The organism is Gelria sp. Kuro-4 (assembly GCF_019668485.1).
Lineage (GTDB): Bacteria > Bacillota > DTU030 > DUMP01 > DUMP01 > DUMP01.
This window is the reverse complement of record NZ_AP024619.1, coordinates 1637480-1695150: the sequence shown is the minus strand read 5'-3', so window position 1 is coordinate 1695150 and position 57671 is coordinate 1637480. Positions and strand designations below refer to the sequence as shown.

At 54.2% G+C, this 57671-nt stretch carries 47 protein-coding genes and 3 pseudogenes (1 of these 50 cut by a window edge); 4 read left to right on the top strand and 46 right to left on the bottom strand.

Features of this window, described 5'->3' with window-relative positions; translation table 11 throughout:
• On the bottom strand, nt 1-472 hold the 5' portion of the coding sequence (locus tag K5554_RS08465; RefSeq protein WP_221038076.1) for a Ku protein. It extends 350 nt beyond the left edge of the window; 472 of the gene's 822 nt are visible here — the first part of the coding sequence; the start codon lies at nt 470-472; the stop codon falls past the left edge of the window.
• Between the two features lie 185 nt (nt 473-657).
• Between K5554_RS08465 and K5554_RS08460 the strand changes: the two genes are divergently transcribed.
• Complete coding sequence (locus K5554_RS08460) at nt 658-2187, top strand: YifB family Mg chelatase-like AAA ATPase (protein ID WP_221038075.1); 1530 nt, start codon at nt 658-660, stop codon at nt 2185-2187.
• Nucleotides 2188-2384: 197 nt separating this feature from the next.
• Here K5554_RS08460 and K5554_RS08455 read toward each other — a convergent pair whose 3' ends face one another.
• The 25 genes and pseudogenes from K5554_RS08455 to K5554_RS08335 form a co-directional block, all read right to left on the bottom strand.
• Nucleotides 2385-3593 carry an IS110 family transposase gene (locus tag K5554_RS08455; RefSeq protein ID WP_255565581.1) on the bottom strand — a complete coding sequence of 403 codons (1209 nt, stop codon included), beginning with the start codon at nt 3591-3593 and terminating at the stop codon, nt 2385-2387.
• Nucleotides 3594-3903: 310 nt separating this feature from the next.
• Nucleotides 3904-5160 (bottom strand): group II intron reverse transcriptase/maturase, encoded by a 1257-nt coding sequence (gene ltrA / locus K5554_RS08450; protein ID WP_255565332.1) that lies wholly within the window; start codon nt 5158-5160, stop codon nt 3904-3906.
• Between the two features lie 864 nt (nt 5161-6024).
• Nucleotides 6025-6462 carry a DUF488 family protein gene (locus K5554_RS08445; RefSeq protein ID WP_221038072.1) on the bottom strand — a complete coding sequence of 146 codons (438 nt, stop codon included), beginning with the start codon at nt 6460-6462 and terminating at the stop codon, nt 6025-6027.
• Nucleotides 6463-7691: 1229 nt separating this feature from the next.
• A complete protein-coding gene (gene folD, locus K5554_RS08440) occupies nt 7692-8543 on the bottom strand; it encodes a bifunctional methylenetetrahydrofolate dehydrogenase/methenyltetrahydrofolate cyclohydrolase FolD (RefSeq protein WP_221038071.1) in 852 nt (283 codons plus the stop codon).
• A 36-nt stretch (nt 8544-8579) separates the two neighbouring features.
• Entirely contained in the window at nt 8580-10247 is a 1668-nt protein-coding gene (locus tag K5554_RS08435) for a formate--tetrahydrofolate ligase (RefSeq protein WP_221038070.1), read from the bottom strand.
• A 146-nt stretch (nt 10248-10393) separates the two neighbouring features.
• Complete coding sequence (locus tag K5554_RS08430; RefSeq protein WP_221038069.1) at nt 10394-11167, bottom strand: RraA family protein; 774 nt, start codon at nt 11165-11167, stop codon at nt 10394-10396.
• 40 nt (nt 11168-11207) lie between these two features.
• Nucleotides 11208-12281 (bottom strand): Ldh family oxidoreductase, encoded by a 1074-nt coding sequence (locus tag K5554_RS08425; protein ID WP_221038068.1) that lies wholly within the window; start codon nt 12279-12281, stop codon nt 11208-11210.
• A 13-nt stretch (nt 12282-12294) separates the two neighbouring features.
• Nucleotides 12295-13149 carry a 3-methyl-2-oxobutanoate hydroxymethyltransferase gene (gene panB, locus K5554_RS08420; RefSeq protein WP_221038067.1) on the bottom strand — a complete coding sequence of 285 codons (855 nt, stop codon included), beginning with the start codon at nt 13147-13149 and terminating at the stop codon, nt 12295-12297.
• 112 nt (nt 13150-13261) lie between these two features.
• Entirely contained in the window at nt 13262-14749 is a 1488-nt protein-coding gene (locus K5554_RS08415; RefSeq protein WP_221038066.1) for a tripartite tricarboxylate transporter permease, read from the bottom strand.
• Between the two features lie 10 nt (nt 14750-14759).
• Nucleotides 14760-15197 (bottom strand): tripartite tricarboxylate transporter TctB family protein, encoded by a 438-nt coding sequence (locus K5554_RS08410; protein WP_221038065.1) that lies wholly within the window; start codon nt 15195-15197, stop codon nt 14760-14762.
• Between the two features lie 68 nt (nt 15198-15265).
• Nucleotides 15266-16264 carry a tripartite tricarboxylate transporter substrate binding protein gene (locus K5554_RS08405; RefSeq protein ID WP_221038064.1) on the bottom strand — a complete coding sequence of 333 codons (999 nt, stop codon included), beginning with the start codon at nt 16262-16264 and terminating at the stop codon, nt 15266-15268.
• Between the two features lie 36 nt (nt 16265-16300).
• The gene (locus tag K5554_RS08400) at nt 16301-16996 is read right to left on the bottom strand and encodes a GntR family transcriptional regulator (RefSeq protein ID WP_221038063.1); all 696 of its coding nucleotides are present in this window, start codon (nt 16994-16996) and stop codon (nt 16301-16303) included.
• Nucleotides 16997-17292: 296 nt separating this feature from the next.
• Nucleotides 17293-18093 (bottom strand): transposase, encoded by an 801-nt coding sequence (locus K5554_RS08395; RefSeq protein WP_221038062.1) that lies wholly within the window; start codon nt 18091-18093, stop codon nt 17293-17295.
• A 560-nt stretch (nt 18094-18653) separates the two neighbouring features.
• Entirely contained in the window at nt 18654-19502 is an 849-nt protein-coding gene (locus K5554_RS08390; protein ID WP_221038061.1) for a class II fructose-bisphosphate aldolase, read from the bottom strand.
• Nucleotides 19503-19547: 45 nt separating this feature from the next.
• The gene (locus K5554_RS08385; protein ID WP_221038060.1) at nt 19548-21038 is read right to left on the bottom strand and encodes an FGGY-family carbohydrate kinase; all 1491 of its coding nucleotides are present in this window, start codon (nt 21036-21038) and stop codon (nt 19548-19550) included.
• Between the two features lie 6 nt (nt 21039-21044).
• Nucleotides 21045-21809 carry an SDR family NAD(P)-dependent oxidoreductase gene (locus tag K5554_RS08380; RefSeq protein ID WP_221038059.1) on the bottom strand — a complete coding sequence of 255 codons (765 nt, stop codon included), beginning with the start codon at nt 21807-21809 and terminating at the stop codon, nt 21045-21047.
• 29 nt (nt 21810-21838) lie between these two features.
• The gene (locus K5554_RS08375; protein WP_221038058.1) at nt 21839-22882 is read right to left on the bottom strand and encodes a zinc-dependent dehydrogenase; all 1044 of its coding nucleotides are present in this window, start codon (nt 22880-22882) and stop codon (nt 21839-21841) included.
• Between the two features lie 20 nt (nt 22883-22902).
• The gene (locus K5554_RS08370; RefSeq protein WP_221038057.1) at nt 22903-23814 is read right to left on the bottom strand and encodes a glycyl-radical enzyme activating protein; all 912 of its coding nucleotides are present in this window, start codon (nt 23812-23814) and stop codon (nt 22903-22905) included.
• A 61-nt stretch (nt 23815-23875) separates the two neighbouring features.
• Nucleotides 23876-26332 carry a glycyl radical protein gene (locus tag K5554_RS08365; protein WP_221038056.1) on the bottom strand — a complete coding sequence of 819 codons (2457 nt, stop codon included), beginning with the start codon at nt 26330-26332 and terminating at the stop codon, nt 23876-23878.
• Nucleotides 26333-26407: 75 nt separating this feature from the next.
• Nucleotides 26408-27697: a TRAP transporter large permease gene (locus K5554_RS08360; RefSeq protein ID WP_221038055.1), complete on the bottom strand. Its 1290-nt coding sequence runs from the start codon at nt 27695-27697 to the stop codon at nt 26408-26410.
• Between the two features lie 24 nt (nt 27698-27721).
• Nucleotides 27722-28189 (bottom strand): TRAP transporter small permease, encoded by a 468-nt coding sequence (locus K5554_RS08355; RefSeq protein ID WP_221038054.1) that lies wholly within the window; start codon nt 28187-28189, stop codon nt 27722-27724.
• Between the two features lie 100 nt (nt 28190-28289).
• On the bottom strand, nt 28290-29345 hold the full coding sequence (locus tag K5554_RS08350) for a TRAP transporter substrate-binding protein (protein WP_221038053.1): 1056 nt from the start codon (nt 29343-29345) through the stop codon (nt 28290-28292).
• Nucleotides 29346-29416: 71 nt separating this feature from the next.
• Nucleotides 29417-30850, bottom strand: coding sequence for an FAD-dependent oxidoreductase (locus tag K5554_RS08345; RefSeq protein WP_221038052.1), 1434 nt, complete (start codon nt 30848-30850; stop codon nt 29417-29419).
• Between the two features lie 38 nt (nt 30851-30888).
• The gene (locus K5554_RS08340) at nt 30889-31641 is read right to left on the bottom strand and encodes a GntR family transcriptional regulator (protein WP_221038051.1); all 753 of its coding nucleotides are present in this window, start codon (nt 31639-31641) and stop codon (nt 30889-30891) included.
• A gap of 554 nt (nt 31642-32195) precedes the next feature.
• A pseudogene (locus K5554_RS08335) lies at nt 32196-33548 on the bottom strand (IS1182 family transposase); the annotation flags it as partial.
• Between the two features lie 175 nt (nt 33549-33723).
• On the opposite strand from K5554_RS08335, the gene K5554_RS08330 reads away from it, so the two are divergent.
• Nucleotides 33724-34086 (top strand): hypothetical protein, encoded by a 363-nt coding sequence (locus K5554_RS08330; RefSeq protein WP_221038050.1) that lies wholly within the window; start codon nt 33724-33726, stop codon nt 34084-34086.
• Nucleotides 34087-34389: 303 nt separating this feature from the next.
• On the opposite strand, the gene K5554_RS08325 is transcribed toward K5554_RS08330, so the two are convergent.
• The 3 genes from K5554_RS08325 to K5554_RS08315 form a co-directional block, all read right to left on the bottom strand.
• Nucleotides 34390-35766 (bottom strand): ISNCY family transposase, encoded by a 1377-nt coding sequence (locus K5554_RS08325; RefSeq protein ID WP_221038049.1) that lies wholly within the window; start codon nt 35764-35766, stop codon nt 34390-34392.
• 264 nt (nt 35767-36030) lie between these two features.
• Nucleotides 36031-36234 (bottom strand): hypothetical protein, encoded by a 204-nt coding sequence (locus K5554_RS08320; RefSeq protein WP_221038048.1) that lies wholly within the window; start codon nt 36232-36234, stop codon nt 36031-36033.
• Nucleotides 36235-36651: 417 nt separating this feature from the next.
• Entirely contained in the window at nt 36652-37014 is a 363-nt protein-coding gene (locus K5554_RS08315) for a hypothetical protein (RefSeq protein WP_221038047.1), read from the bottom strand.
• A gap of 35 nt (nt 37015-37049) precedes the next feature.
• On the opposite strand from K5554_RS08315, the gene K5554_RS08310 reads away from it, so the two are divergent.
• Nucleotides 37050-37406 carry a transposase gene (locus K5554_RS08310; protein WP_221038046.1) on the top strand — a complete coding sequence of 119 codons (357 nt, stop codon included), beginning with the start codon at nt 37050-37052 and terminating at the stop codon, nt 37404-37406.
• Between the two features lie 195 nt (nt 37407-37601).
• Here K5554_RS08310 and K5554_RS08305 read toward each other — a convergent pair whose 3' ends face one another.
• Both K5554_RS08305 and K5554_RS14720 read right to left on the bottom strand, forming a co-directional pair.
• Nucleotides 37602-38876: a TRAP transporter large permease gene (locus tag K5554_RS08305; RefSeq protein ID WP_221038045.1), complete on the bottom strand. Its 1275-nt coding sequence runs from the start codon at nt 38874-38876 to the stop codon at nt 37602-37604.
• Nucleotides 38773-39441 (bottom strand): transposase, encoded by a 669-nt coding sequence (locus K5554_RS14720; protein WP_370636858.1) that lies wholly within the window; start codon nt 39439-39441, stop codon nt 38773-38775. The genes K5554_RS08305 and K5554_RS14720 overlap by 104 nt, the downstream gene beginning before the upstream one ends.
• Here K5554_RS14720 and K5554_RS14715 point away from each other — a divergent pair.
• Nucleotides 39369-39851, top strand: a complete 483-nt coding sequence (locus K5554_RS14715) for a transposase (protein ID WP_370636857.1) — start codon at nt 39369-39371, stop codon at nt 39849-39851. The two genes, K5554_RS14720 and K5554_RS14715, sit on opposite strands and share 73 nt — an antisense overlap.
• A gap of 207 nt (nt 39852-40058) precedes the next feature.
• Here K5554_RS14715 and K5554_RS08290 read toward each other — a convergent pair whose 3' ends face one another.
• The 15 genes and pseudogenes from K5554_RS08290 to K5554_RS08220 all read right to left on the bottom strand — a co-directional run bounded on the left by K5554_RS08290 (nt 40059) and on the right by K5554_RS08220 (nt 57578).
• On the bottom strand, nt 40059-40538 hold the full coding sequence (locus tag K5554_RS08290; protein ID WP_221038044.1) for a TRAP transporter small permease: 480 nt from the start codon (nt 40536-40538) through the stop codon (nt 40059-40061).
• Between the two features lie 91 nt (nt 40539-40629).
• On the bottom strand, nt 40630-41676 hold the full coding sequence (locus K5554_RS08285) for a TRAP transporter substrate-binding protein (RefSeq protein WP_221038043.1): 1047 nt from the start codon (nt 41674-41676) through the stop codon (nt 40630-40632).
• Between the two features lie 91 nt (nt 41677-41767).
• On the bottom strand, nt 41768-43030 hold the full coding sequence (locus tag K5554_RS08280; protein WP_221038042.1) for a lactate racemase domain-containing protein: 1263 nt from the start codon (nt 43028-43030) through the stop codon (nt 41768-41770).
• Nucleotides 43031-43054: 24 nt separating this feature from the next.
• Nucleotides 43055-44229: pseudogene (locus K5554_RS14710) on the bottom strand (dihydroxy-acid dehydratase).
• A 66-nt stretch (nt 44230-44295) separates the two neighbouring features.
• Nucleotides 44296-45846, bottom strand: a complete 1551-nt coding sequence (locus tag K5554_RS08270) for a response regulator (RefSeq protein WP_221038041.1) — start codon at nt 45844-45846, stop codon at nt 44296-44298.
• Between the two features lie 20 nt (nt 45847-45866).
• Entirely contained in the window at nt 45867-47465 is a 1599-nt protein-coding gene (locus K5554_RS08265) for a PocR ligand-binding domain-containing protein (RefSeq protein WP_221038040.1), read from the bottom strand.
• A gap of 168 nt (nt 47466-47633) precedes the next feature.
• Nucleotides 47634-48548: a ketopantoate reductase family protein gene (locus tag K5554_RS08260; protein ID WP_221038039.1), complete on the bottom strand. Its 915-nt coding sequence runs from the start codon at nt 48546-48548 to the stop codon at nt 47634-47636.
• A 23-nt stretch (nt 48549-48571) separates the two neighbouring features.
• Nucleotides 48572-49408, bottom strand: coding sequence for a 3-methyl-2-oxobutanoate hydroxymethyltransferase (gene panB / locus K5554_RS08255; protein WP_221038038.1), 837 nt, complete (start codon nt 49406-49408; stop codon nt 48572-48574).
• A gap of 54 nt (nt 49409-49462) precedes the next feature.
• Nucleotides 49463-50320, bottom strand: a complete 858-nt coding sequence (gene folD, locus K5554_RS08250) for a bifunctional methylenetetrahydrofolate dehydrogenase/methenyltetrahydrofolate cyclohydrolase FolD (protein ID WP_221038037.1) — start codon at nt 50318-50320, stop codon at nt 49463-49465.
• A gap of 36 nt (nt 50321-50356) precedes the next feature.
• A pseudogene (locus K5554_RS08245) lies at nt 50357-50446 on the bottom strand (formate--tetrahydrofolate ligase); the annotation flags it as partial.
• A 389-nt stretch (nt 50447-50835) separates the two neighbouring features.
• Nucleotides 50836-52026, bottom strand: coding sequence for a M20 family metallo-hydrolase (locus tag K5554_RS08240; RefSeq protein WP_221038035.1), 1191 nt, complete (start codon nt 52024-52026; stop codon nt 50836-50838).
• 32 nt (nt 52027-52058) lie between these two features.
• Nucleotides 52059-53519: a sodium:solute symporter gene (locus K5554_RS08235; RefSeq protein WP_221038034.1), complete on the bottom strand. Its 1461-nt coding sequence runs from the start codon at nt 53517-53519 to the stop codon at nt 52059-52061.
• Between the two features lie 156 nt (nt 53520-53675).
• Complete coding sequence (gene allB, locus K5554_RS08230; RefSeq protein ID WP_221038033.1) at nt 53676-55058, bottom strand: allantoinase AllB; 1383 nt, start codon at nt 55056-55058, stop codon at nt 53676-53678.
• Between the two features lie 94 nt (nt 55059-55152).
• A complete protein-coding gene (locus K5554_RS08225) occupies nt 55153-56796 on the bottom strand; it encodes an amidohydrolase family protein (RefSeq protein WP_221038032.1) in 1644 nt (547 codons plus the stop codon).
• 29 nt (nt 56797-56825) lie between these two features.
• Nucleotides 56826-57578, bottom strand: a complete 753-nt coding sequence (locus K5554_RS08220; RefSeq protein WP_221038031.1) for an IclR family transcriptional regulator — start codon at nt 57576-57578, stop codon at nt 56826-56828.
• Between the last annotated feature and the right edge of the window lie 93 nt (nt 57579-57671).

Sequence of the window (57671 nt, the reverse complement as noted above, 5' to 3'; positions counted from 1 at the left end):
GGGCGCCTTCCCGCACGCGGATGGCAGCCAGCGCTTCCTTGGAGCGCAGGGCCACCTTGGCTATGGCCACGCGCTTGGTTTCTTCCATGGCCTTCAGCAGCAGCTGGTAGGCCTTGGCCCCGCCTTCTGCCGGCTCCAGGTAGTAAGTGCGCTCAAAAAAGGCCGGGTCCACCTCTTCCAGCGCCACAAAATCGAGAATGTCGATGGTTTTGGTGGTGTGGAGCGGCAGCCGGCTGAAGTCCTCCTCGCTGAGGACCACAAAGCGGCCCTTTTCGTACTCGTAACCCCAGACGATCTCGTCGCTCGTCACCTCCCGCCGGCAGGTAGGGCAGCGCTTCTCATATTGGATGGGAGTCAGGCATTCCTTGTGCAGGTAGCGAAACTTGATGTCCTGCTTTTCTGTAGCGGTGTACAGGCGTACGGGAATGTTAACCAGGCCGAAGCTCACCGAGCCGCGCCAAATGGAGCGCATGGCTTTCCCTCCTCGCCCTTAGCATGGTTTGGCTGCAGTCCTTTCATACGATGCTCCTCTGGAAGATACGCTGTTTACCTCTCTCCTGCTAAGGAGCACCACGGAGGATGAAGAAAGGCAGGAGCCTGGTTGAGGCAGGAAAATTCTCCCCCCAGCGCGAATATTGGCGGCAAGGAGGGTTTCTATTGCTCGCGCAGGTGAACGCGGCCGCTTTACACGGCCTGCAAGGGATACCCATCGTGGTAGAGGTTGATGTCGGCAGCGGCCTTCCCCAGTTCGCCATCGTGGGCCTCCCGGACGCTGCGCTGCGCGAGGCGCGCGAACGGGTGCGCTCAGCCATAAAAAATGCCGGCTTTGCTTTCCCCGACGGGCGCATCACGGTGAATCTGGCGCCGGCCGACCTGCCGAAGGAAGGACCGGCGTTTGACCTGGCGCTGGCGGTAGGGCTGCTTGCGGCGGCAGGAACCGTGTCTTTAGGAGAGTGGGCGGGTGCGGTTTTTTTGGGTGAACTCTCACTGGATGGCTCGCTCCGGCCCATCGACGGCATTCTCCCGCTGCTTTCCTCACTTAAAGAAGAGGGCTTTCAGCGTTTTCTCATCCCGCGAGCCAACGCGGCCGAGGCCGCCTGGGTGGCCGGCACGGAGGCCTACCCCCTGGACTCCCTCGGCCAGGTGGTGGAACTTTTGCGCGGCGACCGCGAGGGGGTGCCGGCGCCCCCGGCGCGGTTTAACCCGGCTGCGGCCGCCGCCGGCGCCGACTTTGCCGAGGTGCGCGGTCAGGAGCATGCCAAGCGCGCCCTGGAGGTGGCGGCAGCCGGCGGGCACAACGTTTACCTGGTGGGTCCACCCGGCTCCGGCAAAACGATGCTGGCGCGCCGCCTGCCTGGAATCCTCCCGTCGCTCACCTTTGAAGAAGCCCTCGAACTCAGCCAGATTTACAGCGTGGCCGGCCTGCTCAGCGATACCAACTCGCTCATCACTCAGCGTCCCTTTCGCTCTCCCCACCATACGATCTCTACAGCCGGGCTCGTAGGCGGCGGGCACCTTCCGCGCCCCGGTGAGATCACCCTGGCCCACCTGGGCGTGCTCTTCCTCGACGAATTCCCCGAATTCTCTCGCTCCATCCTGGAGGCCCTGCGCCAGCCGCTCGAAGACGGCGTAGTCACCATCTCCCGCGCCCAGGCCAGCTACACCTACCCCGCCCGTCCCCTGCTTGTGGCGGCGAGCAATCCCTGCCCCTGCGGGTACTACGGCGACGTAACGCGCGCGTGCACCTGCACCCCGTATGCCATCCAGCGCTACCGGGCGCGCGTGTCAGGGCCGATTCTCGACCGGCTCGACCTTCACGTAGAGGTGCCACGGGTACCGTACGCCGACCTGGCAGAACCAAAGGCGCGCGCGGAACCTTCGGCCGCCGTCCGGGAGCGGGTGGAAGCCGCCCGCCAGGTGCAACGCGAGCGCTTTCACGGGACGCCCACCCGCACCAATGCGGAGATGACACCGGCGCAGCTCGCGCGTTTCTGCCGCCTGGATAAAGGCGGCCAGGACCTGCTCCGGAACGCTTATGCCGCGCTCGGGCTTTCAGCCCGCGCCCACAGCCGGATCCTCAAGGTCGCCCGCACCATTGCTGACCTGGCGGGCAGCGAACGCATCGCCGCGGAACACGTGGCGGAGGCCCTACAGTACCGCGCCCTGGACCGGGCGATTGAAGCTTAATGGTCGATCCAGTAACCGCATAACGAAATCTCGATTCGGCTTATTACCATCATCCCCGGGAAGACGGTGGAAAATGGACAAGCACTTCAGAGGAGTAAGCAGGGAGGAGTTACTCCAGGCTCACGAAAGATCTTGACATGCTGGAAAGATCGAGTAGACCCTCTATGTCAATAGGTGGTGGCGCAAAGTTGTTTATGCTAGGCTGCACGAGCTTGGTGGGCTGCCCTAGCGTTCAAGAACTCGGTCGGGTTGTACTGTTCATGCTTAAGCCACATGGCGTGGATAATTCGAACCCAGATATTTGACAAAGCACGGACAGCAACACTGTGACTCTTGCCTTCACGTCTTTTGCGCAGGTAGTAGTCTTTGGCCCACAACTCGGTACGTGTCGACTGCCAAGCGAAGCTGTGGAGAGCAGCGCGAAAAGGCTTCACACAGGCATAGCGTTTGTGGGCTCGGCTGTAGCGCCCACTCTGGAAGGGAACAGGAGAAGTCCCTGCAAGGGCAGCCACGCTCTCATATGAGGCGTAGCGGTTACGATCATCGCCCCATTCTGCCAAGAGTCTTGGCGCCAGGCGCTTCCCGGCCCCAGGAAGGCTCTGGAAGATCTCGTTGTCAGGATGAGCGGTAAAAACCTTGTCAATCGCCTTGTCGTATTCCCGAATAGCGTCAACAAGCGGGGCCAACTGGGCGACGATGGCTAGCATGAGCCTAGACTTAGCCCGCTTAGTCACCGGATCTGCATGAAGCTGGGGCTCATGGGCCTTAACGGCGATGTGCTGCGCGGTTTCATTGGGGCGTGGATGCCGGAACTTCTTCAGAAGGGCAGCGATCTCATCCGTGTGAGCCGCCCTAACTGCCTCCAGTGTAGGGTAGGCCTGCAAAAAAGCTAACGTAACCGGTTGCTGGAGCTTAGTGAAGAACTCTAGGGCTACTGGGTAATAGGCTTTTAGGCAGGCTGTTAGCTGATTAACCAAACGGGTTTGCTGTTGGATTAAGGCCATCTGATCCTGAGTCAAAACCTTGAGTTCTTGGATCATGGGGTTGTCCGGCTTAAGAAGTCGCAGCTCATCGAGTCCCTTCAGGCCATGCCGGGCGAGGATGGCAGCATCAATGGCATCTGTCTTAGCCCGAGATGGCTTGCGGTGCCGATCTACAGTCTTAGGGTTGACTGGATAGACTGGGAAGCCCGCTTCCAGCAAGGTAGTAACCAGAAGACCGTGACGGGTTTCAATGATACAGGCAACATCCTCTGGACGCCCGGTCAAACCCCTAAGCCGAATTATGAGTTCCTTGAGGCCGGCCAGAGAGTGCGTCACGCGAAAGCCGGCTTCTAGAGATCCCGTGGGACCCAAAATGACCACGTCGTGGTGGTCGTCGGCCCAATCGATGCCGGCGAAAAACACACCTATCAACCTCCCGCCTCTCTTTGGGCTTGGCTTCGGGGCACGGCATGGCCTAATACACCGGCGCTCACAGCGCGACCCTCTATAACCCGTGATACCCGAATAATGTTCCGGGGAAGGACGGTCTACTCGAAGCGGTCGAGCCGTCAAGGAGGGGTAGCCTTTCCCCGGAAAACCAAGTCTCAGTTAAAAGTTCTGCTATGCTTTCCGATACCCTGCTAGTTCTCCTAAGTTAGTTTAACGTATTAGGAGGGGGCGGCTAGCCCCCGTCCTCTCACACCACCGTACGTACCGTTCGGTATACGGCGGTTCACCAAGCTTGACGAATGCTTTGGTAACGTGCGGTTAAACTCATGAGGCCCTGGGCTTCCCAGTAGGCGATGCCCAGGGCCCTGTTCATTGGCCCATGGGCCATGCGCCAGGGTCCTTTGCGGGCATTGGCAAGCTGGTGGACAACCCGTTCTGGTAGACCCAGTGCGCGAAGTTCGCGGTAGCGCGTCCGAACCCGTCTCCACTGCTTCCAGAGGCACATGCGAAGGCGGCGTCTCAGCCACTCGTCGAGGCTCTGAAAGACGCTGGGAGTTTCAGCCAAGGCAAAGTATCCGAGCCATCCGCCCAGGTAGGCATTGATGCGCCGGATCCGGTCGGTCATGCTCACGGGTTTGCTGCGGGAGGTAAACTCCCGGATCTTGTTCTTGATCCGTTGGGTGGTCTGCGGAGCCAGGCGGATGAGGATTCTCTCCTTGCTCTTGTACATGCTGAATCCCAGGTACTTTAGCTTCCACGGCCGGTCCACGCTGCTCTTTTCTTCGTTGACCTTGAGTTTTAACCGTTTCTGCAGGAAGTTGCGGATACTCTGCATGACCCGCTCGGCCGCCCGCCGGCTTCGGACGTAGATGTTGCAGTCATCGGCATAGCGGACGAACTTGTGGCCCCGCTTCTCAAGCTCTTTGTCGAGGTCGTCGAGGTAGATGTTGGCCAGTAGCGGGCTTAAGGGACCTCCTTGAGGGGTGCCCTCTTCTGTCAGTACGACCACTCCGCCAAGCATGACCCCGGCCTGCAGGAAGCGGCGGATTAGCTTTAGGACCCTCTTGTCCTTCACCTTCCGGGCCACCCGGGCCATGAGGATGTCGTGGTTCACTCTGTCGAAGAATTTCTCGATGTCCATGTCCACGACCCAGTCGTATCCGGCTTCCACGTACCTGCGCGCCACCCTGACCGCATCGTGGGCTCGTCTGCCGGCTCTGAACCCGTAGCTCGCCTCGGAGAACGTTGGGTCGAAGATGGGCGTAAGTACTTGCAGAAGTGCCTGTTGGATCAGGCGGTCTAAAACGGTGGGAATCCCTAGAAGCCGCGTGCCTCCGCCTGGTTTCGGGATTTCGACTCGGCGGACCGGCTTCGGCTGGTAGGTCCCTTGGAGGAGCTGTTCTCGAACTTCGGGCCAGACTTCTCGCAGGAGGTCGCGTAGTTCATCTACTTGGACCCCGTCGATTCCGCCTGCTCCCTTGTTCTCCTCGACCTGCTTCAGTGCAGCCCGCATGTTCTCCCGGGCCACCACCTTCTCCATCAGGCCGTCACCTTGGTCCTCGCGAGGTGATCTTCCGCTTCGTGCCGACGAAAGGCTCCGCCCTTCTGCGGTCCCCCGCGTATTCACCGCTTCCTCCCGCAGACAGGCCCTGCCCCGGGTTTTCTGCTGTCCTTGCCTTCCGTGCGAACTCATCGGGTTCACCTCTGACTTGATGTTCGGGCCTTTCCTGGCCGGGTGTGCGCTGTTTAGGTTCGGCCTATCCGTTTGCTGCCTCTTTCGTCTGGCAGTGCCTCACTAGCCGGGCCGTGCATCGCTCCTCGTTCCAGGTACTATGCCCTCTGCTGACTCCTGCCGGTTCAACCGGGCCTCTCGACCCGGCTTGCCAGTACCCCTGGCGTACCGACAGCACCCACCTCCGGTGGGCCCCCGCCCCGGGTAAGGACGCTGTCTTTCCCTCCATCTACCCGCCCCATATACTCTTGGCAGCCTTCGAGAGCCGCGACTTCGCGTTGTCATGCACGCTCATCCGGCTGCCACTAGCCTCGCCTGGGGTTCGTGGTCCTCGGGCCGGAGGTTTGCCGCCGGCTTCCTTCAGATTCCACCTCGCGGCGGACACCCTTGCCTTAAGCTACGGCTACTGCTACCCTCGCCGTTCGGGACTTGCACCCTAGAGACAGCGCCCATGCCGGGCGCACATGAATTGACTGGCACCGTAGGGAAAACGGTGCCAGTCCTTTTTTAAAGCAAGTTGGGTAAACCCGCCGCAGCCTTGTGGGGCCGGGACTTCTCTCTCCGTCCGCGACGACTGTAGACGACGGGGTTGATGTTCTATTCCGGGAGAAGGAGCAAGAGGCCCACAACGCCTGCTACAAAGCCATTCTTGCAGATATGGTAGTTTCCTGTCTATAGGTGCACCACCTCCAATCCACCCCATTTTCCCTGTAAATACTCCATCACCAGCCGCCGGTGGCAGCGTTTCGCCGAACTCTCACTGCATAAGAGAACAGTCGGGACACTAAAAAGATCCCTGCTTATTCTTTCCTCGATTTTGCGCTCGGTCATGAGCGCGAAAAATTTCCGTTCGAAATCCTCCCACGTATATTGCTTTTTCCTGTAGGCATCGAACATCTCCGGAGTTGGGGCTAACAGAGGTTCGTGAATATACTCTGCTCCACAGAGTTGTTTAAGAAAGAACGCAAGATCATCACGTTTTGTAAATCCTGCCAATTGGGAGGTATTGTTAAGTCGTACATCTACAAGGCGCTTGATTCCAACGTCCTGAAGCTTCCGGAAAAACTCTTCTGCCGACTTTTGGGAAAAGCCCATTGTGTACACGCGCAACTCAATTACCTCCAAGCCTTTGAATAGTGATAATTCCTGTAACCTACGGAACCCAACCCGTTCCTCTGATCTTGACTGAGCCCCAGTTTCTGCCTGACAATCACCTCGGATGTGTAGACGATGATACCCTGCCCAACAGGGGCGCGCCCAGCGAGCAGCCGCCGGTCTTCCAAAAAACCCAGAACATGACTTAAGGTGCGCTTGGAATGGGATAGTACAAACCACACCGTTTCGGCTTTGCTCGTTGGTGCAGTAACTAGTTATGGCCTTCCTGTGACACGTTTTTGCGGCCCATGTCGAGATGACCCGGTAGTGGCCCTCCAGTCCAGATTGCGGCGGACTCGCCCGGCCCTGTGCAATCTGTTAGTACTAAGACTAATCACTGGCAGCGTAAGAACAACAACAGCAGAAGTTCTGTTTCTGATTCTTCCCTTCTCCTTCCCTGCTACCAGGATTCGCGAACCTTCCAGTATATCCTCCTTCCCAGATTATAAAACAGCCACCCCGTCACCTATGGACGGGGTAAGCACGCTTTACCAAGAGATTACGTTTATCGCCAAAGAAGCTTCGTCACTACGTTCAGGCCGTAGCCAGCCGAGACGCGATTCTTCGCGCCATCTTTTTGACGTTCAGGCAGATAAAAGTGAGAAAGACCTGGATAGCCACGTGGAAACGACCCCGAGGGCTGGTTCCCTTCCCTAAAGCCATAATAAAAGAGACAGTTCAGATCACCGCCACCGGGGGTGTGGAGACGTCGGCAACGCGAGGTGGAGCCGAAGCGTTGTCTAAGTACCTGTGGACCCATGGTGATAACCCGGCGGAGCTGTTATCCTCGCCGGCTCCTTAAGCACCGCTCCCTATCCATAGCCAGGGCAGCCCCTTTTCGCAGAGAAGGCATCCACTCTGCCTACAAAAAACGGGGCCACCCCCTAAGCGCAGCCTTAGCAGGGGTAGACCCCTTTTCCGTGATCAAAGTGGGTCTCTTTTGCGTTGTCACAAACAATATACAACGCAACTGTTCCTATCTTCGAAATCCTCGCCCCAAACCGCACAAGACCCTACCAACGTTCTCGCACAGGTAGGATATTGTCTTACCTACGGCCCATCCGTTCGCGGCATCGTATAAGGCTTCTTATACGTATTACTTCCTTGAGAGCCTTTTTCTCCAGAAGCCTCTTACTAAGGCTTTTGTCACTGTTACTGAAATCACTAATTATCTGTTCTATCGCTCACTCCTTTAAAGTTTCGCGCGCCGCTATCAGCGTGTTCTTAAGCAGCATGGCGATGGTCAGGGGGCCTACGCCGCCCGGAACGGGCGTAATGTAACGCGCCACCTCGCGCACCGCCTCGAAATCCACGTCGCCCACCAGCCCTTCCGGCAGCCGGTTGATGCCCACGTCCACCACCACCGCCCCGGGTTTTACCATGTCGCGGGTGATAAGGCGCGGCCTACCCACCGCCGCCACCAGGATATCGGCCGTGCGGGTGAAGGCGGCCAGGTCCCTGGTCTTGCTGTGGCAGACGGTGACGGTGGCATCCGCGGCCAGGAGAAGCTGCACCAGGGGTTTGCCCACGATGTTGCTCCGCCCCACCACCACGGCGTGCCGCCCCGCAACCGGGATGTTATAGGCTGCGAGCAGGTGCATAACCCCCTGGGGCGTGCAGGGTACAAAGGCCGGCAAACCCGCCGCCAGCCGGCCGGCGTTCACGGGGTGGAAGCCGTCCACGTCCTTGGCCGGGTCGATGGCCTGGATCACCCGGTTCGCGTCCAGTTGGCGCGGCAGGGGCAGCTGGACCAGGATCCCGTGCACGGCCGGGTCGGCGTTGAGGCGCCCGATGAGCTGCAGCAGGTGTTCCTCGCCGGTAGCCGCCGGCAACCGGTGGGGAAAGGAGGCAATGCCCACCGCCCGGCAGGCCTTCTCTTTGTTCCCTACGTACACCTGGGAGGCCGGGTCGTCCCCCACCAGGATCACCGCCAGGCCGGGGGTCAGGCCCCGGCCTTTCAGCTGTGTCACCTCTTCTTTGAGCGCAGCCTTAACCTGCGCCGCCACCTTCCTGCCGTCGAGAATCTCCGCCCTCATTTCCCGCCCTCCTGCCTTAAAGATCTCTTGGCCGGCCTAAAAGAGGCCGGTGATGCGCCCTGTGTCGTCTATGTCCATGTCGAGCGCCGCCGGGTGCTTAGGAAGACCGGGCATGGTCATGATCTGGCCCGTAACCGGGATGATAAACCCGGCGCCGGCGGAAAGACGCACCTCGCGCACGGTAAGGGGAAAGCCTTCCGGACGCCCTAGGAGGGCCGGGTCGTCCGAGAGGGAGTACTGGGTTTTCGCCATGCAGATGAGGAGGTTATCCAGGCCCTGGTCGTGGATGGCCTTGAGATCGCGCTCCGCCTCGGGGGTGTACTCCACCCGCGCGGCGCCGTAAACCTTCCGGGCGATGGCGGCGATCTTCGCCTTGGGCTCTTCCGTGGGGTCGTAGAGAAAGTGGAAGTCGGCCGGCCCTTCACAGGCGGTAAGAACCTTCTCGGCCAGTTCGATCCCCCCGGCACCGCCTTTGGCCCAGACCTCCGAGAGGGCAAAGGGCACATTGAGGCGCCTGCAGAGCTCCGCCAGCAGGGAAAGCTCTCTGTCGCTGTCGGTGGGAAAGCGGTTGATGGCCACCACCGGCGGCACGCCGAAGAGGCGCACGTTCTCCACCTGCTTTTCCAGGTTGGCGAAGCCCGCCTCGAGGGCGTCCAGGTTCTCCCGCCCCAGCTCGGCCTTGGGTACCCCGCCGTGGAGCTTGAGGGCGCGCACTGTGGCCACCACCACGGCGGCGCTGGGCTTAAGGCCGGCTACGCGGCACTTGATGTCGAAGAACTTCTCCGCCCCCAAGTCGGCGCCGAAGCCGGCCTCTGTGACGAAGTAGTCGGCCAGCTTGAGCCCCAGCCGCGTGGCCTGGATGGAGTTGCAGCCGTGGGCGATGTTGGCGAAGGGACCGCCGTGGATGAAGGCCGGGACGTGCTCTAAGGTCTGGACCAGGTTGGGCTTTAAGGCGTCCTTAAGAAGAAGCGCCATCGCCCCCTGGGCCTTGAGGTCGCCGGCCGTCACGGGGCGGCCGCCATCGGTGTAGCCCACCACGATCCGCGCCAGGCGCTCCTTGAGCTCGCTGAGGCTGCCGGCCAGGCAGAGGATGGCCATCACTTCGGAGGCCACGGAGATGTCGAAGCCGTCTTCGCGCGGGACGCCCTGGGCCCTACCCCCCAGGCCGATGACGATGTGCCTGAGCGCCCGGTCGTTCATGTCGAGGACCCGCTTCCAGGTGATGCGCCGCGGGTCCAGCCCGAGGGCGTTTCCCTGCTGGAGGTGGTTGTCGATGAGGGCGGAAAGAAGGTTGTGGGCCGTGGTCACGGCGTGGATGTCGCCGGTGAAGTGCAGGTTGATGTCCTCCATGGGCACCACCTGGGAGTACCCGCCGCCGGCGGCGCCGCCCTTCACGCCGAAGCTGGGCCCTAAAGAGGGTTCGCGCAGGGCGATGGCCACTTTCTTCCCCCGCCGGGCCAGGGCCTGTCCCAGGCCCACGGTGGTTGTCGTCTTGCCTTCACCGGCCGGTGTGGGGTTGATGGCCGTCACCAGGATCAGCTTCCCGTCCGGCCGCTCCTTTACCCGCTCCCACACCGCCGGGCTCACCTTGGCCTTGTAGCGGCCGTAGAGTTCCAGTTCCTCAGGCGCCAGGCCGAGGGCGGCGGCCACCTCCGTGATGGGCTGCATCGGGGCCGCCTGGGCGATTTCGATGTCGGAAAGCATGTTTACACCCTTTCTTACCCTATACAGGCGCTTTGTACGGACAACACGGAGTAACTAGAGCTGAGCAGCTGATAAGTGCTGGCTAATCCAGCGGCAGCCACCTCCCCCTGTCGTTTCCGGCCGGACTAGAGACGCGTGGGAGTCTCTTACCATTTCTCTGGCGGTAGAATGCTCCTTAGATTGTCCATCGAGCCTCCTCCGGAAATGGCCTGCATCAACATCTCTTCCGTCTTGGCAGCCTCTAATACCATAGCCACTACCTCATCTAAACGTTCTGCAGGGATAAAGCATACGCCGTTGTCATCAGCTACCACTAGGTCGCCTGGCTTCACCGACACGTCGGCACACTGTACCGGTCCGTTGATTTCCAATGTCGCAACCCGCAGTTTACCTGTAATGGGAGTTATACCCCGGCTCCAGACGCCGAAACCAACTGAGCGCATCAGTCCAACATCCCGGACCCCACCATCAACAATACAGCCAGCAACCCCAGCTTTCAGGGCATAGTGCGTGGAAAGGCCTCCCATCGTAGAAATGTCTTCTCGGCCGCTGTTATCAAAGACCACCACATCGCCCGGTTCGGCAATTGCATACGCATCTTTGTCACCGAGCTGGGCCTTAGCGGAATTGAGCATCGCCTGCCGCGGTACCAGTGGCTCTGCAACATAGCGGATGGTTAAAGCCGGGCCAACCACAACTTTGCCGGCGCAAATTGGATGCAGGATTGTTGCCGGAACAGTACCTGCGATACCTAATTGGTCGAGTATGTCAGAAACCGTTGGAGTCGGATCCTCTATGCCTTTAAGGACACTCAAGACCTCGGGTCTCGGGCGCGGAAAACTCAAGCGAGCGAACCTCTCTTTGGGAACTACTCCAGCAAGCCGGTGTTCGTACTTCTCCCACTCTGCTGCCCCGATCAATCTGATCGCCTCCTTTTCCTTACCGCACGGGGTGCAAGGTTTATTCCAGAGCCACGTTAAGGTGCGGGGCCAGCCCAAGACTATTGGCCAAAGCCACGACCTCGTTCACAATAGCCTCTTCAATGCGAATGCCATTCTTGAGATAGTCCGTCTTCGTCCAGTACTCTTTCTCACCTGGAAGGTAAATTGTCTGGGCGCTCTTACCTAGCTTGGAAGCTTTGAGGGTATCGATGTACTGGTCCACCCTAGCCTTGAACAGGTCTACGCCCATGAACTTACTCACATCAATCGCCACAAATGTGTGCCCTAGGTTCTGCGGGTTGGCCTTTTGATTCGGTTGCTGCAGATGTTTACCCACGAATGGGCCAAATGCGGCTCCTGATAAAACACCGCAGAGCACGTCGATCATAAAAGACATACCGTAACCTTTGTAGCCCCCAATGGGCAGAAGAAGTCCAGTAACCGCCTTTTGAGCATCAGTTGTCTCTTCACCTTCTGGATCGGTCGCCCAGCCCAGCGGTATGGGAATGCCTTTCTCTGCCGCCTGTTTGATTTTGCTTAGGCTAGAGGCGCTTAGCGCTACATCTAGGACTGGGGCCGGTCTTTGGCCAGCAGGAACGGCAATGGCAAAGGGGTTATTGCCCAACAGGGGAGAGACACCTCCGGTTGGCGCTATTGTAGGAGAAGCATTAGTCATTGCCATCCCGATCTGGTTCTCGCTGAGGGCGAGCATAGCATAAAAGGCTGTCATGCCAAAATGATTGCTGTTCCTTACCAAAACCATGGCTATTCCGCCCTGCTTCGCCTTGGCCATTGCGAGTTTCATGGCGCGATAGCCGCTGACATGACCAAAACCTCCACCACCATCTAAGACAGCGATGTTCGCAGTCTCCGCCACGGTTGTTACCGGCGTTACAGGCTTCAAGGACCCGACTTGAATCCTTGCGACATATTTCGGTAAATGGAACATCCCGTGCGTTTGAACGCCTCTTAGGTCTGCCTCAATCAGGCAGCTGCTTATTATGTGGGCATCCTCTTCCGGGACACCAACGCTCTGGAGAATTTCCTCCGCTAGGTGCTGCAGGTCTTTGCTCTGGACGCGAACAAGCGCCAAGTTCTCCACCTCACTAGTTTTGTGTTTCGATCAGGTTGTAGAGCTTCTCTTCTTCACCGGGTATCATGTGGTAGCAGTGCTCTTCACCAGGATACTGGCCAGTAACGACATCATCGACGAAGTTCTTGAAAGCATCTACTATGACTTCCTTTACATTTGCATACCGTTTGGCAAAGCGGGGGACGCGGTCGAAAAAGCCGAGCAGGTCGTAGGCATTGATCATGGGGCTGTCGGTGTACGGGCCAATCCCGGTCCCGAAAATGGGGATCCGAGTCCGCTCGTAGATGATTTTCCCGACTTCGCTCGGAACGCTTTCAATGACTACCGCCACGGCGCCGGCGTCCTCTAGGGCTTTGACCTCGTGGATCAGCTTCAGCGCCGCCTGGGCATCACGCCCCTGGGTTTTGTAGCCCCCGATGGATTTAATGCTCTGGGGAGTAAGACCCGTGTGGGCAATGACCGGAATGCCTGCATCGGTCAGTGCCTTTATTACGGGAACAACCTCAGTGCCTCCTTCAACTTTGACTGCATCCATGTCCGCTTCCCTCAAGTACCTGCCAGCGTTCCTGATGGCCTCTGGAATTGACGCCTGGTAAGACAGGAAAGGCATATCGCCCATGATAAAGGCGGTGGGGGCACCTTTACGCACGGCCTTGGCATGCTCCACCATAACGTCCAGATTCGCTGGCAAGGTGCTGTTGTAGCCAAACGTCACCATAGCGATGGAATCACCAACATTGATGATGTCGATCCCGGCCAGTTCGGCTAGCACAGCCATCGGGTAGTCATAGAGAGCCGTCCGCGGCATTTTTTCCCCTTTCTCTTTCTTTTCAAAGAGGTACTGGATGGTTCGCTTTTGCCTCGGCATCCTCGAGTCTCCTTTCTCTTATTGGTTCGGCATCCGGCGCGTCCATTGACTGGCACCAGGGCCTTATGCGATACCTCTCCTTCGGCCGAAGTCTGGTAAACCCACGGCGGAGTTACGCGTGGGCAGGTTTGGAGCCAGCCATTCTCTTGGACAGCACCGGCCATAATATCGACAAAAGAGTTACCAGCACAATAACGAGTGAGATGGGGCGACGCAGCAGCATCACGAGCAGATTGCCACTTGAAATGACCATTGCTTGTCTTAGGCCGTTCTCAGCCATGGGACCAAGAATCAGCCCGAGAATTGTGGCCGCTACCGGGAAGTCATAGCGCCTCATGAGGTAGCCAAACAGGCCGAAGATCATCATAAGGTAAACATCGGCAAAGTTGTTGTTGATGGCAAAGGAACCTACCACGCCAAACAAGATGATGGTCGACGCCAAGATCTGGTACGGAATTCGAGCCAGGCGCTGGACATAGGGTGCAATGAGTAGCCCGATTACTCCCATGAGTATATTGGCCAGGAACAGCCCCACAATGATCGCGTAGGTTGTCGTCGCCTGAACCGAGAAGAGGTCTCTTCCTGGAACCAGACCGTGGATGAGCAGGCCGCCGAGCATCACAGCTGTGACGTTGCTCCCTGGGATACCCAGTGTTAGTAGTGGAATCATAGCAGATGCACAAACCGCGTTGTTAGCTGATTCAGAAGCAGCTATCCCTTCAACTATCCCTGTTCCAAACTTTTCCGGATGCTTGGATATCCGGCGCGCCTCGTTGTAGCTGACCCAGGTCGCAACGTCACCGCCCGCACCCGGGAGTATCCCTATAAAGGTGCCTATTAATGAGCAGTAGCCGATGATCGGGGCGATGCATTTCATTTCCTGCCATGTCGGCAGGGTAATTTTGATAGCCTTGGCGGTTGGGTTCACCTGAACCACGTTCCCGGTCTCAGCCAAAATCATGGCTTGGGATACCGAAAACATCCCAATCAGCGCCGGAACCAACGGAATCCCAGACTCTAGGTTGATAAGGCCAAAAGTAAAGCGTGGAAATGCCGCCATTGGGTCAAGGCCAATCGTACTTAAAGCCAAACCTAGCAATCCAGCAATTAGTCCCTTTACGAGGTTATTAGAAGCTAACCCGCCAATAATGCTTAACCCAAAGACAGCCAACAGGAAGTACTCGAGTGGGCCAAACTTGAGTGAGATAAGTGATAGAGGTGGAGCAATTAACAGCAATGCGCAGACCCCAACCAAGCCACCTAGCGCAGAGCTAATGGTAGAAATTGTTAGGGCTTTACCGGCTTCGCCTTTCCTGGTCATTTCGTAACCATCGAGACAGGTTGCCGCTGAGCTAGGTGTACCAGGGGTATGAAATAAGATCGCAGAAAAGCTCCCGCCGTAAGTCGCTGCTGTGTAAATGGTTCCCAAGAGGATCAAAGCCGCCGCGCCGCTCATCCCAAAGGTGACCGGAATCAAGAGCGCCACAGCCATTGTAGCCGTCAAACCTGGGATTGCCCCAACTAGCATGCCAGCAAAAATACCCAGCATGGTACTGGCCAGGACTTCGACTTGGAATGTCTGCGCGAGGATATCAGCCATCAACTAACCCTCACCTTCTGAACAAAATGCCTGCGGGAATAGGCACTTGAAGCTGTACGCTGAACAGCAAATACGTGAACAGGTTAAATACGATAATGGCCAACAGCACAGACTTCGGCTGGATGCCGCGAAAATACCATGCTAAGACTGCAATAAGCAAGCCTGAGGCGATATAAAGCCCTACAACGTTGATCAATAAAACACAGAGGACTGAGACGGCGAATGTAAACATAGCCTTGGTCGTAATAACCTGGTTCGTTTGCGCTTGTTTGTTTTCGTCCTTTCGCAGGGTACCGAAGAACAAGAGGACTGATAAAACTAGCAGCACGGCCAGCACCGCGGCAGGGAAGTACCCAACTCTCTCCGGGAAGTTCTTGGTTTGAAGCAGCCCCAAAAGACTCAGCACCAGAAGTAGAAGAGCTATTATTCTGTCATGAGACTTGGGCATAGTGGTTGCACCCCCTTGGCTTCTCGAGAGTGGGGGGCCCAATGTTGGCGCCCCCCGTTCCTCCGTTCTTACCACTGCATCAGCTTCTTGACCTCTTCTTCTTGTGTAAACATAAATTGGGTGTATTCGTCTGGACCCATGAACTGGACCGTCAGTCCCATTTCCTTCATCTTGGCAATATGTTCTGGATTCTTGATGGCTTTCTCTAGTGCCGCGACGAGCTTTTTCTTCACGTTTTCGGGTAGGCCTTTCGGGGCAGCGAACCCGCGAGCAGAAACCGAAACGAAGTTGTAGCCCTGCTCTTTCAATGTTGGCACATCAGGCACAAGCTCTGCGCGCTGTTCTGTTGCCACCCCAAGCATTTTGATCTCTCCATTTTTAAAGGGAACCCTTACTCCGCCAACATTTTCAATCAAGACATCAATATGTCCACCCAATACCTGGGCCACACTCTCGTTCCCGCCCTTACAGTGGACGATGTTGAATTTTGCACCACTCGAGTTCTCAAGTGCCAGCGCCATGAGGTGATCGTCAGTTGCGGGACCAGTGGTGGTAACTGACAGTTTGCCGGGATTTGCCTTAGCATACTCTACTATCTCTTTTACGTTCTGGAACTTGCTGTCAGTCTTAACTGATATCGCGCTAGGGTCTGATACGTGGTTGGCCAAGAAGTCGAAGTCCCTAACGCTATTGCTTCGCTTAAGTTCAGGGTTTAGGTACCCGGTATGGAAGTTGGGAACATTGACGACCGCCAAGGTGTAACCGTCGGGAGCAGCCTTGGCCAGCTCACTCCACGCAACCCAACCGCTTCCACCAGGCTTGTTGACCACTGTGATGGGTTGTCCCAATTCTTTCTCTAAATAGGGGACCAGGAGCCTCAAGCCCACATCGGTTACGCTACCGGCAGCGTAACCGGTCATGATAGTAATGGGTTTAGTCGGAAACTCGGGCGCTGAAGGAGCCTGGTGTTTTGAACTGGTCGAACATCCCGTTGATAGCAGCGCAACGGCTGTACACACACAGAGAATCCACACGACGGACCTCTTTGCAGACTTGGCACCTACCATGACCTACACCCCTTTCGCAAATAATGATCGGTCTCATTAAGTTTGTCCATTGACCACCTCCTTAGGGGATTCCTGTTCCCGTCTTTGCCGAAAGATTCTTATGGCGGCACAAGCAGCATTATTGATGTGCTCTGACATTAAGGCCTGCGCAGTATCGCAACTTCCTGCAGACAGAGCGTCTAGGATCTTCTCGTGCTCGTACAGATTTTCCTCACTACGGTCCGGGTCCAGTAACGTCGTCCCGCGTAGCAGATGAATCTGCGCCTGCAGCGTCTCCAGGACTCCTAACAGCACCTCATTGCTACTTTGTCTCCAGATGGCTTGGTGAAAAGCATATGTCTTGTCAATCATACCTTCATAATCTCCAATCTGTTTGCGCTGCACGGCCTGGCGAGTCAGTTCCCTCAATTCGACCAGAAACTCAGGAGTCCGGTGCTGCGTTGCAAGCCTGGCCGCCAGCCCCTCGAGGATAGACTGGACTTGGTACAGCTGTTCTGCGTATTCCTTGGAAATCTGGTTGACAAAAACCCCTTTGTAGGGACGGCTAACCACCAGCTTCTCTGTTTCCAGCCGCCGAAGGGCTTCTCTAAGAGGAGTTCTACTGACCTGTAGCCATTCGATGAGATCCGTCTCGATCAGCTGTTCTCCAGGTTTAAAATGCCCGGTCACAATCGCTTTCCGGAGTGTGTCATAGGCAGCTTCCATCATCGTCTTGTTCTTGATGACTTCCATTACATTACCCTCCAAGAAGTGTATACTTTGGTATTGTATACATTAATTTCGTATACCATAATGTTAGCAACAATTGTCTACGCTGTCAATCTGTAAAGCCGCAACAACGTAAATAAAAAACAAACTTATAATGCTTACAAGCGCAAATGTAAGGACTGGCGAGAACTGGCTGCTGAATACTTTTCCTCTCCTAATCCAGGTCCCTCGAACCCAAGTTCTACAGCGCGTAGATAAAAAGAGGGCACAAAGCCTTATCCGGCGCCGGTTTGCGGCGTCGGTGAAAAAGTGGCGTGTTACTATACCGGCTTCCTGGCCGGCTCAATAGCGAAGATGAGAGGCGGTTCCTCCACCCCCAATGCGTTGAAGATGGCCTTCTGGCTGAGTGTAAGTTCTGTTCGTTGCAGGGTCCGACCGTCAGGGCTGCGGAAGTCACCCAGGTGCATTTGCGCCATCGCGGCGCGGATGTGGCGCCAGGTTTGGCCTGTCTTCAGCTCCGCTGCCCGAATCATCAAGAGGGCCAGCCAGCAAAGGAGCACATGGGCACGACTTCGGTCGCTCAAACGATGGTAGACAGGTCTCAGCTCCAGCGTCTGTTTGAGACTGCGAAACGCGTCCTCCACCTCAAGAAGCTGCTTGTACCCCAGGGCCACATCTTCAGCCGAGAGCGTATCATCGGACGTACGAAGCAGGTATTTCCCGTCAAGCTTGGCTTCCTGCTTAATCTTGGCCTCGTTCAGCACGGGTTGCCCTTTGGCGTCCGTCTTGACGTAGCGGCCATAGACCGGATGGGCGATGAGCTCAGCAGGCCTTGGTATGAGGCTTCCCCTTGAGATCGCCGATGGCTTGAGCTGCTCTTTAACTTCGGCGATGATCCGTTTCCGCTCTACCTTCTGCTTTTCGACTTCCTTGGGGTTCCGAACCAGGACGTACCGGATGCGCCTTTCGCCTTCGCCTACGACGATTTCTTTGACCTCAAGGTTATCGCGCACCACCTTGTAACGTCCCGCCCGGTTGATGGCCGCCTCGGCCGTCTCCTTCCCGCTCCTTAACTTTTCTCCGGCTATGTACTGCCCGCCGGCGTTTTGAAGGGTGACCAAGTTCTCCTCCGAGACAAACCACGGAACCCAGGGCACGAAGTGCTGGGTAGCCTTATCGATCCTCGCCTATAACTTTAGAAGGGTAGCACGTTAAGCTTCCAGGCGGGGAACTGATCATTAGCCAGGATTAAGAAAAAGTGGATGAAGAACCGTGGTTGCAGAAGCCCAGCATGGTAAGAGAAGATGCTACTGTAAGGACTTTTTCATGGGACTCTAGGTAGCCCCTCCCCGGTTTGTCCCCTGAGAAGAATTCCCGCGCGGCCCACGTTAACTACCCTGCTATCCACCAGGCCGAAGGGCTATACTGGCCCGGGTGAGGCGGTACATCCCTGAATGTGCCCTGTATGACCGGAGATACAGAGCTTTTTCTCGATCTCGTAGCCAACGATTTGCTTACCTAAAAAAAGCGTCGACCCTGCGTCGAGGGCAATGACTATCCTTCCCCGCCTGGTGTTCTCCTAAAGCCTGAAACCCCTTTGTCGATCAATTTTTTGGATTCCGGGCCTGCTGTGGCGAAAATGCTGGAGAGTTCTCATCCAGAATTAACGGACACGCCCGCTTCAGCCTCGCCCAGAGCTTCTAAAAAGCCGCATCTTGCTCTGGGCCAAAGACTTGACCGCTTCCCGAGCCGGGCTCAGGACCTTAAAGAGGTCTTGATTGGTGGCCGGGTCCGAAATCCTTGATTCCAGTTCCTGGAGGAAAGCTAATCTTATTTCCGTAGCGACGTTGATCTTCGCAATCCCCAGTTCAATGGCCCTTCTAATGCTTTCGTCTGGCGTTCCTGACCCGCCGTGGAGGACCAGCGGAACAGCCACGGCCTTGGCTATCGCCCCGAGGCGCTCAAAATCGAGCTTCGGCTCCCACCGGTATAGGCCGTGAACAGTACCGATGGCCACGGCCAGAGCGTCAACTTCCGTCTCCTGGACGAACCTCACGGCGTCTTCGACCCTGGTGAGCGTACCTTCCACGCTCTCCTCAGAGTCTTCGGCCCCGCCGACCCGCCCTAACTCAGCCTCAACGGTGGCCCCCAGTAAGTGGGCTGCTTCAACCACTTTCTTGGTCAGAGCGATATTTTCTTCGATCGGTAAGGCCGATCCGTCGATCATTACCGAGGTAAATCCGTGCAACAAACACTCGAGCACCTGGCCGTAAGAACTGCCATGGTCGAGGTGTATTGCTGCCGGCACAGTCAGCCCTTCGGCCACGGTCGAAATGAGCGAGGCTAGGTATGGCAGCCGGGTGTACCTTAGTGCCCCCTGTCCGACGGCGAAGATCACCGGCGAGCGTTCCTCTTCCGCAGCGAGGGCGACTCCCTCGATTGTCTCCAGGTTATCGACGTTGAAGGCGCCGACCGCGTAACCACTGGAACGCGCCGATTGAAGCAAGGAATACATGGTGCTGATCGTCACTGCTTGACCTCCTCAAAGCTTCCGTCACACTCATCGCCGGTCTTCCTAACGGCTTAACTGGTGGAGGTAGGGCCGGGTGGCCAGGTAGAGCTGCCGGAAAACCCGGTAGTAGTCTGCGTAAAGCCTTGACCGCTCAGCGTTTGGCCGGATTATTCTCTGGGGGCGCGTCCAAGTCTTGACCTCTTCAAAAACCCCTATAGCTCCTGTGGCGATTGCCGCCAGAAAAGCAGCCCCTAACGGCGCCCCCCATAGCTGATCCAGGATTACCTGTTCCAGACCAGTTACATCACTGACGATTTGAAGCCAAAGTTCACTTCTGGTGCCTCCTCCCGATGAGACAACCCGTTCCGGCCGGCAACCGTTCTCCTCCATTACCTCAAGGTTATGAAGGAGGGCGTAAGCCGTGGCCTCGATAAAAGCTCGATAGATGTGGGCCGGAGTGTGGCTCAGAGTCAGCCCAGCGATCAGACCCCGGACCCGGTCATCGAAGATCGGAGTCCGCTCACCATTGAAGTAGGGAAGTACGATCAACCCCTCGGACCCAGGCTCGATACCGGAAGCATCCTGTTCTATCCGGCGTCTCCAATCGTCGGTTTCCGCGTCAGACCCTAATATCCGGCACAACCAGCTCAAAAGCGATCCCGATGCGTTCGTAGCCCCAGAAACCCGATACAAGCCGGGAATAACGTAAGGTCCGATCAGCAACCTGCTGTCGTTTTTGATGCTCTTGACCAACACGCTGACGGTCATCGTCGTCCCGTAGGTTAACGCAGAATCCCCAGGTAGCGTCATTCCCATGGCGAGCCGGTCGGCCAGCACATCGCCCGTCCCCGCAATCACAGGCGTCCCCGCCGGGATACCAGTTTTCTGAGCGGCCCAGGGGGTAACCCTACCGACTACTTCCGTGGCCGGCACGACCCGCGGAAGTATCGCCTGGGGAATACCCAACTCGCAACACCACCTCGGATCCCACTCCAGCTTGACCGGGTCAAACAGCGGATTGAACTCGACAGCGGTAGGCACGTCAATGGTGGCGATTCCCGTTAACCTGTAGACCAAGAAGCCGGTTGCGCTGACGATTGTACAAGCTTTCCGAAACACCTCCGGTTCGTTTCGTTTTAGCCAGAGAACCTTCGGAGCCGCCGACTGCGACGTCAAGGCACGGCCGGTTTCGCCGGATGAAGCCTGAATCTGCTGTATGATCCGGATCTCATCCGCCGCTCGGGAATCGATCCCGTAAAGGATTGCGGGCCTCAGGGGGGTACTGGATGCATCCAGCGCCACCACTGTGGGCATCATTCCGCTGCACCCGATAGCCTTGACTTCCTCCGGTCTGACATCCCCGCGGCTCAGAAGGACACGGCAGATGCGCGAGAACTCCTCCCACCAGGCCTCAGGATCTTGCTCGGCCCACCCGGGTCTCGGGAAAGAAACCTCGTGGGTAACCGCCTCGCTGCCCAATGGCCGTCCACATCGGTCGACCAGGATGCCCTTAGAAGTCGTCGTTCCCAGGTCAAATCCAAGGTACCATCCCAAGCGAGTTCACCAGCCTAACGTCCAGCCGCCGTCGACAAATATATTTTGACCGGTCACGTAGGAAGCAAGATCCGATACCAGGAACAGCGCCACCCCAGCGATCTCCGCCGGCGTCCCCAGCCTCCCCATGGGGATCTTGCGGAGGTTGCGCTGGCGATTCTCTTCGACCGAAAGGTAGGTACGGTTTAGCTCGGTCGGAACGCTTCCGGGCGAGATTACGTTAACGTTGATGTTATAGGGTGCCCATTCAGCGGCAAGACAGCGGCTCATTTGCACCAGACCGCCCTTGCTGGCACCATAAAGGGCCTCGTTGACTTTGACCACCTGTGACAGGATGGAGGCAATTGAAACGATCTTCCCCTTGCGGCGTTCCACCATGCTCCGACCGACAAGCTGGCAAAAGAAGAATGCCCCCTTTAGATTGGTATCCATAATTTTTCGCCACTGCTCCTCGGTCGCTTCAGTTGCTGGAACTGTGATATCCACGCCAGCAGAGTTGACCAGTATGTCAATCTTGCCGAACTGATCCAGAATTGATCCGACCGCTTGCTGAACACTCACGGTATCCGTAACATCTGCTGACACACCGCTACACCTCAAACCCCTCGAGGTGACTTTTGCGACTGCTTTCTCGTTTTCTTCCTGATTGCGGGCGATGATGACAACCTGAGCTCCAGCTTCTGCTAGAGTCTCGGCGATGGCAAAACCGAGTCCCCGGTTTCCCCCGGTGACGATAGCTACTTGTCCTCCTAGGTCGATACTTACCGCCATTTAGCATCCTCCTAGCCTCAATTCTTCTTTCAGGGCTTGACAACCACTTTTAAGCCCTGCTGCTTACGAACTGCTTGTATTCCGTGAGTCAGGGTGTCAAGGGATACCACCTGGGTAATCAACGGCTTAACCTTTACCAATCCGTCGCCGATGTACCTGATCGCCAGCTTCATCTGTTCCAACGTCGAAGCAAAGGAACCCAGTAGGGTGATTTCTTTATAGTGAACGTAGTTCGCATCCAAGGCAATGACTGAGTCATTCTTCGGAAAGCCGGCGAAGAAGAGTATCTTGCTACCTCGGCAGGTGCACTGCAGTGCCTGCTCCAGGGCTTTTTTGGCTGTGCAACAGATGATGCTGACATCTGCGCCCTGCCCAGAGGTTGTCGCGAGGACCTCTTTTACTGGGTCGGTCGTCGACGAGTCGATGGTGAAATCGGGCCTGAACTGGCCAGTCAACGCCAGGCGTTCAGGAGAAACGTCGACGATCCCAACACGGGCTCCTCTCATTCTCGCCAGTTGCATGTGCATCAGTCCGATGGGACCAGCCCCATAGATAACTACGGTCTGGCCTTCTCTCAAGGTCAAGTTCTTCTGCCCGTTGATACAACAGGAAAGAGGCTCGGCTAGTGAAGCCTCCTCCCATGACACGTTGTCAGGGATCCTGATCAAGTTTCCTCCTTTCACGGCTTCGGATGGTATCCTGACGTATTCGGCGAATCCTCCATCGTACTCATAACCGAAAGCGCGTTTGTTGACGCAGAGGTTTGGGTTCCCTGACCGGCAGGGATGGCAGTCGTTGCAAACCACACCCGGGCCCACAACGACGGGATCCCCGACTTTGAGTCCCCCTACTCCAGAGCCGATTTGGAACACGGACCCGGCGATTTCATGACCAATGATGATTGGGGGCTTCAATCGGTCGTTGCCGTGATAATAAATCCGGACATCGGTACCACAAATAGCGCAGGCCTCTACTTTGAGGATCACTTCGCCAGGAGCGGGGACTGGGACAGGTCGTTCTTCGATGACTATGTCTTCGATACCGCGGTACACAGCCGCTTTCATGGTGTTCATAGTGAACCTCCTGGTCCTTTCTATGCTCCCCCGATCGTTACTTCGGGGACAAAATTGCTCAATAACTGCTTGGCCGGTAGAACCTGCTTCTTTTCCAGGGCCGCCTTCCCTTTCAGACGGTAGCGCTTTCCTAAGCGCGCGTACTTGCTCTCGCCAAGTTGATGGAATGGCAGGATGTCAATCCTCTTAATCCCGAGGGACTGGGCGAAAGCACCCAGGGCCGTCAGGTTCTCCTTCGAATCGTTCATCGTCGGAATCACAGGCAACCGAAGCACAACCTCTAACCCAACCTCGGCCAAGCGCCGGGCGTTCTCAAGCACGACCTCGTTACCTTTACCGGTTAAGAGTTGGTGCTCCGTAGAGTCCATGTGCTTTATGTCCAAGAGCACTAGGTCCAAATACCGCGCCATCCGCTCCAAGTGCTTCCAGCTGCCGTATCCCGAAGTTTCCAGGGCGGTGTGGAGTCCCTCGCTGCGGGCAGCTTTGAGCAACTCCAGGGCGAAAGAAGGCTGCATCAGCGGTTCCCCGCCGCTCAGGGTCATACCCCCATGTAACTTACGGTAGAATTCGCGGTCTCGCACCACTTCGGAAAGGACCTGGTCAACGGTCACTTCAGTGCCGTAGACCCTCCATGCATTTTGCGGGCAGATCTCTACGCAACGCCCGCAGAGATTGCACTTCCGCCGATCAACCCTCTTCAGCTTCCCGAATGTCGGCTTGATTGCCTGGCGTTCGCAAACTTTGAGGCAGACGTCGCACTGTTGACACCGGAATTCTAGATGGGCCAGTTCTGGACGCCTACTTTGCGACTCGGGGTTGGAGCACCAGATGCATCGAAGAGGGCATCCCTTAAGGAAGACAGTGGTTCGAATTCCCGGCCCGTCGTGAAGGCTGAAACGCTGGATGTTGAAGATGAGACCGCGTCCAGCCATTATCCCAGCTCCTTAATTGGGGGAAGGACCTTCGGCAGGGGCCCTCCCCGCCGGATTTTTGCTAGAAAGTGTGCTCAGTACGTGCGATGATGGTGTCCTGGACCTCTCGACTAAGTTCGTTGAAGAAAGCGCTGTAGCCGGCAACTCGGACGATTAGATCTTGGTGCTTCTCGGGATGCTTCTGAGCGTCCTCCAGTACGGCCCTGGAAACTATGTTGTATTGAATCTGCATCCCGCCCATCTCGAAGTAGGTCTTGGTCAGCTCCATCCACTTCAGGAGGCCGGCGCGATCGTCGACCATGCCGGGGGAGATTTTCAGGTTAAAGGTAACGCCCCCCGTCAGTCGGATATGATCCAATTTTGCCACCGACTTGACCACCGCCGTCGGCCCCTTGAGGTCAAAGCCGCTGATCGGGGCAACGCCATCAGCAAGGGGCTCCCGGGCCTTGCGCCCGTCAGGGGTGGCTCCCATTAACTTTCCAAACTTGATATATCGGCAACCAGAAATTACGCCAGGGTGGAAGGTGCCGCCCCTGGGTGTCCGGTTTTTCTCCAAAGCGTCATAGTAGCTGGCCATCCGGGCCCGGTGGACAGCATCCACCTCGTCCTGATCGTTTCCGTACTTAACAACTCTCAGGCACTTCTGCCGGAGGTGTTCGTAACCCTCCCAATTAGCCTTGAGGGCCTCGATTATTTCCTTCATACTAATTTTTCGGGTGTCGAAGACCAGATGCTTGATGGCATAGAGCATGTCTCCTGCCGTTGCTGAAGAAGCTGCAAGCACTCCCGACCAGTTATAGTAAGCACCGCCAGCTGACGGGTCGAGGCCCGACTCAAGGCAGCCGTCTAGTAATGACGCCAGGAAGGGCGTAGGCCGATAAGTCGAGTGCACGTAGTCCAGGATATTGGACTCCTTGGCCATGTGGGCCGCGAAGAACTCATCTTGTTTTCGCACGGCTTCCATGAGCTGGTCGAAGGTTGTGAAAGTAGTCGCGTCACCTGTTTGCGGCCCGACCTGAAGGCCAGTCAAGGGATCCACTCCATTATGGAGCGCCAGTTCGACCGGACGAGGCAGGGAGTAAAAGCCCCCAATTCGCGCCCCCCAGGTCGAGCGAGCCAGGTTAGTGTCGGTGGCATTTTCGAGGCAGCCGACCGGGGCATAATTGCGAGCATCATCCAAGGACACACCCCGGCTCAGGAGAGAGGGAATGATGACTTCGTCATTGGCCAGTTGCGGCATTCCCCCGCCAAGCCTGATGACCTCTAGGCCTCTCAGAAAAAGTTCCTGAGGTGTATTCCGGTGGATCCTGAGGGTCAGGGCCGGTTGGAAAAGATGCACGTGTTCGTATGCTTCCAAGCACATGTAGGTTAGTTCGTTGGTGGCGTCGTTGCCGTAGGCGTCTACTCCGCCTACCGTCAAGTTCTGACCCATGGGGAATCCGGCATGCGTGGTGGCGCTGTCATAATCCCAAAGCTTCAACACCTCGTTGAACTTGACGAAGAAAGCCTCCAGAAGCTCTTGAGCTTCTTCAAGCCCATCCGGGTTGTATGATGGGTCGCTGCGCAGGTACTTTAGCGCGTACTGATCAAACCTGCCTACTGAAATTGAAACGCCGTCCATTTCAAGTTGGATAATAATGTGAAGGAACCAAAGAAGTTGCAGAGCTTCCCACCAGGTCTCGGCCGGGTAATGAGCGATTTTGCGGCAAACTCGGGCGATCTTCAGGAGCTCGTCCTTCCTTCCAGGTCCTGCCTCCTGGGCTGCCAGCCGTTGTGCCTCGTCGGCGTATCTCTCAATGAAGATGCTAGCGGCTTGCAGGGCGATCCGTGCTGCTTGTAAATACTGTACCTTGGCAATGTCCGAAAGCCCTTTAGGTCTGGACAGATCAATCTGATTAATAAGGTCGTTTACCCCGGCGATCAGCCCGTCGAGCCCGGTGGACAGAGCCCTCGCGTAATTTGGGATGACGTGACCCATACCGCCGCGTTCGTGTAGTTGCATGAAGAAGACCCCGGCATTCTTCCGGTAAAACCACGTGTCCTCCGGCATTGAACTATCCACGTAATCCTGCAGGGTCTTGCCTTTCCAATAAGGAATGATGCTTTCCCGAAGTTCCTTCTTCACCTCTGGGGGAATCAGGAACCGGTCCTGGGACCTGGTTTCGATCAAGTCTAGTTCAGTCTCGAGCCAATCAACCGAGTTCTCCGGGAAAACCTCGACGCTACGGTGCTTGCTTGCAACCTGTCCGACGATGAGTTCGTCAGGAAGAATGTAAACCGGCATCCCTTCCAGAACGTTCCGGAGCGCTTTGGCTCTTCTGATCACCTCGGGTTGTCCTTCAGTCTCGCGGTAAGACTGGGTCACTAGCCTCGCCCGCTCGATACAGACGTAGCCGACATATTCTCCCTTTCTACCCTTGGCAGCCAGGATCTGGTTCCTCAAGCGTTGGATCCTCTGCTCGCGTTGGCTATCACTCGAAAGAATGTGAGTCTCGGCAAGCAATTTAAACGGAACCATGTCTTTAACTCCTTTCTGTTTAAGTCTTGTTTCCCAGGGATACTCTTGGCCTCTTTCAACGGCTTGTAGTCGCTGCTACGCGTATTTAAGCAAACGCGGTACGAACATCACCACTTCCGGCAGGTACGTAACGACCATTAGAGTCGCAACTTCGGCCATCAGGAAAGGCGCTATTGCCCTGGAAATCCGCTCCAAAGAAATTTTTGCAATCCCAGAGGCCACGAAGAGACACAGCCCTAGAGGCGGCGTGGCGTGACCAATGGTCAGGTTGAGGACCACGATCAGCCCGAAATGTAACGGGTTGATTCCCAGAGACGCAGCAATCGGGGCCAAGATCGGGGCCAGCAGAACAACGCTGGCACCAGCATCCATGAAGGTACCCATGATCAGCAGTAAGATGTTGACCAAAAGGAGAAACACCCCGGGGTTCCCTGATATATTCAAGAAGGCCTCCCCTAGATAGCGCTGGATCTGCAATACCGTGAAAACCCAACCCAGGACTTTAGCCGTCCCAATGATCATGAGCACCGTGGAGGTCAGCACCACCGTGCGGTGAAGCATTGGTAGGAGATCCACGACCTTCAAAGTCTTCAAGATGAAGAACCCCACGATTAGGCCATATAGGACGGCCACAGCCCCCGCTTCTGTCGGAGTGAACACCCCGCCCAAGATTCCACCGACGACTACCAGGGGCATTCCCAAAGGCCAGATGGCTTCGCGAAGCGTCGACGATACCTCGACTAGCGTGATTCTTTCCTTCCGGGCTGGAAACTTCCCGGCGCGGTTAGTGAGGAGGACAGTGATCATCAGGCCGAGCGCTACAAGGATTCCCGCAGTGATCCCAGTCGCGAAGAGGCCGCCCACGGAAACCCCCACCGTGGCGCCGTAGATCACCATGATGATGCTCGGCGGAATGATCGGCCCCATGGTCGAAGCACTAGCTATTAATGCGGCCGCAAAGTCCACCGGGTATCCCTCTTCCTCCATGGCCGGGATTAAGAGAGACCCGATGGCTGAGGTGTCGGCAGGCGCCGACCCAGTCACTCCCCCGAAGAACATGCAGGCCAGGACAGAGGTGTGGGCCAACCCTCCTGGAGCTTTGCCGACCAGGAGGGCCGCGAAGCGGACCAGCCTTTCAGTGATGCCGGCCTTATTCATTAGTTCACCGGAGAAGATGAAGAACGGGATGGCAAGAAGCGGGAAGTAATTGATTCCGCTAAAGACACACTGTGGTAACACCTGAAGCGGCTGGCCGTGGACGACCACCAGCCCAATGGCAGCGGTCGCTCCTAAGGCGAAGGCGATTGGAACCCCTATGAAGATCAATCCGAAGACTAGACCCAGTAGAATCAGAGCCGTTGTCAACGTAGTCCCTTCCTTCCCGGGGCGCTACTCAACGAAGATTCTCTCGGATTCTGCCGGTTCTGAACCACACGAGCGCGCGAAGATCAATCGCCCGAATTCCACCAGCATCAGGATCGCACCTAACGGGAGCAACCCGTAAGCGATGAACATCGGCAGGCCGAGCATGGGGGAAACCTGTCCCCGGTTTTCGTAGGCGAAGTCCAACCCCGAGATCAACAACATGATGAGGAAGCCACCGACCGTAAAGCCTGCTAACAACCTCATGATCCAGGCCAACCATCTTGGTGCTTTGTTCACCAGCAACTGGAGATCAGTATGCATTCTCTCTCGTAGGGCCACTGCAGCTCCGATCATGGCCATGAGCACAAAGAGGTAACCTACGGCTTCATCGCTCCAAAGGATCCCCGACAAAAGCACGTAGCGTGCGAAAACCTGGATAAGCGTCAGTACGATGATGATCACCAGAGGAATCACTATCAACCACTCTTCCAATGTACGCAGTCCTTTCCATCTCTGACCACTCAAAGAAGGCACCCCCCGTCAAGGTATATCGCCGCCGGGAGGGACCGATGCCCCCCGGCGTTGCGCAATGCTACTGTACCTTCTGCATCTTCTGGATCAGATCCGGGCCAATCTGCGACGCGTACTTGTCGTATATGGGCTTCACTCGATCGCGGAAAGCCGCTTTGTCAACTTGGTTGATTTGAACTCCGCTATCCTTAAGGGTCTTCAGAGAATCCTCCTCATACTTATCCCAGATCTTGAAGAATTCCTCTTCCGTCTGCTGCGCGGCCTTGAGCAGTACGTCCTGGAGGTCCTTAGGAAGGCTGTTCCAGAACTTCAGGCTGATCAGATGCGCGTCGGGGATCAGGAAATGTTCGGTAAGGGAGAAGTACTTGGCCACTTCGTACAGCTTGGCGTCCACGTACAGAGGAGCCGACTGCTCCAACCCATCGATGGTTTTCTGCTGAAGTGCAGTATAAACTTCGCTCCAGGCCAGGGGTACCCCGTTGGCACCCATGGCGTTGACAGTTTCGGCCAGGATGGGATCCTGCATCACGCGGATCTTGAGGCCATTGAGGTCTTCAGGCCTGTAGACCGGCCGTTTGGCGTTGATGATGCTTCTGGTGCCCATCCCCCAGTACATGAGAACCTTGACGCCGCATTGTTCAGCATCCTTGGACAGGATCTCTTTGACTTCCTTATCTCGAAGCACCCTGAACATGTGGTCCCGGTCATTGAACAGGTAAGGCAGGCTGAAAACCGACCATTTCCTGCTGAAACCGGAGAGGTCCGTAGCCGCGACCTCGGTCATCTCAATCGTACCAGCCCTTACCCCCTCCACCATCTGGAGTTTGTCACCCAACTGCGAGCTAGGATAAAGTTGAACCTCGATCCGCCCTCCGGAAAGTTCTTCCACCCTCTTTTTGAAGTCAGCCCCGCCTGCAAGGTGTGGCGACTGGGGGCTGGCGACAAAACCGTACTTGATAACATATTTTTTCTCGGCCTGTTTGGATGCCTGGGCACCTTCACTCCCTTTGGGCGTGGATGAATTGGACGAGCCACACCCCCCCGCGACCGCCACGAGCGACAGAACCAATGAAGCTACGATGGTAAACCTCCAAAAGCAACCTTTGTTAATCTTCATGATAGCACCTCCCTCATTCTGGGCCTAAAACACCATTTGCCTTACTGGACTTTTCGTTGCCTTGTACTACCCTATTTCGTGCTATCGTTTAAGTTGGGCTTCTGTTCCCCAGCTTTTTCGGCCAAAGCACTCCTCCCTTCTAGGTATACCCCCTGACTCAACAAAGCGGACACCAGCTCCTCGGTTCCTAACGCCCTGGGTACAATTCCTTTAGCACTAGCTAATGCAGCGGCAACTCCACTGGCCTGGCCTAGGGCCATGCAGGCGGTCATGTTTCTGGTGGATCCTGTGGCTTCAGGAGTAACCGAAATGCAGCGACCTGTCACCAGCAGTCCATCGATCTTCTTGGGTAGCAGACACCGGTAAGGAATGTCGTACGACGTGCCTGGTTTTAGTCGAGCGAACACTGCGTTGGTGCCGTCGGCCGTGTGGACTCCCACAGGGGCACCGTAACTGCAGACTGCGTCCGGGAATCGGGTGTTGGCTACAATCTCATCTTTCGTGAGGATATGTTCTCCGACGATGCGCCTTGTCTCCCGCACCCCGAGAGACGAGGCTGTAGTTGTGATATACGCGTTCTTAAAGCCAGGGACATACTGGCGCAGGCACCACAAAGCCTGGGATAGCCTCTTCCTGGACACCAGTTCACCCTTGGTGAGTTCTACAACATCGGTGCCGTCGATTTGGGTTTCACCGGTCATGTTGAATATTATCTCACCCGGCCTGGGCGTCGTATAGAACAGGATAAACCAATCGCGCAGGTATTCCATTTCTAGCGGCAGATCTGCATTCTGAAGTTCTTCGTTCAGGCGGAAGCAGTGAAAGCCACTATGCTGCCACCCGCCGGTGAAGTTACCTATAAAGGACGGGTTCCTCTCGTAGAATTCGAACATCTCGTCGAGGTCGACGTTGGCAATCTTGCACAAGAGGCTTACCGGGTGCAAGTCTTGCTTAGCAGCCATCATGAATTCCGCTTTTGCCCGCGCAGCAACGTCGGCATCGCCCGTGGCATCCACTGTGGTCTTTGCCAGGATCGCCTGGCGGCCGGATTTGCTTTCTATGATGACGCCTTTAACAACGTTGTCCTCGACGATTGTATCGACAACCCAGGTATAATAGAGTACTTCGAGGTTCAGTTCGGCTTCGTACATATCTTGTAAGACGAATTTCGCAAGTTCGGTATCGTAGATAGTGAAGCAATCCTTGGAAATGTTGCCAACTACTGTGCCGCCCTGTTCAGCTAGCCGCTCTATGATTTCCAGGGGAATACCTCTAACGATTAACTTCTTTTGGTCACTAAAAGTCCAGGTGGTACCCATGAGCCCAGCGGTAAAGTTTCCGCCCAGACAATTGAGCCTTTCCAGAACAAGCGTCTGTGCCCCCGCCCGCGCAGCTGCTAGGCCGGCCACCATGCCAGCGGTTCCCCCTCCGGCAACCAACACGTCAACTTCACGCAACACAGGAATCGTTCGGGCTGCTTCGCGAATCTCTTTAACTGTTGCCACCATAAACACCCCCTAAATGATTTCCTTGCTGCACGCTTCTACAACCCTCCTTGGCCTTGTGCAGCTTCAAGCCTAGTGTGGAATTCAACTCGGTCACCCCTGAAAACAGCTTCCGCTGTCTCAATGGGGGTCCCGTCACACAGGTTAGTGTTCCGGGTAGTTCTGAAGACAGGAACTCCGGTCGACACTGAGAGGAGGTAAGCCTCTTCGGTCGTAGCACTCCCAATCTCAAGGATCTGATCAGCCCAGCCAAGACAGAGCCCTAATTTGTTCTGAAGCAACTCATAGAGACCGTTCTCCTCTAAGTCTTCCAAGAGCAATCCTCTTACCAAGTGCTCCGGCAGGTAACTCTTGAACAAAGCAATTGGTTCCTGGTCTACGATTATCAACCTCCTTACTACAAGAGCCATTTCCCTTTCGGCCAGTTTCAAACGCGAACGGACAGTTTTTGGCGGCTTGCTCAAGTTAAGTTCCAAGACCTTGCGCCGAACAAACACGCCGTTTCGTCGCATATCCTCGCTAAAGCCGCCTAGCTGGCTGAGCTGCCGTTTGAGTCTTTTGGGGCTAACGTAGCTTCCCGAGCCTTGAAGCCTGTAGATCAGACCCTGTGCCGCCAGCTCGTTCAATGCCTGCTTGGTCGTGATCCGGCTGACTCCATACATCTCCGCCAATTGCGTTTCTGACGGCAGCTTTTCACCCGGCGCCAGCTCACCCTCAACAATTTTTTCTCTCAAGAGTTCGGCCAACTGGCTGTAAAGGGGTAATCCGTTGTTTCTTGGCAGCAACTCCATCTGGCAACATTCCTTTCAGTCAAGACGTATGGGATATATCGAATTTTGAATACCTACCCTAAGTTGGTATATCATTATATTCGCTATCAAGGACAAATTTCCTTCCACGCTTCAAGAATTTTTTCTAGAAAGATTGCGGAAAGGGAAATCTACAGAAATGCCGTGTTCCTCGATTGAAGGAGATACCAGTAAAGCGCCAAGAATCAAACAGTACCTGTCGTGTACACTAGCAGCGGACTGTTAGCAGCTTCACCTGGAATTCCTGGTCTTCGGGCCGGAGGTTTGCCACCGGCTTCCTTCGAATTCTGCGTCGCCGCAGACACCCTTGCCTTGAGCTAACGGCTACTGCTACCTTCACCGTTCAGGACTTTCACCCTAAAGACAGTGCCAATGCCGGGCGCACCGCAAACAAAAAGCCGGGTAAAACCCGGTGAGATTGCTGACAAACCCCTGCAACGTGAAGCGGTGCAGGGGTTTAATCTTAATATCGGGCTTATGAAGGAGAAGAGATGCTGTAAAAGTTGATGTAGGCGAGAACTAGGAGATGGTCCTTGTCCCTGTTTCCACAAGAAGAGGGCCATCTTTTTCATGTTCTGGCAAGCGGCCGTAAGGAGGCACTGCTCTGTGACTTTGCTGCGCCCCCGCATACGGCAATATCTTAGACCATGCAGTTCTTTAGAATCTGCGAAGCTTCTTTTAATGGTTAGCTTCCTTCGCCGGTATAGTTCTTTCCCGCGCACGCTAAGACGATTTTCCCTTATCCATTCCTTATCGTCTTCCCAAACATGTCTGGTTAAAACTTTAGTATGGTTTTTGGAATGTGTACAACGGCTTAGCATTGGGCACTTTTTACATACTTCGGGGTCAGATTTATACTCCCGGTACCCTTCACGATTGGTTGTGCGATAGGTGAGGACGCTACCAGCAGGACAGGTGTAGTGATCCTGTTCAGGATCATATTTGTACTGCCACTTGTGAAAGACCCCTTTCTTAGGACGGAACCTCCTATGAGCGATGACAGCATAAATTCCTTTTTGCCTTAGACCATGGGCAATAGGATTAGTGAGATAGCCTGCATCAAGCGCCACAGCCTCGACTTTAAAACCAAAGCGATGGATTTGCCTGTCAAGTCGACTGAGATAGGGAACAGAATCATGGACATTCCCAGCGGTTACATAAGAGTCTGTGATTAGGTTCAACTTCCCGTCTACAGTTCTATGTTCCAGGTAAAAGAATCCCCGTGGCTTACCTTCCCGTACCATATGCCCGCTTTCGGGGTCAGTTGTACTGATTCGGGTTTGCCTTGTTTCGGGAGGTTCTTTTCCCTTATCCTTTAACGGCTTCTTCCCATGTTCTAAACGGTCATCCTCTACTGCTTTGTCCAGTTCCTCTACGTAGTCCTTTGTTGACTTGGCTACTTTTTCAATGGTGAATTTGCTTTTGCTGGCGTTTGCTTTTAGGAACGTAGAGTCGGAAAACAATTCTTTCCCGTCGATCAGCCCTTTGGACATTGCCTGAAATACTATCTCGTCAAATATCTGCTGGAATACATCTGTTCCATTGAACCGCCGACGTCGATTCTGGCTTATGGTGGAGTGATGGGGTACTAGATCTGAAAGAGAAAGCCCTAGGAACCAGCGATAGGCCACGTTAACTTTGATCTCTTCAACCAAACGACGCTCTGAACGTATCCCATAAATGTAACCAATGAACAACATCTTAAAGAGAATCACCGGATCAATACACGGCCGACCGTTATCCTCACAATATAAGTTCTTGGTCTTCTCTGTGATAAACCCAAAATCTATGTACTTGGTGATCTTTCGAAGTAGATGGTCCTTGGGAACCAGGTCTTCTATGTTAACGAATTCATAGCTCAGTTGTTGGGTTTTACGAGTTCTAAACATCTATCTTGCTTTCACTCCTTTTTCTATTGACTACATTAATATAGTATTCAACAAAAAGAGGCTGCTGACCTTCTTTGTCAACAGCCTCGCCGGGTAAAACCCGGTCTTTCTAAGTCCTATTCTGCTGGAGCACGATCACCTCGGTTACCCTGTGAAAGAAGGCAAAAGCCTGCGGGTGCGTAGCAATCCAGAAGCTCAGGTCTTGGCTCCAAGCGGCTTCGGCGTAAGCGTAACTGCTGGCGCCAAGTACCGCCACGAAGATCTGGGCGGGCCGCACTTCGCCCGTCGCCGGGCCAACCACGGGGACGGTCTGGCCAGTGTAATCGACGAACAGCTTCTCGCCTGCCTGGTGGCTCTAGCGCATGACGACGTTGAGCTTGCGACACCATTTACGTTAAAGCTGACAGAACTGGCTGTATTGATACCCGTCCGGCTGGTTCTACTTGTACTCCAGTCAAAGAAGCTACAGGGTCACGCCTGGACCCACTCCAGGTCCGGCATAGAGCGCGGACGCGCTTTGTCAGTATTGCCGGGATAGACCTTTTTTCCTGGTCGGCTTCGCTGAGGTCGGCCGGAAGCGGCCAGGTGAGGCCTGCCACCTCGGCCCGTTCAAGGAGGTCGCTCACGGTGCCTGTGGGCCACGGAGAGGCTGCGGGCGATCTGCCGCACCCCGATCTCTAGTTCGTAACGCAGGCGAAGAATCTCTTTGATCTTGCGCATGGATACCCTCCTGTTAGCTAGAGTCCCCTGAAAAAGTCTTCACAGTAGTATCAACCCTTATCATCCTGAGCTTTTGCGTCCTGGTTTCTTGTCGACCTTTGCCTCTAATCCCTGTCCTTGGTTAGCTCCCCGCCTCGAGGCTCAGCGTCGCTATTCTCGTAAAGTTATAGGTGAGGATAGACAAGGCCACCCAGCAGTTATTGCCAAGGGTACCCCTAAACAGGCTACGCCGCAAACCATACTTTCTTTTCGGTAGGCCTATCGTGCCTTCGCCACCGGCACGCCATTTCTGCAGGCGCTTAAATCGGGACGAAGACTCGAGCTGCTTTCTTTCCGCTGAGCGTTTCCCTGGCTTGGGGATAGCGAACTGCGGGACGTACTTGCCACGAAGCATTTCCTCATTGTCTTTACTGTAAAAGCCGCGGTCTGTGGATACTGCAAGCGGTGGCCGGTGGAAAACCTTTCGGTAACGGTCGATGGAGTCTTCAAGCAGGGTGTTATCGGACGGATTGCCTTTCAGCACTGGGAAGCCTACTATGATCCTCTCTTCGCTTTCTTCAAGGATAACCTTACGGCCAAACTCAGTGGGGGACTTGAGCTTGCCTTTTTTGATCGGGCGGGCCTCAGGGTCAAACAAGCTGACAAGCTTTTCCGGAATGCGGCGGTTACCTGATTGCACTTCCTCAGTTTGAGCAATAACCTGCTCAGTGGCCGAAACAAACTTCTCCAAGGTGATGGTCAAGCGCGCCACTCTACCATCCGATTTCTCTTTGCACAGCTCAAGAACTGTCTTCGCTTCGGTTACCGTTTTCTTGGCCACAGTGATAAGCTTACCGGTGATCTTGCGCACTTCCTTGACGGCTTCACCACTGCGCCGCTTAAGGACCTTGCCAATGGCCAGGAGCGCCGGCTTAACCGTTCGTGTCCGATCCCGGAAAGAGGCAAGGTTTTCTCCCGCTTTCTCTACAGCAGCCTTTATTTTCTTTACCGTCCAGCTGATAACGCGCACGCCGTCGGCCAGCAGCCCTGCATCCGTAGGGTGTTTGATGTCCGCTTCTACTACGGTGGTGTCAATCCGCAGCTTCTTGGTCTTGATGATGCGTTCCCTTCTTGCTTTTGGGACAAGAAGGGTATTGAGTTCTTCCAAGGTTTTCTCTCCGTACTTCTTGGTCAGCTTGATGAGCGTCGTAGAGTGAGGTACGGCCATATCAAGCGGAAGGCGGCAGAACAGTCGCCAGGTAATGCTGTCTTGAACTTCCGCCACTAAGGTCTCGTATCCCAGTTGATACCGGAACTTGAGGAACATCAGCCGGAGGTACGTATCTACCGGAACCGTAGGCCGACCGATGTGGGTAGAGAACTTCTTAACAAATGGCTCCATGAATCGCTCGTCGTCGAGCCACCGATTGACATCGGTTAATTCCGCGTTGAAAGTACGAACCTCTTCCGGGAGTATCGCATCCCACAGGCTTAGTTGTTCTCGACGGAGTACCAACATGTTTGATCCCTCCAGCAGGATTTCCCTGCCGGCCAGCGAATACGGTTATCGAGGAATCCTCACCGGCGGGGAAGTGTTTTTGGCTTGCTCCCGAACATCTTCGCCAACCGGATTGAGGATTCCTTTTCCATTTCGGCACTATGGTTTTTCAGGGGACTCTAGCTACGGCCTTGACCCCTTCCCCTTACAACTTGCTCCTTGGCAACTTCCAGGCCTGGTCTGGTCAAAGTCCTCAGGCCGAGTGGTCTCCACTCCAGCGCAGCCTTAGCCTTTTCCGGTGTCCCAGCAACGATTGGTCACTTGGTCGGAATAGGTAGTCGCGGGACGCTTTGAACCGGAATCAGCGGTCGCTTTAATTCGGAACAGCTGGACGATTTGGTCCGGAACCGGTTCAATTTGGGCCGGAATCCGCATCAGGCCTAACCAACGGCCCGGATACCATAGCAAAGCTCGCCAATCTTCCGGCATATCCTCCTTGAGATTGTAAGATAGTACCACGTTACCTGCGTACGGTGTACTGTTCGATAAGAAGGCTATCCATTCTGGCAACAAGAAATGGGCCACCCCTCAGTGTAGCCTTAGCCGGGGTGGTTCCTTTTCGTTAGCAAAGTAGGTACCTTGTACAATATAATCGGTTAGGTTCTTGAAAAAGAGAGCCTGATAAGAGACAATTCCTCGTAAGGGTGGGCGACAGCGAAGGGTCCCAAAGGCACTCTCTTGGGCTAGCTTGAACAAAAGACTGCTGCCCCACCCCTACGGGGAACTACGATTGAGCACGTTGCGCAACAGGTTTTCCTGCTTAGCGCGAGTAACCAGCAAGGTTGTGGCTCCGTAGGGCACCGGGAACCTGCCCTTTACTTTGGAAGAAGGAGCTGTTCCCTTGTACTACTGTGGATCGACGTCGCCCGCAGCTCCCGGGAACTGCTCCGGAGCTACCCCACCCCAGAAGAACTGGCTGCTGCTGACCTTTCTGAACTGGTGACCCTGCTTTCGCAGGCCTCCCGGGGCCGCTTTGGTGAAGGCAAAGCCGTAGAAGCCCAAAATCTGGCGCGCAACAGCTTCGGCATTACTATGGGCCTCGACAGTTTCGCCCTCGAGCTCAAGCTCCTCTTTGCCCAAATTAAGTTTCTCGAGGACTAAGTCGAAACCGTGGAAGAAGCCATTGACCAGGTGCTCACGGAAGTATGCGGCGCTCAGAAGGCAGCCGAGGAGGGCGAAAAGGCAACAGAGGCAAAGTCGCCCCAGCATGTCCTTGAAACCATACCGGGTGTTGGCCTGGTGGTTTGGGCGAGATCCCGGATATCTCTGCTTTCACCAACCCCAGGCCCTTCGTAGCTTTCGCCGGTCTTGACGCCAGCGTTCGGGAGTCAGGGGAATTCCAAGGTACCCGCATGCACGTCTCCAAGCGCGGCTCCCCTTACCTGCGCCGAGCGCTCTGGTACTGTGCCCAAGCTACCAAGCGCTTTGACCCGAACTTCTATGCCTTTTATCAGCGTAAACTTCAGGAAGGCAAACACCTAAAAGTCGCTACGGTAGCTCTCATGCGTAAACTAATGGTAACCATCTACTACATCTGGCGCAGTGGTAAGTCCTACGATTCAGAGTACGTGTGGCATCCTGTGGCCCATCAACACGCCTAAGAACGATCCATCCGTCCCGCAGAGTGGGTCGGGCTTATTTGCCATGCCCGTCACCTTGCTGCCGGCAGTCAGGACCGGCGGCTTAAGCCGCCGCCCGACAGGGCCGGAGCGGAGAGTCTTGACGGCCGGCTAAAGGTGGCGATAATCGCAAGCCGGGTTAAAGTGATTCTACAGCAGCTTAGGGACATCACATGCCTACTTAAGCAGATGCGGCAATGCTAGTGACAAAGAAGGCACGTACGTTGTAACAAGCAATGCCACTATCGTAACAACAATAAGAGGAACAACAGCCCTGGAGATTTGTTCAAGGCTTAGCTTAGCAATACCTGCTGCTACATAAAGATCCAACCCAACTGGCGGCGTAATTAGCCCAACGGCTAAGTTTACCACCATTATTATACCAAAGTGCAAAGGATCAACATTAAAGGCCTTGATCACCGGTAGCAAAAGGGGCGTCAATACGATTATTGCCGACGACGCGTCCAATAAACATCCTGCTATGAGTAGAAGAATGTTGATTAACAAGAGAACAACTACACTGCTTTGAGAAATGCTTCTTACCAAGTCTACGAGGAGGGCTGGTACGTTTTCACTGACAATGATCCACGAGAAAATTGAAGCGCCCATGATAATCAACACAACCACAGCTGAATTGATACCTGCATCAACTAGGGCCTTTGGGAACTTTCCCCAGTCTAGTTCCTTGTACACAAACCTTCCCACCATTACTCCATAGACGACTGCAACAGCAGCTGCCTCTGTCGGTGTAAAAACGCCACCGTAGATCCCGCCAAGAATTATTACCGGCGTAAGCAAAGCCGGAAGAGCATCTTTTGCAGCTAACATAGCTTCCCGTAAAGATGGTCTTGAAGTTCCACCCCACTGTTGGTGCTTGGAACGTACATAATTATAAGCAAGCAATGCTCCCCCGAACAAGATTCCGGGAAGGAACCCACCTAAGAAGAGGGCCCCGACAGAGACGTCAGATTGAACTCCATAAACGACCATCGGAATGCTAGGTGGAATGACTATACCGATTGCCCCTGCGGTGGCCATGAGTGCAGAAGCATAGGCAGCATCATATCCGGCCTCCATCATTGCCGGAATGAGAATTGTACCCAAGGCTGCCACAGTTGCTGGTCCGGATCCAGAGATCGCAGCAAAAAACATACTGGTCAAGACTGCAATTGCCCCTAAGCCACCTGTCGTCCCACCAACCACACAGTTTGCGAAGTTAATAAGTCTCCTGGAAAGGCCTCCTGCTTCCATTACTGTTCCCGCCAGCATAAAAAAAGGTATCGCCATAAGTGAAAACGAATCGGCAGAAGCATAAACCATTTGCGAGACAATAACAAGAGGAACCTTATTAGTAACCAATACAGCAATCAGTGAAGCCAAGCCAAGCGACGCAGCGATGGGTATGCTTAAAGCCAGGAACAGCACGAACAGCAATGCAGCAATTAGAGCCATGGGATGAAAACCTCCCTGATATTACTGTAGGCGTTGTCCCGTTCTTCGATTTTCGGGACGGCCGTTTTCGGCGACCGTGGATCGTTCTGGGAAGAGTTCCTTCCGCATCGCCTTCTCCATGACGACCAGCTCCTGGTATCCCTTGATGCGGTGAATGCCCTGTTCGGCCTCCAGGTAGGCCGCCGCCATCCAGCGAAGGATTTGTTCCCCATGCCGCCATCTCTTCACGTTGCGACAAGTCAAGCTTCCGCGCCGCCCAGGACTGCTCGCCTTCAGGCAGGTGCTCCATGACGTTCCGCTTCTTGTGCACGCGACAGCGCTGGATGAAGGCCCGATCCCCAAAGGCATCCTTCACGGCTGCCGCTAGGGCTTTGCTCCCGTCGATGACGACCAAGATGCCCTCGTTGCTCTGTATCCCCTTTCCACGATGTCCGCCAGCAGCGCCTGGTAGACGGCCTTGTTTTCCGTGGCGCCCTCCCACAGCCCAAGGGTGTGCTTTTCCGTTGGCAGCAATCCCTAGGGCGACCACCACCGTATGCTGTGCTACTACCACTCCGTCGATCATCAGGACAAGGTATCTTTCCTGGTCTAGGCGTCGCGTCAGGAGTTCTGCCAGGGCGCTCCGGGCGCCCGCTTCGTAGCTTTAGCTGTCTTGATGCCGGCATCCGGGAATTGGGGGAATTCCAAGGTACCCGCATACAGGTCTCCAAGCGCGGCTCCCCTTACCTGCGCCGAGCGCTCTGGTACTGCACCCAAGCCGCCAAGCGCTTTGACCTGAACTTCCATGTCTTTTATCAGCGCAAACTTCAAGAAGGTAAGCACCCTAAAGTCGCTACGCTGGCTCTCATGCGTAAACTAATGGTAACCATCTACTACATCTGGCGCAGTGGTAAGTCCTACACCTTGTTGCCGGCGGTCAAGACCGGCGGCTTAAGCCGCCTCCCGACAGGGCCGGAGCGGAGCGGAAGGTTTTGACGGCCGGCTAAAGGTGGCGATAAATCCTTCAGCCCGGCCCGACGAAATTTGCAAGGTTACTTGCTCAGGAACTCTTGCTAGTACGTCTTTTGTGGTATGCCAATATGTGTGTAGGTACCTCTTTTACTTTTCTTTCCTACCCCTGTTATATCATGCAGGAGCAGGAGGCCGCCTACGTCTAAATTCCACGAAATCTGGAACAACACCTTACTGCGAGAACTTCTTGGTTATGAGTACCTGTGCGCTTCTTACCCCCAGGAGCATGAAGCCCACTGGAATCGCTAGGGTACCAAAGTACATTGGAATACGCATCGCAGCAGAAAGTTGCCCCGAACCTGCTTGGATTAAAACCAGTCCAATAGAAGCCCAAATCATTAAGCCAGAAAACAGAATAACACAACCTACACCGAACATCTGAAGAAATCGATGAACAGGTCTAGGAAACATGGAAATTACAAAATCCAGGTTCGGGTGTGCATGTCTTTTGATTCCCGCGCTAGCACCTACAACGCTACTCCAAATAAATAGGAATCTGAGTAGCTCTTCCAGCCAAGGAACAGGCAGATGGAGAAGGAAACGAGTTACTACTTGAACAAAGGCCAGGACAGTCATTACTACCATTAACGGAATGAGAAGAATTTCTTCCAGGTCATTCAGGTAATGTGTTACACCCTTCTGGTTCGGCATACTTGTTTCCCACCTTTGAATACTTAACCGTATTGAGAGAAGCGGGCCTGCAGCCTAATGCAGGCCCATGTAAGGTCTCTCGTTTTTCCTATTATCCCTTCTTGGCTTCTTCAATCGCTTTTTTGAATCGATCTATTAGATCTTTCCCAATGGTGTTTTGGAACTCATCATAGACTCCTGAGGTTGCTTTCCGGAACTGCTCTTCCTGTTCAGGAGTGAGCTGGGTAACCTCCATGCCTTTCGTAGCGAGCTCTCCAAGTAGTCGTTCGTCATCTTGCGCTATAAGATTAATCTCGTATTCTCCTGCTTCATTGACAGCTTCTTGGACTGCCTTCTGCAATTCCTGAGGAAGTTCATCGTAGAACTTCTTATTGATGGCCACCAGGGCAGGATCCCAGCATGCGTGCCAAATCGTCACGTGCTTTTGTACTTCATAGAGTTTATTGGACTCGATTACCGACAGTGGGTTTTCTTGCCCGTCTGCGGTACCTTGTTGTAACGCCGTGTAGACCTCACCCATGGGGATTACAGTCGGCTGTGCGCCAAGAGCTTTAAAAGTACTAATAAACAAGTTTGTTTCTGGAATCCTAAGTTTTAAACCGCGCATGTCATCAGGGGTCTTTATAGCACGCTTAGAGTTTGTTACATGCCTGAAGCCGTTTTCCCAGATTCCCAAAAATTTGACACCTTTAGGTTCTAGGAAACTTAGCGTTTCCTTCACCACGTCACTGTTCTCTACCACTTTAAAGGCCGTATCTCGATCAGGAAACAAGAATGGAAGGTTGTATACCATATATCGTGAGTCCCAGTTAGTCCAGATTATGGGAGACTGAATAACCATTTGCAGCGTGCCAGCCTGAACCTGTTCGTTCTGTGTACGAGGATTTCCTCCAGAGAGCTGTCCAGCTGGATACACTTCAACTTTTATTCTCCCATTTGTCTTCTGCTGAACTAATTCTGCAAATTTCTCAAGTCCTTTATTCCATGGATGAGCTGCAGTAAATGGGTGGGTAGCCTTGATCACGTAGACCTTGTTATCAGAATCTTTAGCGGAAGGTGTTGTCTTGCTTTGTCCAGAGCAGCCGCTCACGGCTAGAACTGTAACCAGAACCATAGCCACAAGCCATTTGAGTTTCATCTTACACTCCCCTTTCTCTTCGTTTTGCTTATATTTGCAATACTATAGAAGTTTGATAAATCAATCACTCCCCTCCTCCATTTCCATTGCTCTAAACCAACCAGGGGCTTTCTAGAGATCCATCAACATCAAACTTCATCTCCCATGGTGTACCTAGTACTTCCAAGTCCTTCCGCATTAGTGCGTCTTTTAAGAACTCCTCTGACACCGCAACCGTTTCCAAACTCAAAGTGTCTCTTATCCAAATTACCCGAGCTTCTTCGGGAGCGACCAGCCCGATGGTCAGTAGTGCTTTCTCAAGAGCATCACGGTCACAGCTGCACACAATAGGGAGCCGGGCCTTTTCAACAACTAACCCAGTTATTGTGTTGGTATACATAGCCTTATAATCAATCTTATCAGCTAGGCGTTTTGTGATAAAATCAGCCATTCCTATACCGATAGCATTGCCTTCCGTTTGATCAGTCAGGTCCCGTACTACAATACGGGTAATTTTGGGCTTTTCTGGATCAGGTGTATAAATATTCATTATTCTGCCAACCACATTAGTATCCATACCAGTCCCGCTTATGTTTTTCCCAATTTGATCGACGAGTAGAATATCCATTTCTTCAAAGGGGAGTTTAGCCATGAGCTCGCGTGCCTTCACTAGTAATTCTTTTTCCCGTTGCTCAATTCGTTCGGGCAAAATTGCTTCGACTAAAGCTGTCTGATCATAGGCATCTTCTATGCACGCCAATCCGAAGGCCACATTACACACCTTAAGAACTGTTTTACCCACTGTCTCTATTACATGGCTTCCGCCGTAGGTAACCGCTGCTTGATGATAGTACTGTGCTCCCTTGTGCTTCCCTAGTCCTATAGTCATCATTTTTAAGAGTCCGCTCTCAACCTGACCCCGGAAATCTGTGTGTGGCTTGATCCGGTTAAATACTACAATGTGGTCGGCTAAAACTGCGTTGCTATCAACATACACATCTAGTCCGTCATCTGTTTTTCCTACCTTCTTTACTTCCATTGATGATATAACAGGTGCGCCCATGGTCTTCTCTGTGATCCCGTAATGTTCTAAAATCCTTTTTTGCCCCTCAGCAGTAGCTCCACCATGGCTCCCCATGCACGGCACTATAAACGGCTTACAACCATAACTAATTAGTGCTCTGACAAGTGTTCTAACGATAGAAGATAAATTCGCGATACCCCTACTGCCTACCGTAATTGCCACCGAATCTCCATGCCTTATGTTTGTGTAGGGTAAGACTCTACCTACCTCTTCTCGAACCTTCTCTTCGACATTAGAAATTCCGTGATGAGAAAAATGTTGTTTCAGGGTCACCATACGTGGAAATCTCATTTGATTCGCCACCTTTCTAGACTACTACATAATCGTCCTGTCACTCGCAGAAGAAACCACCTTCGCGTACCGTGTAAGATGCCCACGCTCAACTTTTGGTTCCGGGGCACACCACTGAGCCCGGGCGCAATCTGGCCTCCCTCGAAAGCTTCCAGGGAGAAATGTCCAATTGCCGCGCCACGTGTGGCACCTGAAAAACGGCCATCAGTAATTCAACGCTACACTATCGTCAAGCTCCACCCCGGCCAAAGCAGCAGTTGCCGTAAGCATTTCGTGCATCCCAGGCCACCCTTCTTTCGTACCTAATGATTACTACTCACCTGCATGAACGTTCTTATCAAGAATGGCAGTAACAGCGTCCTGTTCATTATCAAAGTGCCGGGCCTACGTGGTGAAGCATGGACTTAACTACAGCTCTGGACTTCACTACGGCCCCCTTGGGTGCCATTACCCCTTAATGCTGCTATCCCGCCTGTGGGTGAATAGGGATTGGAAACAGAAGAGATAACAGTGTTGTTCTTAATGGTTGCTGCACTTATGATGCCCTTGATTGTTCCCAAAACATCAAGGCATCCTCATGTAGTACCCCAAGATTCTACAGCCGCATCATTACTGCTTGTACACCACCGACATACCAAAAATCCTTTAAGAAATACTCGTCGGCCGGTTTAAGCTTTACGATCCTACTGATTTGATGAAAAGTCTGAAGTTCCAGCCGAACTCCTATTTCATGTGCTACTGCTAACAAATGCAATACCGTGTTTGTAGACCCCCCCAAGACCATGTCAAAACAGATTGCATGCGCTTTCCGTTTACGACACCTGCCAGCGTTGAACCACTGCCAAGGAGGATGGCTGGAATGTCTAGCATTTCAGGAGTAATCTTTTCACAGTTAGTCAGTAGCAGTACACATACCATTAAATATATGTGTGCGGAAACCACAGTTTCAATAGAATCAGCAATGAGTTCATGACTTGGAGCTGGGAACACCATGATCTTAGGCTAAACCATTACATATACCAATTAGGAACATTCACATGGTATACCGCCAGCTGCCCAAATCCCAGCCTTAACACGCTCTGCTAGAGTGTCTATGGTTCCATGACCCGGGTTATATTATCGTGCGCATTGACGACGCGATGAGGTTTATTTATGTCTTTCTCATCGAGCCCTGCAGCATAAAAGAAGATTAGCCACATTTTGTTCTTGACCTGTCGAATTCTTTGTCGTTGTGGTACAGTAATTTTGCGCAACTACATATATACCTATTTGTATTCACTCGGTAGAATACCGGTTAACTTTTTAAACGTGTAGCTAAAATAGCGCGGATCATTGTACCCTACTTTACCAGCAACCTCTTTAATTGATAGTCTCCTTTCCAATAAAAGCTTCTTGGCAGTATTAATCCGTACGAGAGACACGTACCTGGCAAAGTTAACCCCGGTTTCCTTCTTGAATAACCGGCTGAAGTAGCATGGGCTAAGGTACACATTCTTAGCTACTGATTCCAGAGTGAGTTTTTTGTCGTAATTAGATTCCACAAACGAAATGGCCCTACGTATTGCGTCAAGGTTCCCCTCCTGTTTTCTACTTTGGGATATTGATACAACGCTGCTAGTCAATTGCTTTAGCTCCTGTGCCGCCTGAGAAAATGTGTTAGCTAATTTCACCCTGGAAACGTAATCATCAAGCAGGTTTAAATCCTTAGCCCCTTGTTCTTCGGCAGCGCCAACGATGATGTGTACGAGGTTTTGTAAAAACTGCCGAGCCACTTCTGGAGAGCGGTGAGCGATAGACTCTATTTTTTTGAGCAGTCTTTCCAAATGGTGTAGTGCTTTCTCGCAGCTCCCATTTTGTATAGAGCCTGCCAATTCAGATTCCAAGGGTAACAAGTAGAGGTTTTCTGGCCGGTCGCTAATGATGTCTCTAAGAGTTATTACGTTTCCCCTTCCGAGGATAAATTCAAAACTAAGGGCGAGTTGGGCCTGGTGATACGATCTTGGAATATCGCTTGCGTTCTGAGCCACACCTCCGACTCCAATCGTGATTCGAGTTTTGAGTCGTGTTTCTAGGTCGCTTCTTATACCTTCAGCCCACTGTCGAATCCACATTGCATCTTCAGTTGAACCTCGTTCTGCATGAGTTCGAACAAGAAGTACTGCACCCCCTTTAGTTGGCGACGATGTTATTATCTCTCTATTGCTCTTACATAAAGCCTGCAGAGCGTGCCACAAACAACCATGTTCTGTAAGGACGTATTCTGACTTGAGTACTACCAGAAAACTCGGGCAGAGTTGGGATCCTATTATTTGAATGAGTCTCTTGTATCCACGGTTCGTGATGTCCCCGTTAAGAAGCTGACCCATTAGATAAGATCTCAAATATGGCTGTGTTTCACGTACTATGGACGTCATCGTAAGAACCAAGGAGTTACCAAGCTCCCGCTTACGGAGATTATCTGCGCACTGCTGCAATACTCCCTTTAACTCATCCACCCTAACAGGCTTGACCAGGTAGTTCTGCGCTTTAAGTGCAACAGCTTCGCGGGCATAATCGAATTCCTCGTAAGCCGTAAGAAAAACGATTTGAAGATGAGGCAACTGCCTCTTTAATTGCTTGGCAGCAGCAATACCATCCACTTCAGGCATACGGATATCTGTTAGTAAGACATCGGGGTGTAGACTTAGGCCCTGTGCGATTGCTTGTTTGCCATTTGAGGCCTCCCCCACGATACTAACACCTGGGCAATGTTTTGTTACCACAAAATTAACAAACTTCCTAACGGAGGTCTCATCATCTGCAACTAAAACGCGCACTATCTATCCCCCCGAGGACACTATCGAACCCAGGGCAACATTATACTAACTGTTGTTCCATGACCCAAAACAGACCTTATCTCTAAAGAGCCTTTTCCGTTGAAGTAGCGTTGTAAGCGCCAAAAAACTCCGCGAATACCTGAGCCAGGAGGCATTTCACAAGGATCAGACTTTAACCAACTCTGAACTTCGGCCAACCGTTCGGGAGGAATTCCTCGCCCGTCGTCCTCTACGGCGATTCTCGCTATGCTGTTGTCAGCACTTCCAGTAATCTTAAGTGTGCATTTTATTTCCCTGTTCATAGTCAGGGCGTGAACGAAGAAGTTTTCTACAAGGGGTTGAAGTATCATGGCTGGCACTTTGCACTCTTGGAGCTCATCTGATACGTTAATTGAGACTATGAAGCTTCCCGGAAATCGGTGTTCCTGGATGCACAGATAGTTCTTGACATACTGCAGTTCGTCTTTTAGTTTTACTAAATGCCCGACCTGTTTTAGGGAAAAACGCAGTAAACCACAAAGAGCGTAAACCAGCTCGGAGATATCCTCGTCTCCCCTCATAACTGAGGACTCGGCGATAAGATTCAGTGTATTGAATAGAAAATGTGGGTTTATCTGCGATTCTATTAAAGCTAAACGTGTACGTTGGAGATCTGCCTCCAGCATCACCCTGTCGTTTTGTTCCTTCAGGAAACGCCACCGGTAGTCTTTAAGCTCTCTTTCTTTCGCCGCAGTCACAAAGATTCGGCTTAAACTGAATGCTGTAACCCTTAACAGCTCTGCCGCAGAAATAAGACGATTTCTAGTGACTAGTTCAATTCTCTTGTAAAACTGAAGCACTTCCTCTTGTGGGTAGCCGCCACACTTGGCTAATTTGAACACTCTCTCTGTCTCGAGCTGACCAGGTTTGTCCAGCAATACATATCCACACACTATTGACATTACTGGGGCCCCATGAACCTGCACAGGCATTCGAACTGCTACCACGCCATAGGAACACTTTAGTAACTCAAGTTCGTTTTCAGTACAAGCCTCTCGGTGCTTTTCAACTAGAAACTCACACTGCCCATGATGAAGAATGCACAAGCGGCAAAACGCTGGCGGAGCTGCGGGCTCAGTAAGGAGCAGACCTGTCGGTCCGACAATACTTACTGCTAACCCTGTTACAGAAGCAAACTTATCTTGCACTTCCTGCAAATTTGTCTGGTCAGTCAGGTCCGCAATTCTCACAGGTGTAAACGAGCCCTCAAGAACGCTGTTATCGTGTTCCCCGATTTCTGCGGCTTGGGAGACTGGATTGGCCACAAGGAGAAAACGTGCTTCTTCAAGGCTGCTGTTGCTCATGCCGTGGTTCACATACGGTTCCAAGTAGAGCCACGACCCGGGCCCTAGCTCATACGTTTGCTCATTAATATAGTGCGTGCTTGACCCCTGGATACCATAAAGGATTTGTTCGTCAGCATAATGGTTGTGCGGTTCTTGACAGGATCCCGGTAACAGGCTAACAATACCTAAGCTGACGCTTCCTCTTCCCCTGATGCCTGGTGAGTGCAACCATTCTATGTCCCCCCAGGGGAACACTTGCTTGCCTTCCTTTATATTCAATGCCGCTGCCGTCATCAAGAAATCCTCTCCCCAGTATATGAATCTTGGTACTGGTCTCAGGTCAATATCCTATATTTCGACTCGACTCGAAAATTTCCTCTCATCCTGTTGTACACCCAGTATTGATACTTACTGAAGGTATAAAAAGGTCGGGGCACAATATGTCCCCGGCCTTTTCTGCACTTAGTAGCACTCTTCGATAGCTTTGATGAGATGTCTTAGGGTTTGATTAACAGGAGCAGCAACACCCAATTTCTTCCCTTCATCAACGACAGCCCCGTTAATCACGTCCACTTCGGTACGCCGTTTAGCTTGCACATCCTGGAGCATGGAAGAGAGATTTGGCCCTGTGAGCTCTGCCACTTTCAGGCAGTTTGCCACAGGGTCTGGGTAGATCAGTTTAATCCCCTTTGCTGCCGCAACACGTGCCCCTTCCTCCACTGCCAAACGCACCAGCTCCCGCGTCGCTTCGTGTTTCGGCAGTTCGCCGTTGGTAACCCGCAGGAGGGCCGTCACGGCATTAATCCCCACGTTCACGAGGAGTTTGCTCCAGATCAGGCTGTCGACACTCTCCACAGCTCGTGTCTCTAGACCAGCAGCGGTGAAGGCAGCAGCCAGGTTCTCAAGCCGGGGGGTGAGCCCACCTACGAGCTCCCCTAACACCGTTTCACCGCGGCCGGCATGGCGCACCTGACCAGGGCCAAGCATGGTTCCACCGTGGGAGGTAACCCCAGCTACTACTTTCTCCACCCCGACGATGGCACCAATTTTCTCGGCATTGCCCAAGCCATTCTGCAGAGTAAGAACCGTGGTCTCCGGGCCGATCAGATTGGCTACCTCACGTATTGCCGCTTCCGTGAAGGCCGACTTGACAAAGATGATCACTAGGTCCTGCACCGGCAGGCCCACAGGACTGGTAACAGCATGCACGGGAATGGTCCGGTCACCACTCACGCCAGTAAGCTTAAGGCCTTGCTCGTTGAGGGCCTTAACGTGCTCGGCCCAAACATCAATCAGGGTTACATCATGGCCGGCCTCAGATAAGGTGCCACCGTAAATACACCCCATCGCCCCTGCGCCAACTACTGAAATCTGCATTCTGATCCCTTCCTCGTATTCCATTACTCTAGCTTTGCTAGTTCCTCTTCTTTCATTGTGAAGGAGTGTTCCATATCTGGGAAGGTGCTGGCGTTCACCTCTTGAGCATATGCCTGGAAGGCTTCCAGTATAACCTTTCCCACGTTGGCGTATTGTTTAACGAACTTAGGTACAAAACGGTCAAAGAGACCTAGCATATCGTGCGTAACGAGCACCTGGCCGTCACACCAAGGACCTGCGCCGATACCGATGGTTGGGATGGAAAGCTTCTCCGTAATAAGTCGGGCAAGCTGGGCTGGGATACACTCGAGTACAATAGCAAAGGCTCCGGCCTCCTCTAAGGCCTGAGCATCTGCTAGGAGTTTCGCGGCCCTGGCAGCATCCTTACCCTGTACCTTAAAGCCGCCCAGGGCCGAGGCCGTCTGGGGAGTAAGCCCGATGTGCGCCATCACCGGGATTCCGGCGTCCACGATAGCACGGACTATAGTCGCCATTTCCTGGCCGCCTTCCAGCTTTACGCAGTCTGCTCCACCCTCTTTCATAAGGCGACCGGCGTTGCGTATGGCTTCTTCGCGGCTGATATTATACGACATAAACGGCATGTCTCCGACCACTAAGGTATGCGCTGCACCTTTCACCACCGAGCGGATGTGGTGAATCATGTCCTCCATGGTGACAGGTACGGTGCCTTCGTAGCCCAGAACTACCATCCCTAGTGAATCACCCACGAGGATCATTTCGATTTCGCTTTTGTCTACAAGTGATGCCATCGAATAATCGTACGCCGTAACCATCTTTAGTTTACAACCAGTCTTCTTCATCTCCTTGAGCTGCGGGATGGCAACTTTACGCTTTTCCATCATCATTCCTCCAGTCTTATATTTGTGATATTTCCCCACAGGGAAAGGAAAAGGTCAATCTAAGTGCTGTAGTAATCCCCTTGCGACTGCCACCGTGTTTTTGAGCAGCATGGCGATGGTCAGGGGGTCTACGCCGCCCGGAACGGGCGTAATGTAACGCGCCACCTCGCGCACCGCCTCGAAATCCACGTCGCCCACCAGCCCTTCCGGCAGCCGGTTGATGCCTACGTCCACCACCACCGCCCCGGGTTTTACCATGTCGCAGGTGATGAGGCGCGGCCTACCCACCGCCGCCACCAGGATATCGGCTGTGCGGGTGAAGGCGGCCAGGTCCCTGGTCTTGCTGTGGCAGACGGTGACGGTGGCATCCGCGGCCAGGAGAAGCTGCACCAGGGGTTTGCCCACGATGTTGCTCCGCCCCACCACCACGGCGTGCCGCCCCGCAACCGGGATGTTATAGGCTGTGAGCAGGTGCATAACCCCCTGGGGCGTGCAGGGTACAAAGGCCGGCAAACCCGCCGCCAGCCGGCCGGCGTTCACGGGGTGGAAGCCGTCCACGTCCTTGGCCGGGTCGATGGCCTGGATTACCCGGTTCGCGTCCAGTTGGCGCGGCAGGGGCAGCTGGACCAGGATCCCGTGCACGGCCGGGTCGGCGTTGAGGCGCCCGATGAGCTGCAGCAGGTGTTCCTCGCCGGTAGCCGCCGGCAACCGGTGGGGAAAGGAGGCAATGCCCACCGCCCGGCAGGCCTTCTCTTTGTTCCCTACGTACACCTGGGAGGCCGGGTCGTCCCCCACCAGGATCACCGCCAGGCCGGGGGTCAGGCCCCGGCCTTTCAGCTGTGTCACCTCTTCTTTGAGCGCAGCCTTAACCTGCGCCGCCACCTTCCTGCCGTCGAGAATCTCCGCCCTCATTTCCCGCCCTCCTGCCTTAAAGATCTCTTGGCCGGCCTAAAAGAGGCCGGTGATGCGCCCTGTGTCGTCTATGTCCATGTCGAGCGCCGCCGGGTGCTTAGGAAGACCGGGCATGGAAAGCATGCTTCTAACTCCTTTAGCTTTTAATTTCATTTCTTGTTTATTTAGCACTCATTATGTTCCTCGTTTATAGGTGAAGCTCCTACACACTTTCTTGCTCGGGCAGTCGAAATTCTTGCTCGGCTTACAGCCACCTAGTCGTGATTTCAAAAGCGTTCGTCCTCCATTCCCCTCACTAATTTTTTACATCGGATAAATGCCCGGATGAAGAAAGCGTACGCGAGGACACGGATGTTCCGCCAACAACAGCTTCAGCCTATGGACCCCAAAGAACACCCGCAAATATTCTTGGTAATCCACTCAGGCCAATCTGGACATCTTGTACACCGCCAAGAAGAAAACCGCCTTGCGCTGCAAGGCGGTCCAAGGCTGGTCCATTCACGGCAACGGATTTATCAAGGGATTCGGCCGTCCGCTCCAAGCACAGCACGCATCAGGACTTCCACTCCTGTAGCAATGTCATCAATAGGCGTGAACTCGTCCTTGCGATGGCTTACTCCCTTGACGCTCGGCACAAACACCATTCCTGCCGGGATATGGCGCGCCAACGGGCTCGCATCATGCGAAGCACCGCTCGGTATTAACAGGTACTGAACCCCTAGCTCTCGACAGCTGGTCTGGATCACATTCACTAATGATTCGCTCATTCTGACTGCAGGTTTGCGGACCAACAGTTCAAACTGGCTTGGAATGGCAACAGTCGTATGCAGCATCTCTTTAAACTCCCTGGCGCCCAGTTCAGTTGTTGCATCATCGGTTGATCTCAACTCCAGAACAAACTCAACTTCACCGGGTACAACAGCAACCGACCCAGGCTGGATTTTCAGTGTTCCGATGTTGCACACGAATCCGTGGGCATGGTCCACATGATCATACCATCTGTCCAACACACGCACCGCTGCGCGCAAGGCGTCCTTTCTGTTGATCATTGGTGTGGTCCCTGCATGATTCGCTTCCCCTACAATTCGAACTTTGTAACGGCTTATTCCGACTATGGCCGTGGGAATACCGATAGGTATTCCCTTTTCCCAAAGTACGGGGCCTTGCTCGATATGAAGCTCCAAGTAGCAGCAATACGAGTCTGTGTTTCCTCTTGAAGCCTGTACGTCTGCAATTGAAAGCCTGTACTGACCCAGCACCTCATCCGGCATATCCGTAGGAACTTCTCCGACAAAAGCCCTGCTCCCGAAAGTACCGCCCAGGTCACCCCCTTCTTCCGCTATGAACGCCGCCACCTCCAACGAATGTCTAGTCACTAAACCCTGCTCCCTGATCCCACGGACTGCTTCGAGGGCCCCGATCACGCCAACGGCTCCATCATAGATCCCGCCGCCGGGTACCGCGTCCAGGTGGGAACCTAAAAGGATGGTTTTGGTTTCAGGACAGCTTCCGGCAACAAAGCCGAACAGGTTGCCAACCGGATCGACGCGTGTTAGCATGCCTGCTTCCGTCATGAGTCTTTGGACGTAGTCTCGAGCTTCAATGTACTGCTCTGAGTAAGCCATCCGCGCCAATCCGTGTTCCTCCCGCCAGCCTATGGCTCCCAGCCTTTTTAAATCCCTTTCCAGTCTATCTTTGTTGACCAACCTGATCCCTCACAATCCAAGAATCAACAAATCTACTCGGCCGAGCTGATAGACACGTTGAAGTCTCCTTGATCATTCTTTATCCCGAAAAAACGCTCTTGCACGCTCTCGGAAGGAGCAGGAGTAAGGAGGCTGACCACAACTAGAGTAAAAAGTGAAGTAAAGATTGAGGGTAGGATCGGGAACCAACCGAAAGGCTTATCCAGTGCATACCAAATAGCAGCCGTGAGCAAACCGACAAGCATTGCGGCCAAGGCACCCTGGGAATTGGCCCGCTTCCAGGCGAAGCCGGCGAGGACAACCACCGCCAGGGTCGAACCCATTATGCCTACCATGTTGGCCTGTATCCACATGACGCCCGATTCAATGTAAATTGTGGACAGAATTGCGGCTGCACCAATGATCAAAGTCACTATTCTCGACAGCCTCAGCAATTGTGCTGAAGATACAGGTTTGGAGGACAGTTTCTGATACAGGTCGCGGACAAAAGTTGTGCCTCCCAAGAGCAACACCGAGTCGGCCGTTGAAATTGCTGCGGCTAGGATCGAAGCCATCAGGATCCCACCCAGCCAGGGATTAAGCACGTTCTTGATTATCGTCGGCGTTACTGTGTCCGCGACTTTGATGCCGGGGAAAAGTATGCTGCTGGCCAGAGCAATCAGCATTACAGGCAGATAGAAGGCCAGGAGGGCCATTCCAGTATACCCTTGGCTGAGCGCCGCATTCTTAGCGTCTTTCGCCGCATAGAAGCGGGTGATGAATTGTGGAGCACCGAAATTGCCCACACCCCACGTAACCGTCCAGGAAATGGCTACACCGAGTGGTACCGCCCCACCCCCAAACGGGTCCAGCATCCCGGGTTTCGTTTGGGCCAAGGTTCGGTGAATGTTGACAACGCCGCCCGCCATAGATACGACCTTGGCCATTAGAATCCATACACCTACCAGTATTACAAGGCTGCAGAAAGTGTCCGTCCAAGCAACAGACTCCATCCCCCCGAGGACCGTAAACACGATGAACACCGCACCGATGATGACAATCGCCGGTGTCCTGCCCAGTCCCGTAGCCGTTGTCACCACGGCAGATGCGCCGGCAAGCTGCGCACAAGTGAAAAAGACCATCGCTACCAGAATCAAGGCACCGGCAATGAGACTGTGCACCCGTCCATAACGTGCTTCAAGAAAGTCGGGAAGAGTGACTTGGCCAAAGGACCTTATCTTTTCCGCAAACCACGCCGCAGCAACCAAGCTGGTTATTGCCGTTCCCGTCCAGTTCCACCAGCCGGCCCAGCCAACTTGATAGTAGTAGCCAAGGTAGCCGACGATGGACGCAGTACTTATGATCGTCGCAAAATACGTACCGACGAGCGGTACTATGCCCAGGCCACGTCCGGCTATCCACCAGTCCTCTGCGCTCTTTATCTTTCGGGAAACATAGACCCCAATCAGAAACAGGGCTACGAGAAATAGGACTATACTGACCGCAAGTTCCATATTTGCTCACGCCCCTCCGTCGTCTCAATTCTTGTTCTTGTACTTAAGGGTGACAATCAACATGGGCGAAAAGCACAGCACCAAGAACATGATCCAAAACGCCATCAAACCACCTGGAATCATCTGCCCAGTCTCCTTTCCCGCCTTTGCTGTGTACTACCTGACCTCACGAGTAACCCACTGTCCGTAACCCGGTTCTGCGGTCACTTTACCGTCCGAATAAACCACTTGTCCCCTGACAAGGGTTTTCAGCACTTTTCCATAAACAGGCAGCCCATCAAACACGCGGCAAGCGTCCCGTGATTTAGTGAGCATCTGGTGGTGATCAATTACGAAGGGCGTGTTCAAATCAACGACTACAAAGTCTGCGTCGGCCCCTACCGCGATAGTTCCTTTCCGCGGGTACAGGCCAAAAACCTTGCTGGGGTTGGTGCTTAGAAGTTCAATTGCCCGTTTCATAGAGAGCCGCCCTTGCTTCACCGCCGTCAGTATTAGGGGCAAGCGCGTCTCAAGTCCAGGAAAGCCGGCAGGTGCAACGAAAATGTCCACCGAACCTTTGTCCTTCTCCTCAGTCGTGAAAGGTCCGTGGTCGCTGCCGATAGTGTCAATTGTCCCGTCAAGCACGTATCCCCAAAGGGCATCAACCTCCGCCCGAGTCCGAAGAGGGGGGTTGCACTTCGCATAAGGGCCATGCTTTGTGAGTGCGTCTTGTGTCAAGTAGAGGTAGTGTGGGCAAGTCTCTATGAATATCTTTTGCCCGTGCCGACGCGCTTCGAGTGCCAGGGCAACAGCTTCCGGGGTGGAGATGTGGACAAGGTAGAGAGTTGCCCCCGTCTCTTTCGCAATCCGGATCAACTTCTCCACAGCCATCACTTCCGAGAGTGGCGGACGTGACCTGGCATGGTCGAGAGGACTTGTCTTTCCTTCAGCTCGAAACTGGTGTATAAGTCCGGCAATTATGTCGTTATCCTCTGAATGGGCGGCTATCGGCAGACCGGTTCGGCTGACCTCCTTGAAACCGGAATATAGCTCGTAGTTGTTCTTCATGGTCAAACCGACGAATTCTTTTTCTCGGCCTTCTGGGGCCGCATGAAGGAATGTCTTGTAGCCCACAATGCCGGCTGCAGCGATTTGAGGAATGTGCTCAAGCTTCTCTCCGCCCGCTGCCCCCAGGAATGCCACGTCAACAAGTGACTGTCTTTTTGCCGCTTCAACCCTATCCATGAGGATTTCAACGGAATACTGCGGCGGGGAGGATATCGGGTGCTCAATAATCGTGGTGATGCCCCCTGCCGCTGCCGCTGCGCTCCCGGTCTCAAACGTCTCGCGGTGCGCCCCTCCAGGGTACCTGATATGCACGTGGGGATCAACACCCCCGGGTAACAGGTATGCTCCTTCGGCATCAATGGCTCTTGCGGCGGCAGGGAGCGTTTCGTTGCTCCCCAAAGAAACGATCCTGCCCTCGTGGACGGCGACACCTCCTTCGAATTCGCCGTCTTCTGTTACGACGCGGGCATTTTTGATGATCAGGTCAACCATAAGCATCTTCCTCCAATTAAACTTGAAATCTCAACCGGAACATTTGGCTTCAGCCTGAGGAGCCTCGTGTCTGCCGTTTTGCCCACAATCTCCCTTATGAACGGCTTCCAGATGACGCGTCCGGTTCACCTCCTTGTTGGATCATGGATCTTTTTCCGGCCAAAACCCGGCCGGGAAGAGCCCCAGTGGGCATCCCCTCGGCCAGGACCAGTTCGCCGTTCACCAGGACGTGGCTTATGCCCTCCGGCCAGGCCTGGGGCTCCGCATAGGTCGCCCGGTCAAGCACCACAGCCGGCTCGAAGACCACCACATCCGCAGCCAGCCCCTCTTTGAGCACGCCGCGGTCTGTCAGCCCGAAGCTCGCCGCCGGGAGCGCCGTCATCTTGCGGATGGCCTCCTCCAGCGTGAGCGCTCCCTGCTCACGCACATACCGCCCCAGCACCCGCGGGAAAGTCCCGTAAAGGCGCGGGTGCGGCTTGCCCGCGCCCAGGATGCCGTCGGTGCACACCATTACCCAGGGCTTCTGCATCACTTTCACCAGGTTCTCCTCGCAGTTCTGGAAACAAACCATGGTGGCCCGGTTTTCTTCCGCTAGGATGATGTCCATGATGACATCCACCGGGTCTGCGCCCCGTTCTGCAGCTAGTTGCGCGATGCTTTTGCCTATCACCGCCGGGTTACCGCTCCCCAACGACGCGACGATTACGTTCTCCCAGCCCTCGGTTTCACCCCGGTTTTGCCAGTTCGGAATGGTCTCCCGAAAGGCTGCTTTGATTCGCGCCCGTTCTTCAGGGCTCCTCAGCCGCGCCAGCATGGCCTGCGGCCCACCGGCCGGCGCCCAGGGCGGTAGGCAGGCCGCGAGGGCGGTGGAACCGGCCAGGTAGGGGTACTGGTCGGCCGTCACAACCAGACCTTCCTGCTGCGCCGTTTCCAGGAGAGTAAGGGCAGCATCTACCTTGCCCCAGTTCTTCTTACCGATGGTTTTAAGGTGCGAGATGTGCAGGTGCACCCCCGAAGCGCGCGCGAGGTCCACCATCTCCTGAAGCGACTCGAGAAGTGTATCTGCCTCGTTGCGCACATGAACTACGAAGGCGCCGCCGTGGCTGGCCACCACGCGGGCAAGTTCCACCAGTTCCTCGTGCGTTGCGTAATTGCAGGGCGGGTAGATGAGCCCGGTGGACAAGCCCGGCGCCCCCGTCGCCAGTGCCTCGTCCAGGAGGCGTTTCATCTCCGCCAGCTCCACCTTCGTAGCCGGCCGGTCCTCCATTCCCATGGCGGCAATCCGGAGCGCCCCGTGGCTCACGAGAGCAGCCACGTTCAGTATCGTACCGCGGTGCTGGTAGCATTTCAGATAGCTGGCGAAGCTTGACCAGTTCCAAACCACAGCTGGGCTGCCCAGCAGCCCGGCCAGGTGCTCCTGCAACATCGCTTTGGCAGTGTCGGAGTACACCGGCGCCAGCCCCAGCCCGTCCTGCCCCAGGATCTCTGTAGTCACTCCCTGCCGTACCTTTTCCTCGAGCGCCGGATTGGCCAGAAGCATGAGATCGCTGTGGCTGTGGGTGTCGATGAACCCAGGTGCCACGATTTGCCCACCGGCATCAATCGTAGTGGTCGCTGTATCTCTGACGTTGTTGGCCAGCGCGGCGATCTTCCCGTCTTTAATCGCCACATCCTGCCTCAGGCCCGGGCTGCCTGTGCCATCGATCACCGTGCCGCCCCGGATCAGGACATCATACATCTCACAATTCTCCTTCCGACAAGCTTTCTTCACCCAAGAAGCTTGGAAATCTCTGCAGCCGCATTTAGAACCAAGGGTGTGAGCCTTTCAAATTCTCCTCCTTCGAAATCGAATCTTGGCCCTGCTATGCTGAGCCCAGCTATTAGCCTTCCTTTCGCATCAAGAATTGGGGCCCCGATGGCCGCAGCTCCCGGATCCACTTCCTCCACGCTTATTGCGTATCCTCTTTCTCTTATCCGGCGGAGTTCTTCTCTAAGAGATCCGGGCTCAGTAATGGTTCTCGGCGTAAAACGCTTCAACGGCTTAGTCAGTACTTCTTCTTGAACGGCAGACGGCAAGAACGCGAGAAGGACTTTGCCCGAAGCCCCGGCATGCAATGGGATTGAAGAACCGACTTCAGAAACAAGCTTGATTCGGTTCTTTGAATCCACTTTGTTGACACACCTGCCAGCTACGCTATCTTCAACAACCGAAAGTATGGCTGTTTCTCTCGTATCGGCAGCCAGTTTTTCGAGGACTGGCATGCTTTGTTGAACAATTTCGAGATTCAAGCGCCAGCGATTAGCAAACGACAGCAATCTCAAGCCAATCCTGTACTTGTCGGTCAACGGGTCATGGAAAGCCCATCCCTCTTCCTGCAACGATGCAAGCAAGCGAGAGACAGTGTTGCGTGGAATTCCACTTAGTCTAGCAAGTTCCCTCACCCCAATACCCGAGTCTGAGTCTGCGAGTAATTCCAGAAGGTCGGTTATTTTCTCAACAAGTTGTATCTTGGCACTCATTGTGTCCCACCTTTCGGGACATGTGTCCCAGTGAAATTAGTTGATGAATCTAATTCTGTACTAGCCCCCAAAAATCCTTCTAGTTTTCTATAT

Bases quoted from the DNA above. Each gene is read 5' to 3' on its own strand.
- K5554_RS14720 (WP_370636858.1), bottom strand. From the start codon at position 39,441: ATGATCGACGGAGTGGTAGTAGCACAGCATACGGTGGTGGTCGCCCTA.
- K5554_RS08375 (WP_221038058.1), bottom strand. From the start codon at position 22,882: ATGAACACCATGAAAGCGGCTGTGTACCGCGGTATCGAAGACATAGTC.
- K5554_RS08290 (WP_221038044.1), bottom strand. From the start codon at position 40,538: ATGCCGAACCAGAAGGGTGTAACACATTACCTGAATGACCTGGAAGAA.
- K5554_RS08235 (WP_221038034.1), bottom strand. From the start codon at position 53,519: ATGGAACTTGCGGTCAGTATAGTCCTATTTCTCGTAGCCCTGTTTCTG.
- K5554_RS08365 (WP_221038056.1), bottom strand. From the start codon at position 26,332: ATGGTTCCGTTTAAATTGCTTGCCGAGACTCACATTCTTTCGAGTGAT.
- K5554_RS08325 (WP_221038049.1), bottom strand. From the start codon at position 35,766: ATGTTGGTACTCCGTCGAGAACAACTAAGCCTGTGGGATGCGATACTC.
- panB (WP_221038038.1), bottom strand. From the start codon at position 49,408: ATGGAAAAGCGTAAAGTTGCCATCCCGCAGCTCAAGGAGATGAAGAAG.
- allB (WP_221038033.1), bottom strand. From the start codon at position 55,058: ATGGTTGACCTGATCATCAAAAATGCCCGCGTCGTAACAGAAGACGGC.
- K5554_RS08370 (WP_221038057.1), bottom strand. From the start codon at position 23,814: ATGGCTGGACGCGGTCTCATCTTCAACATCCAGCGTTTCAGCCTTCAC.
- K5554_RS08225 (WP_221038032.1), bottom strand. From the start codon at position 56,796: ATGTATGATGTCCTGATCCGGGGCGGCACGGTGATCGATGGCACAGGC.
- K5554_RS08350 (WP_221038053.1), bottom strand. From the start codon at position 29,345: ATGAAGATTAACAAAGGTTGCTTTTGGAGGTTTACCATCGTAGCTTCA.
- K5554_RS08220 (WP_221038031.1), bottom strand. From the start codon at position 57,578: ATGAGTGCCAAGATACAACTTGTTGAGAAAATAACCGACCTTCTGGAA.
- K5554_RS08435 (WP_221038070.1), bottom strand. From the start codon at position 10,247: ATGCTTTCCGACATCGAAATCGCCCAGGCGGCCCCGATGCAGCCCATC.
- panB (WP_221038067.1), bottom strand. From the start codon at position 13,149: ATGCCGAGGCAAAAGCGAACCATCCAGTACCTCTTTGAAAAGAAAGAG.
- K5554_RS08405 (WP_221038064.1), bottom strand. From the start codon at position 16,264: ATGGTAGGTGCCAAGTCTGCAAAGAGGTCCGTCGTGTGGATTCTCTGT.
- K5554_RS08320 (WP_221038048.1), bottom strand. From the start codon at position 36,234: ATGCCGGAAGATTGGCGAGCTTTGCTATGGTATCCGGGCCGTTGGTTA.
- K5554_RS08400 (WP_221038063.1), bottom strand. From the start codon at position 16,996: ATGGAAGTCATCAAGAACAAGACGATGATGGAAGCTGCCTATGACACA.
- folD (WP_221038071.1), bottom strand. From the start codon at position 8,543: ATGAGGGCGGAGATTCTCGACGGCAGGAAGGTGGCGGCGCAGGTTAAG.
- ltrA (WP_255565332.1), bottom strand. From the start codon at position 5,160: ATGGAGAAGGTGGTGGCCCGGGAGAACATGCGGGCTGCACTGAAGCAG.
- K5554_RS08380 (WP_221038059.1), bottom strand. From the start codon at position 21,809: ATGGCGGTAAGTATCGACCTAGGAGGACAAGTAGCTATCGTCACCGGG.
- K5554_RS08285 (WP_221038043.1), bottom strand. From the start codon at position 41,676: ATGAAACTCAAATGGCTTGTGGCTATGGTTCTGGTTACAGTTCTAGCC.
- K5554_RS08415 (WP_221038066.1), bottom strand. From the start codon at position 14,749: ATGGCTGATATCCTCGCGCAGACATTCCAAGTCGAAGTCCTGGCCAGT.
- K5554_RS08280 (WP_221038042.1), bottom strand. From the start codon at position 43,030: ATGAGATTTCCACGTATGGTGACCCTGAAACAACATTTTTCTCATCAC.
- folD (WP_221038037.1), bottom strand. From the start codon at position 50,320: ATGAGGGCGGAGATTCTCGACGGCAGGAAGGTGGCGGCGCAGGTTAAG.
- K5554_RS08410 (WP_221038065.1), bottom strand. From the start codon at position 15,197: ATGCCCAAGTCTCATGACAGAATAATAGCTCTTCTACTTCTGGTGCTG.
- K5554_RS08305 (WP_221038045.1), bottom strand. From the start codon at position 38,876: ATGGCTCTAATTGCTGCATTGCTGTTCGTGCTGTTCCTGGCTTTAAGC.
- K5554_RS08260 (WP_221038039.1), bottom strand. From the start codon at position 48,548: ATGCAGATTTCAGTAGTTGGCGCAGGGGCGATGGGGTGTATTTACGGT.
- K5554_RS08265 (WP_221038040.1), bottom strand. From the start codon at position 47,465: ATGACGGCAGCGGCATTGAATATAAAGGAAGGCAAGCAAGTGTTCCCC.
- K5554_RS08340 (WP_221038051.1), bottom strand. From the start codon at position 31,641: ATGGAGTTGCTGCCAAGAAACAACGGATTACCCCTTTACAGCCAGTTG.
- K5554_RS08315 (WP_221038047.1), bottom strand. From the start codon at position 37,014: ATGCTGGGGCGACTTTGCCTCTGTTGCCTTTTCGCCCTCCTCGGCTGC.